This window comes from Mucilaginibacter sp. Bleaf8 (assembly GCF_018390515.1).
In the GTDB taxonomy this organism is placed as follows: domain Bacteria; phylum Bacteroidota; class Bacteroidia; order Sphingobacteriales; family Sphingobacteriaceae; genus Mucilaginibacter.
In genome coordinates this window covers 1-57,671 of record NZ_JAHBBK010000009.1, presented here as the reverse complement: position 1 = coordinate 57,671, position 57,671 = coordinate 1, and the positions used below count along the sequence as shown (strand labels likewise).

At 44.1% G+C, this 57,671-nt stretch carries 37 protein-coding genes (1 of these 37 running past the window's edge); 24 read left to right on the top strand and 13 right to left on the bottom strand.

Annotation, left to right across the window (positions count from 1 at the left end; all coding sequences use genetic code 11):
• A protein-coding gene (locus tag KHS38_RS21670) for a glycosyltransferase family 4 protein (protein ID WP_213490927.1) crosses the window boundary here: on the bottom strand, positions 1-519 show its 5' end (the start). Its footprint begins 609 nt before the window's first position; 519 of the gene's 1,128 nt are visible here — the first part of the coding sequence; the start codon lies at positions 517-519; the stop codon falls past the left edge of the window.
• A 120-nt stretch (positions 520-639) separates the two neighbouring features.
• A complete protein-coding gene (locus KHS38_RS21665) occupies positions 640-1,458 on the bottom strand; it encodes a 2,3,4,5-tetrahydropyridine-2,6-dicarboxylate N-succinyltransferase (protein WP_213490926.1) in 819 nt (272 codons plus the stop codon).
• Positions 1,459-1,582: 124 nt separating this feature from the next.
• Between KHS38_RS21665 and KHS38_RS21660 the strand changes: the two genes are divergently transcribed.
• From KHS38_RS21660 to KHS38_RS21650, 3 genes are all read left to right on the top strand, one after another.
• A complete protein-coding gene (locus tag KHS38_RS21660; RefSeq protein WP_213490924.1) occupies positions 1,583-1,996 on the top strand; it encodes an RNA-binding S4 domain-containing protein in 414 nt (137 codons plus the stop codon).
• Positions 1,996-2,271: an Rdx family protein gene (locus tag KHS38_RS21655; protein WP_213490922.1), complete on the top strand. Its 276-nt coding sequence runs from the start codon at positions 1,996-1,998 to the stop codon at positions 2,269-2,271. Before KHS38_RS21660 ends, KHS38_RS21655 begins: the two co-directional genes overlap by 1 nt.
• Positions 2,272-2,532: 261 nt before the next feature.
• Positions 2,533-2,925, top strand: a complete 393-nt coding sequence (locus KHS38_RS21650) for a hypothetical protein (RefSeq protein WP_213490920.1) — start codon at positions 2,533-2,535, stop codon at positions 2,923-2,925.
• Positions 2,926-2,989: 64 nt separating this feature from the next.
• Here KHS38_RS21650 and KHS38_RS21645 read toward each other — a convergent pair whose 3' ends face one another.
• Both KHS38_RS21645 and KHS38_RS21640 read right to left on the bottom strand, forming a co-directional pair.
• On the bottom strand, positions 2,990-3,469 hold the full coding sequence (locus KHS38_RS21645) for a nucleoside deaminase (protein ID WP_213490919.1): 480 nt from the start codon (positions 3,467-3,469) through the stop codon (positions 2,990-2,992).
• Between the two features lie 67 nt (positions 3,470-3,536).
• Positions 3,537-4,157 carry an OmpH/Skp family outer membrane protein gene (locus tag KHS38_RS21640; RefSeq protein WP_249665521.1) on the bottom strand — a complete coding sequence of 207 codons (621 nt, stop codon included), beginning with the start codon at positions 4,155-4,157 and terminating at the stop codon, positions 3,537-3,539.
• Positions 4,158-4,305: 148 nt separating this feature from the next.
• Between KHS38_RS21640 and gyrB the strand changes: the two genes are divergently transcribed.
• From gyrB to KHS38_RS21600, 8 genes are all read left to right on the top strand, one after another.
• Complete coding sequence (gyrB, locus tag KHS38_RS21635; RefSeq protein WP_213490917.1) at positions 4,306-6,264, top strand: DNA topoisomerase (ATP-hydrolyzing) subunit B; 1,959 nt, start codon at positions 4,306-4,308, stop codon at positions 6,262-6,264.
• A gap of 224 nt (positions 6,265-6,488) precedes the next feature.
• A complete protein-coding gene (locus KHS38_RS21630) occupies positions 6,489-7,193 on the top strand; it encodes a 3'-5' exonuclease (protein ID WP_213490915.1) in 705 nt (234 codons plus the stop codon).
• Positions 7,190-9,097, top strand: coding sequence for a DUF294 nucleotidyltransferase-like domain-containing protein (locus tag KHS38_RS21625; RefSeq protein WP_213490913.1), 1,908 nt, complete (start codon positions 7,190-7,192; stop codon positions 9,095-9,097). Before KHS38_RS21630 ends, KHS38_RS21625 begins: the two co-directional genes overlap by 4 nt.
• Positions 9,098-9,349: 252 nt before the next feature.
• Positions 9,350-10,159, top strand: a complete 810-nt coding sequence (locus KHS38_RS21620) for a hypothetical protein (protein WP_213490911.1) — start codon at positions 9,350-9,352, stop codon at positions 10,157-10,159.
• Positions 10,160-10,231: 72 nt separating this feature from the next.
• A complete protein-coding gene (locus KHS38_RS21615) occupies positions 10,232-12,547 on the top strand; it encodes an Rv1355c family protein (protein WP_213490909.1) in 2,316 nt (771 codons plus the stop codon).
• A gap of 65 nt (positions 12,548-12,612) precedes the next feature.
• Complete coding sequence (locus KHS38_RS21610) at positions 12,613-14,778, top strand: sensor histidine kinase (protein ID WP_249665520.1); 2,166 nt, start codon at positions 12,613-12,615, stop codon at positions 14,776-14,778.
• An 83-nt stretch (positions 14,779-14,861) separates the two neighbouring features.
• On the top strand, positions 14,862-15,956 hold the full coding sequence (locus KHS38_RS21605) for a hybrid sensor histidine kinase/response regulator (RefSeq protein ID WP_213490908.1): 1,095 nt from the start codon (positions 14,862-14,864) through the stop codon (positions 15,954-15,956).
• Positions 15,957-15,964: 8 nt separating this feature from the next.
• The gene (locus KHS38_RS21600) at positions 15,965-16,369 is read left to right on the top strand and encodes a response regulator (RefSeq protein ID WP_213490906.1); all 405 of its coding nucleotides are present in this window, start codon (positions 15,965-15,967) and stop codon (positions 16,367-16,369) included.
• 12 nt (positions 16,370-16,381) lie between these two features.
• Here the strand turns inward: KHS38_RS21600 and KHS38_RS21595 are convergent, their stop codons facing one another.
• The 5 genes from KHS38_RS21595 to KHS38_RS21575 all read right to left on the bottom strand — a co-directional run bounded on the left by KHS38_RS21595 (position 16,382) and on the right by KHS38_RS21575 (position 23,793).
• A complete protein-coding gene (locus tag KHS38_RS21595; RefSeq protein ID WP_213490905.1) occupies positions 16,382-16,846 on the bottom strand; it encodes a response regulator in 465 nt (154 codons plus the stop codon).
• A gap of 253 nt (positions 16,847-17,099) precedes the next feature.
• Positions 17,100-18,701 (bottom strand): SusD/RagB family nutrient-binding outer membrane lipoprotein, encoded by a 1,602-nt coding sequence (locus KHS38_RS21590; RefSeq protein ID WP_213490903.1) that lies wholly within the window; start codon positions 18,699-18,701, stop codon positions 17,100-17,102.
• Between the two features lie 9 nt (positions 18,702-18,710).
• Positions 18,711-22,022, bottom strand: coding sequence for a SusC/RagA family TonB-linked outer membrane protein (locus tag KHS38_RS21585; protein ID WP_213490901.1), 3,312 nt, complete (start codon positions 22,020-22,022; stop codon positions 18,711-18,713).
• Positions 22,023-22,097: 75 nt separating this feature from the next.
• On the bottom strand, positions 22,098-23,114 hold the full coding sequence (locus KHS38_RS21580) for a FecR family protein (RefSeq protein WP_213490900.1): 1,017 nt from the start codon (positions 23,112-23,114) through the stop codon (positions 22,098-22,100).
• Positions 23,115-23,148: 34 nt separating this feature from the next.
• Positions 23,149-23,793 (bottom strand): RNA polymerase sigma factor, encoded by a 645-nt coding sequence (locus KHS38_RS21575; protein WP_213490899.1) that lies wholly within the window; start codon positions 23,791-23,793, stop codon positions 23,149-23,151.
• A gap of 272 nt (positions 23,794-24,065) precedes the next feature.
• On the opposite strand from KHS38_RS21575, the gene KHS38_RS21570 reads away from it, so the two are divergent.
• Entirely contained in the window at positions 24,066-27,179 is a 3,114-nt protein-coding gene (locus KHS38_RS21570) for a SusC/RagA family TonB-linked outer membrane protein (protein WP_213490897.1), read from the top strand.
• Between the two features lie 20 nt (positions 27,180-27,199).
• On the top strand, positions 27,200-28,801 hold the full coding sequence (locus KHS38_RS21565; protein ID WP_213490895.1) for a SusD/RagB family nutrient-binding outer membrane lipoprotein: 1,602 nt from the start codon (positions 27,200-27,202) through the stop codon (positions 28,799-28,801).
• 158 nt (positions 28,802-28,959) lie between these two features.
• Here KHS38_RS21565 and KHS38_RS21560 read toward each other — a convergent pair whose 3' ends face one another.
• Positions 28,960-30,600 (bottom strand): RagB/SusD family nutrient uptake outer membrane protein, encoded by a 1,641-nt coding sequence (locus KHS38_RS21560; protein ID WP_213490893.1) that lies wholly within the window; start codon positions 30,598-30,600, stop codon positions 28,960-28,962.
• A gap of 13 nt (positions 30,601-30,613) precedes the next feature.
• Positions 30,614-33,682, bottom strand: coding sequence for a SusC/RagA family TonB-linked outer membrane protein (locus tag KHS38_RS21555; RefSeq protein ID WP_213490891.1), 3,069 nt, complete (start codon positions 33,680-33,682; stop codon positions 30,614-30,616).
• Positions 33,683-34,221: 539 nt separating this feature from the next.
• Here KHS38_RS21555 and KHS38_RS21550 point away from each other — a divergent pair.
• On the top strand, positions 34,222-36,321 hold the full coding sequence (locus tag KHS38_RS21550) for an LruC domain-containing protein (protein WP_213490890.1): 2,100 nt from the start codon (positions 34,222-34,224) through the stop codon (positions 36,319-36,321).
• Between the two features lie 143 nt (positions 36,322-36,464).
• Here KHS38_RS21550 and KHS38_RS21545 read toward each other — a convergent pair whose 3' ends face one another.
• Positions 36,465-36,830, bottom strand: coding sequence for an RNA recognition motif domain-containing protein (locus KHS38_RS21545; RefSeq protein WP_213490888.1), 366 nt, complete (start codon positions 36,828-36,830; stop codon positions 36,465-36,467).
• Between the two features lie 393 nt (positions 36,831-37,223).
• Here KHS38_RS21545 and KHS38_RS21540 point away from each other — a divergent pair, with 393 nt between their 5' ends.
• Positions 37,224-40,250: a serine hydrolase domain-containing protein gene (locus tag KHS38_RS21540; protein WP_213490886.1), complete on the top strand. Its 3,027-nt coding sequence runs from the start codon at positions 37,224-37,226 to the stop codon at positions 40,248-40,250.
• 20 nt (positions 40,251-40,270) lie between these two features.
• On the opposite strand, the gene KHS38_RS21535 is transcribed toward KHS38_RS21540, so the two are convergent.
• Positions 40,271-41,014, bottom strand: a complete 744-nt coding sequence (locus KHS38_RS21535) for a DeoR/GlpR family DNA-binding transcription regulator (RefSeq protein WP_213490885.1) — start codon at positions 41,012-41,014, stop codon at positions 40,271-40,273.
• Between the two features lie 187 nt (positions 41,015-41,201).
• Between KHS38_RS21535 and murQ the strand changes: the two genes are divergently transcribed.
• From murQ to KHS38_RS21490, 9 genes are all read left to right on the top strand, one after another.
• Positions 41,202-42,029 (top strand): N-acetylmuramic acid 6-phosphate etherase, encoded by an 828-nt coding sequence (murQ, locus tag KHS38_RS21530; RefSeq protein WP_213490883.1) that lies wholly within the window; start codon positions 41,202-41,204, stop codon positions 42,027-42,029.
• An 80-nt stretch (positions 42,030-42,109) separates the two neighbouring features.
• The gene (locus KHS38_RS21525; protein ID WP_213490881.1) at positions 42,110-43,372 is read left to right on the top strand and encodes a C40 family peptidase; all 1,263 of its coding nucleotides are present in this window, start codon (positions 42,110-42,112) and stop codon (positions 43,370-43,372) included.
• Between the two features lie 22 nt (positions 43,373-43,394).
• Positions 43,395-44,501 carry a dipeptide epimerase gene (locus KHS38_RS21520; protein WP_249665519.1) on the top strand — a complete coding sequence of 369 codons (1,107 nt, stop codon included), beginning with the start codon at positions 43,395-43,397 and terminating at the stop codon, positions 44,499-44,501.
• Between the two features lie 34 nt (positions 44,502-44,535).
• Positions 44,536-47,484 carry an FAD-binding and (Fe-S)-binding domain-containing protein gene (locus tag KHS38_RS21515; RefSeq protein WP_213490877.1) on the top strand — a complete coding sequence of 983 codons (2,949 nt, stop codon included), beginning with the start codon at positions 44,536-44,538 and terminating at the stop codon, positions 47,482-47,484.
• Between the two features lie 364 nt (positions 47,485-47,848).
• Complete coding sequence (locus KHS38_RS21510; RefSeq protein ID WP_213490876.1) at positions 47,849-48,697, top strand: phosphodiester glycosidase family protein; 849 nt, start codon at positions 47,849-47,851, stop codon at positions 48,695-48,697.
• A 2-nt stretch (positions 48,698-48,699) separates the two neighbouring features.
• Entirely contained in the window at positions 48,700-49,923 is a 1,224-nt protein-coding gene (locus KHS38_RS21505) for an exo-beta-N-acetylmuramidase NamZ family protein (RefSeq protein WP_213490874.1), read from the top strand.
• Between the two features lie 58 nt (positions 49,924-49,981).
• Positions 49,982-53,263 carry a SusC/RagA family TonB-linked outer membrane protein gene (locus KHS38_RS21500; RefSeq protein WP_213490872.1) on the top strand — a complete coding sequence of 1,094 codons (3,282 nt, stop codon included), beginning with the start codon at positions 49,982-49,984 and terminating at the stop codon, positions 53,261-53,263.
• A 12-nt stretch (positions 53,264-53,275) separates the two neighbouring features.
• Positions 53,276-55,009, top strand: coding sequence for a RagB/SusD family nutrient uptake outer membrane protein (locus KHS38_RS21495; RefSeq protein WP_213490870.1), 1,734 nt, complete (start codon positions 53,276-53,278; stop codon positions 55,007-55,009).
• Positions 55,010-55,100: 91 nt separating this feature from the next.
• A complete protein-coding gene (locus KHS38_RS21490; RefSeq protein ID WP_213490868.1) occupies positions 55,101-56,951 on the top strand; it encodes an outer membrane protein assembly factor BamB family protein in 1,851 nt (616 codons plus the stop codon).
• The last annotated feature ends 720 nt before the right edge of the window (positions 56,952-57,671 follow it).

Below are 57,671 nucleotides of genomic sequence, written 5' to 3'. Positions count from 1 at the left end.
CTGATAAATCACCTCTATTTTGGTTGGGCTTACGTGCAATAGTTCCACCAGGTCATCTTTAGTGCGCTGGCTGATAGCGATTATACTGTTGGCCGCCTTGCAGGCATACCGCAGTTTCGCAGTGTATATCTTTCGGTTGAACCAGCTATAATATTGCGGGAAGCGGAGGAAGATCAAATCATGTACGGTAAGCACAGCTTTACTGCCACTTTTACGTATGCCGAAAGGGAGTTCATGACTGAGACCATGATATAGCTCTATCTCATCCCGCTTCAAGTCCTTGACTATCCCGCTGCTTCGCCACCAGGAGCTGAGCAGTTTAGAGGAAGGTACAATACTTTGTAGGTTCTTGAACCGTGCCAAAAAATCGAGGCGGCTATTTGGTTTAATTTGAGGTGTATAAAGGTAATAGCGATGTTCAGGATAGTATGTTGCCATCACTTTGATGAGCCACCGGCTGTAATTACCCAGCCCGGTATTGTTCAGGAAAGCACGTTTGGCATCGTATCCTATTTTCATTTTATCCAGTCTTACTCCAAAACGTCATTGCGAGGTACGAAGCAATCTCCGAGCTGAAGTTTTAACAACTACCCAGGGTGCTTTGTACCTCGCAATCACGAAGTATAATATCGCATTAAATTACACCGCTACGTTATGATCGCGCAGTGCACTATTTAATGATGTTTTTTTATCGGTTGATTCTTTACGTTTACCAATAATCAGCGCGCAAGGTACCTGGTACTCGCCGGCAGCAAATTTTTTGGTGTAAGAACCAGGAATTACTACTGAACGGGCAGGTACGCGGCCTTTATATTCAACCGGGGTTTCGCCGGTTACATCAATAATTTTGGTTGAAGCAGTTAATACCACGTTGGCACCCAATACCGCTTCGGCTTCTACGTGCACGCCTTCTACGACTATAGCGCGCGAACCCAGGAAACAGTTATCTTCGATGATAACAGGAGCGGCTTGTACAGGCTCTAATACACCACCAATACCAACACCGCCACTCAAGTGGCAGTTTTTACCTACCTGCGCACATGAACCTACCGTAGCCCAGGTATCCACCATAGTACCTTCGTCTACATAAGCACCAATGTTTACGTAAGATGGCATCATGATTACACCTTTAGCCAGGAAAGCACCATAGCGGGCAATACCGTGAGGTACTACGCGTACACCAGCTTTGCGGTAATCGGTTTTAAGTTTCATTTTATCATGAAATACAAACGGACCAACTTTGATCTCTTCCATTTGCATGATAGGGAAGTACAGTATAACGGCTTTCTTAATCCAGTCGTTTACGTGCCAGCGGCCGGCAATTACTTCGGCAACACGCATTTCACCTTTGTCCAGGCGGTCAATTACAGTTTCTATAGCAGTAACGTACTCATTACTGTTTAATAAGTCCCGGTCGTCCCAGGCATCTTCGATCAGCTTTTTTAAAGTAGCGGGCATTAGTTTAAATTTTTCGCAAATTAAGGGATTTTTAGGGAAATTTGCAGCTTTAGCTTACCAGGGTCACACAACCTGCTGTAAACAGGTGTTGTGAAGTAAGCCAATTATAAATATTGTTAAGTACATGCCAGAAAAAGAAAAACTAAGAATAGATAAATATTTGTGGGCCATCCGCATTTTCAAAACCCGTACTATGGCGGCCGATGCCTGTAAGGCGGGGCGTGTTAAAGTGAATGGGCAAAACATAAAGGCATCCCATGAAGTGAAGATTGGGGAGGTATACCATGTATCTAAAGGATTGGAACGCAAGGTGGTAAAAGTAACCGGTTTGCTGGAAAACCGGGTAGATGCCAAAACCGCCGTGAACTTCTACGAAGATCAGACACCGGTTGAACAAACCACCTCATTTAAATCGATGTTTCATTCGCCGGTACTACGTCGCGACCGGGGCACCGGGCGCCCCACTAAGCGCGACCGGCGGGAGATTGACGACCTGCAGGGTGGCTTTTTTACCGCACCTAATCCTGAAGAGGAATAATGAAGGCGACTATCAGCATTGAGTATTGCCCTAAATGCGGCTGGATGCTGCGTGCCGCTTACATGGCGCAAGAACTGCTCACTACCTTTACCGAAGATTTACATGGCGTACTGCTGCAGCCCAGTGAAGTAAGCGGTAGTTACATTGTCCGGGTAAACGGGCAGGAGATATTCAACCGCAAGCAAGCCGGCCGGTTTCCCGAAGTCAAAGAACTAAAACAGTTGGTTCGCGATGTAGTGAACCCTGACAAAAGTTTGGGCCATTCAGACAGATAAGCGTTTTTGGAATATTGTAAATAGGATTAAGGTAGTGAGCCTGACTAATTCTAACTGAGATTTATGTACATCAAAAATAGGTTTTACTACTCTTTCAAGGGGATAATGCTATTAGCAATATGGATAACAAGTATTGCAGCACAAGCGAATGATGCCCTTTATAAGGAACACACATTGGCGAATAGAAGCACGTCTTTTTTAACGCCATGCAGAGAAGCCTTGATACCTATACACGAATTGGTAATTCAGGCTGAACAAACAATGCCTGAAATAGCCGGTACCTACAAAGCAGCTCCAGCCGATGGTGAAACAAAAGCCTGTGATTTGAGCGTGCAGATCAGGAAGCTGAATGGGGCATACGCTTATACTTTTCATATGAACAGTAAAGTTTACAAAGGCAAGGTTAAGCTGGAGAAAGGCGATAATAAAGGCGAGGTGTACGTGACCTTTATGGGGATAGAGTTGGCGGAATATGAAGGGGATGAGGATGAAGAGAAGCGCCCGGTAAAAAAGCCGGTTGGCATAAGCGGATTATGGTCTGATAATCAAATTACCATTCAAAACACGGGCAATTCCATGAACTACTACGTTCAGATTGCCGGATGTGATCAGAAATACATCAGCCTGGTAAAAACAGAAGTAAACAAACGGTGAGTAAAAAAGAAAAGACCAGCCAACGGGCTGGTCTTTTCTTTTAAGTATGCTACTATTAGCTCAATCAATAATGCGTTTTAGATGTTGAATCAGCCCAGGTTTTAAACGCACCCAGGGCCTCGTCTCTTAATAACTGCACTACTGGTAGTTTTCGCTCGGTCATCGGGCGGTCCAATTCTTCGTAAATAAACTGGTCGTCAAAGCCAATCTCTGCTGCATCGCTTTTGGTATTTGCATAATAAATTTTATCCAGGCGTGCCCAGTAAATAGCGCCCAGGCACATAGGGCAAGGCTCACAACTGGTGTAAATTACACATCCTTCCAAACTAAAGGTGCCCAGTTTCTGGCACGCCAGCCGGATGGTTGATACCTCGGCATGGGCCGTAGGGTCGTTGCTGGGCACAACCTTGTTGCCGCTGGCTGCAATCACTTCGCCGTCTTTAACAATTACGGCACCAAACGGACCGCCTAAGCCTTGTGCTACGTTCTGCTCAGATAGCGCAATGGCCATCCGCATAAATTTATCGTGGTGCTCTGTATTCATAAATTATATTCCATAAAAAAACCTCAACTGTAGGGTTGAGGTTTTGATTTATCTATTTAAACAGTTTTTATTTTTTGTTTTTGCTATACTCGTCGTTCAGGCGTTTCACTACCTCGGCAGTTACATCCAGTGACGGATCGCCATACAACATGGTTGCGTTGCCCTTTTGGTAGGTTAAAATCATTTTGTAACCTTTTTCTTTGGCATAGGCTTTCATAAAGTCGGAAATCTTCTCATACAGTTTTACCTGTTCGTTAGCCTGATCGTTTTGTACCTGTGCGCCCGCATTCTGGCTGTATTGCTGAAACTCCTGACCTTTACGCTGCAGGCGCTGCTCGGTAGCGGCACGCTGATCGGCGCTCATGGTATTAGCGTTTTTCTGGTACTCGGCAATTTCGCGTTGTATAGCCTGCTGGCGTGCACCAACATCGTTTTGTGCTGAGCGGCCTTTGCTTTCCAGGCGGCTGGTCATGTCTTTAACGTACTGATATTTTGATAACAGGGAATCCTGATTAACGAAAACAATTTGTTCTTTGCTCTCCGTACCGGTTGTGCTGGTTGCAGCAGGGGCTGAAGCAGTTGAAGCCGATTTATCCTCGGTTTTGTTGTTGTTGCAAGCGGCCAGGGTGCCTGCTACCAATAGGCTTAAAGTAATTTTAGTGAAAATCGAAACAGGGGTTTTCATCATGCTAACTTAAAAAAATTTCACAAATATAAAACTTAACCTCAAGTATCCTAATGTTTTTAATTGCTGGATAATGACCGGTCTAATTCTCCACAATAGCGTAAAACTGCTGTAAATTCCGTATATTTGTTAGTTATTTATTCAAATAAATATGAGCGAAGAAAATCAGAATAAATCGAATTATTCGGCCGACAACATTCAGGTTTTAGAAGGCCTGGAGGCTGTTCGTAAACGGCCATCCATGTACATTGGCGATACCGGTGTTAAAGGTTTGCACCACCTGGTATATGAGGTTGTGGATAACTCGATTGACGAGGCCCTTGCCGGTTATTGTACCGATATCAAAGTTATTATTCACGAAGGCAACTCCATTACTGTTGAAGATAATGGCCGCGGTATCCCAACGGGTATCAATACCAAAGAAAATAAATCGGCACTGGAAATTGTAATGACCGTATTACACGCCGGTGGTAAATTCGATAAAGACACTTATAAAGTATCAGGTGGTTTGCACGGTGTGGGTATTTCCTGCGTTAACGCCCTGTCAACCCATGTAAAAACTGTAGTACACCGCGAAGGTAAAATCTTTACCCAGGAGTATGAGCGTGGTAAGCCGATGTTTGATGTTAAAGCAATCGGCGAGTCAGACCGTACCGGTACCATCCAGTGGTTTCAACCGGATCCGGAGATTTTTACTACTACTTTAGAGTATAAATATGAAACCTTAGCCGCCCGTTTACGCGAGCTGGCTTTCCTGAACAAAGGTATCCGCCTGGTATTAACTGACGAGCGTGATGTTGATGAACAAGGCAACTTCCGTATCGAAGAATTTTATTCAGAAGGCGGTTTAAAGGAGTTTGTTAAATTCCTGGACGGTACCCGTGTTCCTATTATTCCTGAACCTATTTATGTAGAAGGTACTAAGCAGGGCGTGCCTATTGAGCTGGCGTTGCAGTACAACGATACTTATTCGGAGAACGTACACTCTTACGTAAATAATATCAATACCATTGAAGGTGGTACGCACGTAACGGGTTTCCGTATGGGCTTAACCCGTACGCTGAAAACGTATGCAGAAAAAGAAGGCTTACTGAAAAATGTTAAAATAGATATTTCAGGTGACGACTTCCGCGAGGGCTTAACCGCTATTGTGTCTGTGAAAGTAGCTGAACCGCAGTTTGAGGGCCAAACCAAAACTAAATTGGGTAACAATGAGGTGAGCGGTGCGGTAAACGTTGCTGTAGGCGAAATCCTGAGCATGTATCTGGAAGAAAATCCGAAAGAGGCGCGTATGATTATCGACAAGGTAATACTGGCAGCTACTGCACGTGCTGCTGCCCGTAAGGCACGTGAGATGGTGCAGCGCAAAAGCGTCATGACCGGTTCTGGCTTGCCTGGTAAACTGGCCGATTGTGCTAACAGTGATCCCGAAAAATGCGAGATTTACCTTGTGGAAGGTGACTCTGCAGGTGGTACAGCCAAACAAGGCCGTGCACGTGAGTTTCAGGCAATCCTGCCCTTAAGGGGTAAAATCCTTAACGTGGAGAAAGCCATGGAGCATAAGATTTACGAGAACGAAGAGATCAAGAACATGTTTACCGCCCTGGGTGTAAGCATTGGTACACCGGAAGATAATAAGGCACTGAACCTAACCAAGCTGCGTTACCATAAAATCATCATCATGACGGATGCTGACGTGGACGGTTCACACATTACCACATTGATTTTAACCTTCTTTTACCGTTATATGAAAGAGCTGGTTGAGAATGGCTACGTTTACATTGCCACGCCGCCGCTTTACCTGGTAAAAAAAGGCAGGGAGTTTGAATATTGCTGGAATGATGAGCAGCGTAACGCCGCTATACAGCGCCTTAAAGGTGCCGGAAAAGAAGATAGCGTGCACGTACAGCGCTATAAAGGTTTAGGTGAGATGAACGCCGAGCAGTTGTGGGAAACTACTATGAACCCGGATACCCGTACCTTACGTCAGGCCAGCATTGAAAATGCTGCCGAGTGCGACCATACCTTCTCTATGCTAATGGGTGATGAAGTTGCACCGCGCCGTGAGTTTATTGAGAAGAATGCTAAGTATGCACGTATTGATGCATAATATTATCAATCAAATACAAACAGAAATGCCTTGCTGTAATAGCAGGGCATTTCTGTTTAAAATGCAATCTGTATTTAAGTAATAAAGGGGCGAACCAAAACATTTCATATTTGTATATAATTAGTATTTTGCAAAGCTGAATTGCGCTTAACTAACCCATTATAACTTCCTTACCTGATTATAATAGTTCGGGCTGATTTGGCGGCACACTAATTAGTAAAGCCGTGAACGATTATTTACTGTTTATTGATACCGAGGCATCGGGGCTGCCGGTGAATTGGAAACTGCCGTACTCGGCTGAAGGCAACTGGCCTTCTGCCGTGCAGGTGAGCTGGATTGTTTACACTAAAGACGGGCAGGAGGTTAAGCGCGAAAATCATTACATCCGGAATGATGATTTCTTTATTACGCCTAAGGCGATGGAGATACATGGTATCAATCCTGGCTTTCTGGCTGTAAAAGGAGAGGTAAGAAAGGATGTTATTGCTATGCTCGCAGCTGATCTGAATCAATATCAGCCTTTAGTGATCGGCCATTTCATCCAGTTGGATTATCATATCCTGGGGGCCGACTTTTACCGGGCCGGAATTGATAACCCACTGGTTAACCTGCCGATGTTTTGTACCATGACAGCCACTACCCAGCTCGCCTGGACGCCTATGCAACGAAGCTTGCGATTAGGTGACTTGTATGCTTACTTATTTTATAAGCCACAGGAAAAGCAACATGATGCAGCTGCTGATGCGCAGGCTACTGCCGACTGCTTTTTTGAGCTGTTGAACCGACGGGAAATAACCGAAAGAAGTATACATCAACAGCAGCAAACTACAGTGAAAAGTATCAAGACCGCTATTGGTACAATGCTGAGTTTGGCTGTTTCATTTATTGTTCTGGTACTTATTATTTTGATAGCCAATCGTCATTTATGAATGAACGCGTAAAGCACCTGCAACAGGTTGCACCTTTCAACTTATTGCCGCTTGATGTTTTGGAAGGCGTGGCTGAACAGTTGCAGGAAATAAGATACAATAAAGATAAGATCATCTACGAACAGGAAGTATCCAGGCTTAAAGGCGTGGATATTATTGTAAAAGGCGAATACGAGTCGTTTTTTTATGATAGCATGCAAAACAAGCGCCTGTTGGAGCATCATAGTCCGGGGTTTTGTTATGGTGGCGTATCGGTATTGCTCAACCGCAGGCAATCGCTACGTACAGTAATCGCCAAAAAAGGAACGGTTGTGTATTTTCTGCATCGCAAAGACTTCAGGTTGCTTTGCAAAGCCTATGAGGATTTCTTCCTGTATTTTACTGCTGAGTTTGGCAAAAGGATGCAGAACGAGGAGTTTGTGCATTTTTTTAAGCAGCCTGCTGCTTTTGAAGAAAGCTACCTGGCGGCCGATCAATTATACTCACGCAAAATAGAAAGCATCGAGTATCGCCCTATTGTACAATGCAGCGGTGATACGCCCACATTTGAAGCGGCCCGCCTAATGGCGGCCAACAAAGTAAGCTGCCTGTTTATAACCGATCAAAACAGGCAGATAGTAGGTTATGCCACTGATATTACCCTGCGCGATCATGTAATTGCCCAATGCCGCGATGCGCGCGATCCGGTAAGTACTGTTATGGCAAATCCAATTGTGGCAATTGACGTAGATGCCTACGTATATGAGGCGGTGCTGATGATGTTTAGTACCAAAACGCGCTACCTGCTTGTACGAAAAGATAATGAGTACATCGGCTTTTTGAGCCGTAATAAATTGTTGAGCGAGCAGGCACAGTCCCCCTTGGTTTTCATCCAGTCGGTAAAGTCGGCTGTTTCGGATGATGAGTTGAAACGCAAATGGGAATCGGTACCGCAGTTTGTAAATCAATTGTTGGAGCGGGGCGTTAATGCCGAAATTGCCAATCAGGTAATTACAACCATAGCAGATACAATTGCGCAAAAGGTGATAGAGAATGTGATCGCAAGCGTAGGTAAACCACCTGCAAAATTTGTGTTCATTGTTTTGGGTAGTGAAGGGCGTAAAGAGCAAACTTTCAAGACCGATCAAGATAACGCGATTATTTACGAAGATAAAGCCAACGAGCACCGGGAAGAGGTGCGGGCTTATTTTCTGGAATTTGCCCAGCAGGTATCCGACCGCCTTAATGAAATTGGATTTGTGTATTGCACCGGTGGTTTTATGGCGCAAAACCCTAAGTGGACCCATTCCCTTTCGCACTGGAAACGTAATTATACGGCCTGGATGGCTGATGCTCTTCCTGAAACAGCCATTAAGTTTTCCACCTTCTTTGATTGCAGGCTGGTGTACGGCGAAGCCGCTATATTCGATGAGCTGAAGGTTTTCCTGAACGATGAACTGCAAAAACCTATGGGAAAGCTGTTTTTCAGTATGGCCAAAAACGCCCTGCAGTACGAGCCGCCTCTTACTTTCTTCAATAACATCCGCACCTTTACCAAAGGCAGCAGGGAGGTATTCGACATTAAAAAAGCCATGACACCCATTGTCGACCTCACCCGCGTTTACGCTCTTAAGTACCGAATATTTGAGGTAAATACCGGAGAGCGTTTAAAGGCCTTGCGCAAGCAGGAGGTGTTTTCAGAAACTGAGTATCACGAGCTTTCCCAATCTTATTATTTCCTGATGAATATGCGATTGAAAAAACAGGCCGTGCAGATTATACGCGATAAAATTAATCCGGACAATTACATTGATATCAGCGGGCTGACGAAAATAGAGCGGGTGGCATTAAAGGAAATTTTTAAAATTATCGGCAACTTCCAGGCGCGTATACGAATAGAATTTACCAACAATGTGTTAGGGTAAATTCGTGCTGGCTTGGTTCGTTTCTGTGCTTTCGAGATTTTGAAATCTTGTTTACTTTATCGATCTGATTGTAATTAAGAAGTTAACAGAAACTAATTAGGCTTACTAAATGTGGCTTTAGCTTCATAAGAATTTAATTTATTCCATTACAACATACATCAGGATAAGCTTTAAATTTGGGCGCGCTATAGAGTGAACCACCGGATATAGTACGGTGGCCTTATAGTTCATCTTCTATTTTATGATTTTTCGATGAATGACAACCTTAACCCTGAGAAGCCACATCTTCGGCTGAGGGCATTTAGAGCAATAGACGAACCTCGTACCTGTGAGTTGTTTATTGAAGGGCATACCAACGTTTTGACCAGTATCGGGGTCACTAAAGTTACATCTTCCAGGCACGAGTGGCAGTACAACCCGGCTGCATTTGTAATCGTTGTAGAGTCGCTTGATGGGGAGCAAGTGTATGGAGGCGCCCGGGTGCATGTTGCCGGCGGTACGCAACCACTGCCCATTGAAGAGGCCACTGGCGCTATGGATAACAAGATATTTGAAATAGTATGGAAATATGCCCAGCAAGGTACCGGCGAGATTTGCGGTTTATGGAATTCGCCCGAGCTGGCTGGTTTCGGTATCGGCAGCCCACTACTTATCCGTACCGGCATTGCCCTTTGTACCCAAATCGGACTGCATTCACTCTTTGCACTATGTGCACCTTACACGGTTAAACCGGTGGTCAACTCCGGGATGGAGCTCATTCATGAGGTTGGAAATGAAGGTACATTCTATTACCCCAAACTGGATTTGGTTGCAACTGCCATGATGCTAAAGAATGTAACGGATATGCCGCTGGCTAAAGAGGAAGACCGCGCAGCTATATGGGAAATGAGGCAGTATCCTAATAATTTAAAGATAGACAAGTTAAAGGATAAAGATATCGTCATTGATCTTCAGCTGGAGATCCCTAATTTGTATAAATGGGATTTAGCGCAAACCATTGCCTCTGCCAATAAAAAGTTTCTCGAAAAGGCCGTTGACCTTAAAGACCTCAGCTTTTTTTAAAAGCAGATCGTCCATTCAACAAACCTTTCTAAAATAACGTACAAAGCACTAATTACTAATCGAATTTTTTTCATGAGTAATATCAATAATTATCTGACCCGTTCTCAATACATCATTGCTTCGGGCGATTATCAGCCGGTAATTTACCGTTTATCAGATACCGCAAGTAAAGCAGCACTTGAAGAGTTGTTTGAAAAAGGCAACGTTTTGTTTGTGCACGATGAGATTTATGGGCAGCTGCAGGAGCTTATTAAAAGTAAGAACCCGTCAGTGAAAATCAAACCGCAGGAGTATCCTGAGCTTATCAACGCCTACTTAGCGGGGCGTAATATCCAGGAATACGGCGTTTGGGTGTATTACCCCTGGAGTAAACGATTAGTGCATTTGCTTGATGAGGAAGAATTTATAGAAGTGCGTACCAACCGTAACCAATATAAAATAACGAAGGAAGAGCAGCAGGCGCTCAGGCAAAAAAAGGTAGGGGTAATCGGCTTGTCGGTCGGGCAATCTATTGCGCTTACTATGGCTATGGAGCGTATGTTTGGCGAATTGCGTATAGCTGATTTTGATACGGCCGAATTAAGCAATTTAAATCGTATCCGTACAGGTACACAAAACTTGGGTTTAAATAAAACAGTTATTGCTGCGCGTGAGATAGCCGAGATAGACCCTTTTCTGCAAGTAAAGATCTACTCGGATGGATTGACCACCGATAATATTGACGCGTTTTTTCTGAAAGATGGCAAACTTGACTTGTTGGTTGAGGTTTGCGACGGCTTGGACATCAAAATACAAAGCCGCTATAAAGCGCGCGAACTGCAGGTACCTGTCATTATGGATACCAACGATCGCGGAATGCTCGATGTAGAACGCTTTGATCTGGAACCAAGCCGGCCCGTGTTACACGGACTTGCTGATGGTCTGAATCCCGAAAGTATTAAAGGCTTATCTAACGAAGATAAGATTCCTTACATCCTGAAAATGATTGGCGCTGATACCATTTCTACCCGCTTAAAAGCATCCATGCTTGAAGTAGAACAATCCATTAATACCTGGCCGCAACTGGCATCATCCGTAACGCTGGGCGGCGCGCTTACCACAGATGTAAGTCGCCGGATACTCCTGGATCAGTTTCATGAATCGGGCAGGTACTATGTGGATATGGAAGAATTGGTAAAAGACGAGCAAACAAAAAAGCAAGGCGATACTGCAATTGCTATCAATCCACACCAACCGCTCCAAGCTGCTCAGGTTAAACAAACTGCCGAAGCGTATCTGGAAACTATAGAAGTCCCTGCTTATATTCCTTCGGCGCAGGAGATTGACCAGATAATGGATGCTGCCCTGGCTGCACCATCAGCCGGTAATAACCAGCCCTGGAAATGGTTTTACCAGAATGGTACCTTGCTTTTATTTCATGATAAGTACAGGTCATGGTCCTGGGGCGATTATCACGAAATGGGATCGCACATGTCGTTAGGTACTGCTATCGAGAATGTGCATCTGCAGGCAGCAGTAGCAGGCTTGCAGGATAAGGTCATCTTATTCCCAGTGCAGGATAATGCTAAACTCATTGCAGCCATAAATTTTCAACAAGTGGCTACGGCAGGTGCTGATGAGCTGGCTTTGGCCAAAGGTATTTTCACCAGACTTACCAACCGTAAGGTAGGGGAGCGTAAGCTGCTGGACCCTTCGTTTTACGAGGATTTAAAACACGTAAGCCAAATAGATGGTGTTGAGATGTTTTACGTTGATGATGATCAGAATTTAGCCGAGTTGGCTGATATAATTGCCGAATGTGACAAGGTGCGCCTTCTGAACAAACTTGGACACGAAGAATTTTATCACGAAATAAGGTGGAACCGTGATGAAGCATTGCAAACTAAAGACGGCGTAGAATTAGCATCGGTTGATATTAGCCAGGGTGAGATAGCCGGCTTTAAAGTGGCGGGCGACTGGAATGCCGTTGAGCTGCTTACCGAATGGAATAAAGGTAATGCTTTTAAAAAAATGTCGGTTAAGTCGGTTATAAATGCGTCGGGCATGGTTTTATTTACCATTCCGGAGTTTAGTAACACGCAACTGCTACTGGCTGGTCGGGCTGTGCAAAAGGCTTGGATTCGGGCCAACCAGCAAGGTTTAGCCGTTCATCCCATGCTTTCACCTGCATTCTTTTTCAGCAGGCTGATACATGGGAAAGGGGTTGACCTTACAGCCAAAGAAAGTCAAAATTTACTGAAGCTTAGGGAACGGTTCTTAAAGATATTCCCAATAGCAAACGGGCCACAACGTTATGAGGTGTTTTTGATGAAAGTAGCCGTTGCAGATGCACAGACAGGGCCACGATCATTAAGAAAAGATAAAAACGAGCTGTTTATTTCAGCGTAAACTTGCTAAGGCTTATACACCTTACGTATAAATAATGAGAAAAATAAGGCAGCGATAAGCCTTACATGCAAATCAGATACATGTATAAACAACTGTGTTATATTGTATGCTTCCTTTTGGTATTGTTTTGCCGGCAGGCATTCAGCCAACAGGAAGTAAAGCTTAACGGAAATTTAAGTTCGATAGGCGATAAGCTGGAACTGTTGGTAGATACTAACTCGAATATCAGCTTACAGCAAGCCCTTCGCTCCAAGGACTTCAAAAGGTCTGAAAGCCAGTTTCCTAATTTAGGCATTACACCTTATTCCTATTGGATCAGGTTTACTATAAGTAATCAGCTGCAAACGGCAAGGTTGGGTATTCAAATAGCTGAGCCTTTGATTGACAAGATTGAATTCTTTCAGTTGAAAGGTGAAAGGGTTATCAGTTCTAACCTAAGCGGGCAGAGTATGGTTTTTAATTCCAGATTTATCCGCCATCAGAATTATATCTATCCAGTTGATATTGACCCGGGCCAATCTGGCACTTTTTATTTTCACATTAAGTGTGATAAACAGCTGGTGCTGCCCGTTTATGCAGGTACGTTTGAAGAAACCGTGGTCAGTTCGATGCTGACCGATATCCTGTTCGGTATATATGCAGGTATTATTCTGGTTATGTTATTGTATAACCTGTTTATCTATGTTACGGTAAAAGATATCAACTACCTGTATTACGTATCCTACTTGCTGATTGTGATCTTAACCCAGGCATGTTTGGAAGGTTATTTATTCCGGTTCGTGATACCAACTCATCCTACGGCTGCCAACTTAAGCATCTATATCGCCTCTGCTGCTATAGGTTTGGCTGCAATTGAGTTTGCTAAGAACTTTCTTGCAGCTAAACAATATACGCCGGTTCTGTATAAGGTATCTTACGTGTTTTGGGCCGTTTATCTTGTTCAGATTGGTTTTGCGTTAGGCGGATATTTTAATACCAGTTATACGCTTATACTGGCAGCAGCCATGTTGAGTGCCATATATGTGATGATTATGGCGATAACAATAGCATTCCGGGGTTTCCGGGCGGCCAAGTACTTTCTGATAGCATGGTCGGTGTTTATTGTTTGTGTGGTTATTTATGTATTGAAAGATTTCAATATTGTTATTCCTTATAACAAGTTCACTGCCTCATCGCTTTTGATAGGATCCGCGTTCGAAGCCGTAATGCTATCTTTTGCGCTGGCCGATAAGATTAATGTTTTTAAGGCCGAAAAGGAGAAGTCGCAAGAAGAAGCCTTGCACGCTTTACAAGAAAATGAGCGCATTATACGTGAACAGAACGTGATACTCGAAGCTAAAGTAAATGAACGTACTTTTGAACTTAGCGAGGCTAACGAGGAATTGAACCAAACCCTTGAGGAGCTGAAAGAGGCGCAGGCACAGTTGGTGGAGTCTGAAAAGATGGCATCGCTGGGTCAGCTTACAGCCGGTATAGCCCACGAGATCAATAACCCTATCAACTTCGTTACATCTAACATCAAGCCATTGAGTCGCGATATTGACATGATTTTCGAGGCCATAGAAACCATCGAAAAAGTCGGTTTCTCGGACGCGCCATTGGGCGAGAAGCAGAAGCAGATAGCCAGCTACAAGGAAGAACTTGATTTTGAATACCTGACCATGGAAGTTAAGCATCTGATGAAAGGCATTCGTGAGGGCGCAAACCGCACAGCCGAGATTGTTAAAGGATTACGGGTATTCTCCCGGCTGGATCAGGATGATCTTACGCTGGCTGACCTTAATGAGGGGCTGGAATCCACATTGGTTATTGCCAATAATATGCTTAATAAAGTAAAGGTGATTAAGGAGTACGGAGATTTACCTAAGGTGGAATGTTATGCTGGTAAATTAAATCAGGTGTTTCTGAACCTGATCTCGAATGCTGCTCACGCTATTCATCGGCAATTTGGTGAAAATACAGGCGGTGAACTGTTTATCAAGACAACTTGCGATGAGGAAAATGCGTATATTGTGATGAAAGACAATGGGATAGGGATGGATGAGTTGGTGCAGAAAAAAATATTTGAGCCATTCTTTACCACCAAAGATGTTGGTGAAGGCACAGGATTGGGTATGTCTATCTCCTACAACACGATTAAAAAGCACAGTGGTACAATTGATATTATCAGTTCTCCGAGTAAGGGCGCTGAGTTTCGGATAACTTTACCAATTATTTTTAAAGTATTATAACAAATAGCAGCAACAGGTTAAAGCAATATTACTCCTGATTGGTTTAATAGATATAGCGGTAACATATATTAAACATTTAGATCTTGACAACTGCAACAGAAAAAATTAAAATATTGTATGTGGATGATGAGCAGGAAAACCTGGTTGGTTTCAAAGCGTCTCTGCGGTTTCAATATCAGGTCTTTACGGCGGTAAACGTACTGCAAGCGATTGACCATCTCAACAATCACCCCGATATACGGATCGTGTTTTGCGATCAGCGTATGCCCGGGCAAACAGGGGTCGAGTTTTTTGAGCAGATACGTATCAGTCATCCGTCGCCAATCCGTATTCTGATTACCGCATATACCGATGTGGAATCGGTAATTGATGCTATTAACCGTGGCAACATCTTCAGGTACATCAAAAAGCCTTGGGAGGAAGCCGATGTGATTTCTGCTATTGAGGAAGCGAATAAATTTTATCTGGCCAATACTTTGCTGGCTGTTAAACATACCGAGCTGCAAAAGGCTTATGATGAGTTAAACAGGTTCGCCTATAGTGTAAGTCATGATATCAGGGGGCCCATTGCCGGCATATTAGGGGCTATTAATATAGCGCGGGATATTTCAGATTTGAACGAGATGAAAGAGATGCTGTATCTCATGGAAAAATCCCTGCAAAAGCTGGATACGTATGTGCTGAATATGAACGATTATTATTCGTTGCAACGCGGCGAGCTGCATTTACAGGAAATAGATTTCACGGAGTTTTTTGAGGAGCTGGAATCGATATTCGGCGTTGTTGCGAATGTCAGCAAGATATCGTTCCGTATTAACGTCAATCAGCAGGAGGTGTTCCGTAGCGATAAAGCATTATTAAAACTTATTTTCACAAATTTGTTATCCAACGCTTTCAAGTACCAGGATGATAGCAAAGTAGAAAAAAGCGTAGTGGTAAACGCGGAGATAAGCAGAGGCTCAGCCACAGTTTCAGTTGGTGATTCGGGTATTGGAATTTTGGGTAGCCACATTGGTGAGATATTTAACTTGTTTTACCGTGCAACTTCCCAGAGTGTTGGCTCGGGTTTCGGCTTGTACAATGTAAAAACGGCATTGTTGAAGTTGAATGGGCACATCGAAGTAAATTCGGTGATGAATCAAGGTACCACATTTAAAGTAATTCTTCCGTCTATCTAACCGGTAACATGAATTTAGCTTTTATTGTAATAGACGATAGCGAACTGGATTGCTTTATTGCCAAAAAGGTTATTGAGCATAACGATGAAAGCACGAAAGTAACTATCTATAAAGAAGCAACGCTGGCCTTGCAGGCAATTCGCAGTACGTTAGCTACTGCCAATTTGTTTACAATAATTTTGCTGGATTTAAGAATGCCGGTAATGAACGGCTTTCAATTTATAGAAGAATTTGAAAAACTACCTCCTTATGTGCAGCAGCAGTATGCCATTTATATTCTTTCCTCTACTAAAAACGAAATTGATATAAACCGGGCGTTAGGTTACCAAACAGTAGTAAGTGCGCTTGAAAAACCGCTGACGAAGATAAGCTTGGGAGCGTTGCTTTATGATGTAAGGCACCGGCACTTTTAATGATAAGCCTTATTACGAAAGCAACTTTTGCCTGAGCAGAAATTCTAACTGGTCATTTGAAGTGACAAGTTTTTCGTTGGTTTCTTTCAGCTCGATGTTCTCGTGATACTTTTCGTAAGCACGGTTTATGGTCATATCCAGCTCTTCTTCATTCCAGGGCTTGGTCAGGTAATGGAAAATTTTGCCTTTATTCACCGCGTCGATCACCGCATTCATGTCTGCATAGCCGGTTAAAAGGATCCGCATAGGCTCCGGATAGCGTTCAATTACTTTTTCCAGAAACTCTACACCCGTCATCTCGGGCATACGTTGGTCTGTAATGATGATATGAATTTGCTTGTTTGAGAGAATACGTAGTGCCTCATCTCCGCTGATAGCGGTTGATACGTCGTACTTCAGGCGGAAAGTGGCCCTGAAAGAGAATAAGTTGTTCTCCTCATCATCGACATACAAAACTTTTATTTTAGTGTCAGCCATATCACTTTCCTTTGTGCTTTCTGCTCATCTTAATATTGACCTCATGCAGATGCAGAGGTTTAATGTTAATTCGTATTAAAGGCACAAAGATACGATAATTCGTGCATGCATATTTAGCGCTAACGTCAGGCGAACATCAAAATGCATGAGCATCTTAAACTTCACAGTCATTAGCAGAAGTGCTAAATGCGATGTGTCGGATATAGCTTACAGAGCAAGGAGAGTTAGCTGTTACGTTACGGAGAAAAGCATTTTACTTATCCCACCAAACTCTTGCCGTCAATACATCGCCGCCTTGCAGGCGGTCAACAGCAGCCTTATACTGTTCCGAGTTATTGAGTATTTCAGTTGATAAGTAGATCATCCTTCTCGGGATGCTCCCTCCGGTTACATTGCCCGGATATTGAACGGGTTTCAAATCTGGGTAGCCAGATCTTTTCCAGTTGAACCAGTTTTCCATAAAGTTGAAGGCGGTACCTGTTGCAACCCAATATTGCGTATTAATAGTTTCTAATGCGTTATTCAAATCCGATACATTCAGCGGATGTGTATTGGCATATTGGTTGATCGCTGTCGGTGATATGGCTGCCTGTTTGTCTATCTGGGACATTGCCTGCAATGCGCCTTTAAGGCCATTGGCATAATGTTGCGTTGCCGAGCCTGGGATGTTCCAGCCACGTACAGCAGCCTCGGTCAATAAAAGTTCAGACTCAGCATAGGTCATGATGAAAATAGGCCCGCCAAGCTTGAGGTATACCGCAGTACGCGGGCGAGAATACTTTCCCAGCGCAGCAAAATCGTTACCTGTACCAGTGCCGCCGGGGTAACCGGGTGCATGGGTTATATCGGTAGTGCCGCCCAGCAGGTCATAACCGTTAGGCATACCTATTTGCACGGCCTCGTCGGTGTTCCCTGGTAATGAAGCATCCGAGTTTTTAGCCAGCCCATCCTGCGGTACCTCGGCAATTACACCCAAACGCGGGTCGGCATTATTGCGCAAATAATCAATCAGCGTTTTGCTCCAGCGTACTTCCCGGTAGTCTGACAGGGTGCGCAGGGCTACCGAAGTGCCGTTTTGGCTGGTGTAAACGGAGGCATCGGTCTGTAAAACGGCATTATCGTCCGGGGCAGAGAATGTGCCGCCTGCGGCCGCCTTTTCGGCCCAAATGCGGGCTGTTTCAACATCGGCTTTAGTAAGGCGCATAGCCAAACGTAGCATCAGCGAATAACCAAACTTTTTCCATTTAGCTATATCGCCATTATAAAATAAGTCGGCAGTAGGTTTGGGCTTTGTAGCATCCAGTTTTTTCAAGGCCTTATCCAGATCATTCAGCATGGTATTGTATATATCCTGTTGCCGGTCGTAAACCGGATACTTGATGCCTTGTTGAGCCTTATTAGCTTCTGAGTAAGGCAAGTCGCCATAGGTGTCCGTAGCTCTTTGCATAATCAGCACATTCATAATATCACCTATGGATATCAGGTTATTGTAAGTTGTGCTGTCTTTTTGCCTGGCTAATTGCTGCATTTGCCTTATGGTCGACGATTCTGTATAGCTGATGGTAAAAATGCGGCCCTGGTAATCGGTATAGTTTGCTGAATTTATATACTTATCGCCATTGTTGTAATAATTAAAAGTTGAGGCCAGTACCTGCATCATAGTACTTTGATAAACCAACTGATAATACCCGATGTTGGCATAGTTGAACTGTGCCGTAGAAAGCAGGCTGTTGGGGTCATACCGATCGCCGGTTTCTTTAGTGGGATCCGTATTGGTTTCATCCAGCTGCTGTTTGCTACAGGCTGTCAGGGTTAATAATGCAACAATGAAAAATATTTGAAGCGCTTTGAGCATAGCTTATTGTCAAAATCTGAAATTAAGGTTTAGGCCTAAGCTTCGGGTAGCCGGGAGTGAGGCCCCTTCAATACCCGCATAATTCAAGTTAGGCGAAAATTGGGACTCGGGGTCGATGTTTTTAGTGTATTTGAGTATAGTAAACAGATTGCGCCCTACCAAATCAATGCTCACAGACCGGAAAAAATGGTTGAAAATACGCGGTTTACATTCGTACCCCAGTATTAATTGTCTGAATTTTATAAAGCCTCCGTTAAGTACTGATAAAGCAGAAATGTTGCTTGCCAGCTGCGGATAATAATTGTAGGCAGCTACGTTAATCATGTTAGGCGAGCCATCCGGTAATACGCCATTAGCTACTACGCCGCCTTCGCGCCCGGCAAGGGTTGCCTTATTCAGGCCATATACGTAGGAATAGTTCTCGGTTGCCGACAGCACCTTGTTGCCAAACCGGAAATCAATCAGGAACGATAAACTGAAACTTTTGTACCGGAAGGTATTGCTTATACCACCATAATCAGAAGGCAGCGTACTTCCCATTGCTTTGAGTCCGCCCCGTAATGGAATGCCATCATTGCCAATTATTATATTACCCTGTTGATCGTAGCGGTAATCGTAAGCCATAATTTGGGTGATGGATTTGCCAACCACCATAGCTGTATTGGCATTTAACGGGCGATAGGTACCCGTTAATACATATTGGCTGGTACCATCAATTGACAATAGTATGTTGTGGACATGGCTAAAGTTCAGATTGGCATGCCAGCCAAAATTCTTTTTCTCAAGCAGTGCAGCATTTAGTGATACTTCTATACCCGAGTTTTGGGTTTTACCCAGGTTTACGTATGCTGATGTAAAGCCGGTTGTAACCGATTGTTGCGCTTTGGTAATTTCATTATGCGTAATGCGGTGAAAGTAAGTAAAATCAAGATTGAGCCGATTATTCAGAAATACCAGATTAAAACCACTTTCAAATTCATTTAACGTAAATGGTTTTAGGTTTTGGTTAGGCAGTTCCCGGCCAAAATTCCCCAAAGGGATGCCATTGATGGATGAGTTTGTGGCATAGTATAGTTGTGTGGTATAAGGTTGCACCGGCTCGCCGCTGGTTTTAGCCAAGCTCATTCTTAACTTTCCATAGTTTAATAGCGGGATATGCAAAAGCTCGGTAAATACAAAGCTGCCTGATATTGCGGGTACAAAAATACCGCGGTTGCCCGATGGTAGCGTCGAGTAAATATCATACCGGCCGGTTGTTGAAATGCTTAAGTACTTTTTGTAATCCAAATCAGCCGTGTAGTAAGCCGATTCGGTAATTAACTTTTGCAAATTCCGGGTAAAGCTGGTGCTCGCCAAATTGGCTATCGTATACACATAAGGAATAATAAACTGACCGCCGGTGTAACCCTCATTACTGTAATTCCTTCGCCGGAAGTTGCCTCCCGCTGATAAGTCGAGATGTACATCAGGCGAAACAGTGCGCTTGGTAGCGATCAACAAATCTGTATTTAATTCGGTAATCTGCGTATCATATTGGCCGTTTAACACGCCCTTTTGGTTAACGGTAAAGGCGGTTCCGGTTGGTACCACATTCAAAATGTGATCTTTACTGATATCGTATCCAAGCCGCCCTTGCAGATACGTATCCGGACTGATATCGTATTTGACAACCGTAGCCGATATAAAGCGGTTGCGGCTGGCATCATCCACCTGTTTGGCTATTACAAAATAGGGATTGGTTTTGTAAACATCGTCGTTCCAGGGCGTTTCTATACCGGTTGTTGGGTCATAGCCGGGTGCAAGGCTTTGCTGGCGGGCACTGGTAGCTAAAAAGTTAATGCCGTAATTTGCATTGAGCGGGGCATCACTCAGATAGGCGCGGTTTTTATTGAGTTCGTGAATGTAATTTCCGTAAAAGTTGATAGCCAGCTTTTGGGTAACATCATATCCTATATTCAGATTAATTGTCTTTCTGTTTAAGTCGCTGTTTTTTAAAATAGAGGCATGTTGCAGGTTAGAAGCCGATAAGCGATAGGTAAGATCACCGGTACCCCCGTTTATCGCTATCGTATTGGTGAGCGCCGGTGCCAGACGGTAAAAGCTGCTGGCATTGTTTTTTACTGCACTGTAGGGATAGTAGTTGCCATCAAACTGAATGGTTGGCTGCCCATCCAATCGCTCGCCCCAGCTATAAATTCCCGAGTTGATGGCGTTGGCAACAGATGACGGGCGTTTGTTTTGCTGCCCCTGCCCATACACATACTGATAATCGGTATTGTTGACGGCCTGGTCGTACGAGAGGTTGAAATTGTAGTCGATCGCTGGCCGGCTGTTTTTAGCCCCCGTTTTAGTATTGATAATTAATATACCATTAGCAGCCCTTGCACCATATAGTGCAGAGCCGGCCGAACCCTTTAGTACGGTTATGGTTTCAATATCATCAGGGTTAATGTTGCTGATGCCATCGCCATAATCGGCCCCACCATACTCATTGGCACTGCCGCGCTGTGTGTTATCGATAGGAATACCATTCAGGATAAGGAGCGGCGGCCCGGCATTCATGCTGGTAGCCCCGCGTAACAGTAAACGGGATGATGACGCTGGCCCACCATTAACACCGCTTATATTCAACCCGGCAATCCTGCCTTCCAAAGCCAGTGCTACGTTAGCTTCGCGCGCTCTGGTTAGCTCACTGCCTTTAACAGTGGCAGTCGCATAGCCAATTGCTCGTTCTTGTTTGGGGATGTTCAGTGCTGTTACAATAATATCGCTTAGCCGACCGGTATCTGGTAATAATATAACATTGAGTTGTCTGCTGTCTGGAGCCGGCCGTAACTGGCGAGTTGTAAAGCCTACGTGTGTGAACAGTAAGGTTTGGCTGGGTGATATATTGATACTGTACTTTCCGGCACTATCAGAAGCGGTAGTAAAGGTTTTACCTTTAACATGCACAGATACGTTTTCAAGTGCCCTGCCCAATTGGTCTGTTATGGTGCCGGTTATTAATGTACGGCCAACTTTCTCATTACGCATGCTAATAACAATCAGGTGGTTGGCCAGCAGGGTATAAGTGAATTCGGTTCCTGATAAAAGCTGATCAAGTAGGCTTGTGGCCTCCTGGTTCCTTGCCTGGATATTTATCTGATTTTTAGGCAGGTGCTCAGGATCGTAAACAAATCGATATATGGTTTGCTTTTTTATAGCCTCAATCAGGGGTTCAAAGCTGGTGGTTTGTTGATTTAGGGTAACTGTGGTTTGGGAACAGGCTTTATGAGCAATCTGAAATAGCAAAAAGAATAACAGTATGCGGATCAGCCTCATGTAATTACTTCAATACCAAATGCGTCGCCATTGCTCAGGATTGTATTAGTTGAGCAATGGTGTGTAGATTTATAATTAGTAAATATACACGTTGCTATCCTGAATTTTATATTGAAAATGTGTAATTATTTGCAGCGACTGCAAGGCTTGCTTGAGGTCTTCCTGGTTAAACTCACCGGTAAATTTATGGGCTCTTAAATCTTCGTTTTTAAAGATGATTTTCACCCCATATTTTCTGGACAGGCTGTTTGCCAGGTCTTCAAAACTCTGCTTATTAAAAATCAGCTTATGATTCATCCAGGCAGTTTCTGCAACGGTAGTATTAGCTGTGCTGGTATAAGTTTGCGAGGCCAGATAATAATCAGATGCGCTGGTGAGTACCAGTTTATCCTTGGGTTTCAGCATTACCTTAGCAGCCGGCTTTTGTTGAAAAGTTACCTGTATGCTGCCTCTCAGCAAGGTGGTTTCATATACCTTGTCTTCGGCATAGGCTTTTACATTAAATGCGGTGCCTAATACCTGAATATCGCTTCGGGAGGTGTGAACGATAAAGGGGTGATTGTGGTCTTTCGCTACATCAAAAAATGCTTCGCCTGTTAGGTATACTTCCCGTGTCGGGCCGTCAAATATAGCAGGATATTTTAAGGTTGACTGGGCATTAAGTGTTACTTGCGTGCCATCCTTAAGCCTGATTTTTGAAATAGAACTGCCGGGTGTTTGCAGCTTCAGTAAACTGGTAGTAGTTGTCTTATCACTACTGGCTTGGATATGTAACTGATACAGGCCTGCAAGAATGGCTACACCTGCTACAACAGCAGCAGCCTTTTGCCACAAAGAATAGCTTCGCCGGATAGGTATTACCGGCTGGCTTTCACGCTCGTGAATATCAGTGCGGCGTTTAATGTTTTCGAAAATAGCCACCATATTACCCGAATGCAGCTCATCCTGCTGCCAGTACGATTTAAGAGATTCGTATTCTGACCGGAAAAGTTCATCGGCTGCAACCAACGCATTAAACTCCTGCAGTTCGGCAGGGGTTAATTCATTGGCCAGCTTTTTGGCTAATAGTTCCGTGAATCTTTCTTCGGTCATGTAGTGCGCCTATTTCAAATAGTAAAGCCTGCTTCTAACAAAAATGCCTACAAGTTACGAAAAAATAATGTAGCACATTAATTAGCATAAAGCCTGCAGTAACACACTGCTGCGCATTTGATCGCGATGCACTTTGATGATAACCCTTTAGTAAAACTCTCAGTTTGGCAATAGCTCTGAAAAGCTGGGTTTGCACGGTGCGGGGAGAAATCTCCAGAATTTCTGCTACTTCTTTGTATTTCAGGCCGTTTTCTTTAATAAGCCTGAAAACCATGCGGGCCTGTAAGGGCAGCGTTTCAATAGCTTGATCGAGACGGTGATGTAATTCCTTGCGTTCCAGTTTTTGGCTGGGGTCGGCTATATCAATTAGCTGGTGCTGATCTGGCTCAATTTCTACCAGGTGTATGGTGGAATACTTTTTACGATATTTTAATGCCTGATTCTTGGTAGCGATGAACAGATAGGTTTCCGGATAGGTAATATGCGCCAGGCTTTTCCGGTTATTCCAGCACGTTACAAACAGCTCCGAAACGATGTCTTCAGCCGGTTCCTGCTGGTGGGTATAATACATGCAAAACTTCAAAAGCTTGCTGAATAGGGTGTAATACAGGCGTTCAAAAGCCTTTGTGTCATCATCCTGGCAAATCTTTTTCCAAAGTTCGCTAATATCGGTTTTCAAATCAGTTAACGTTAGTAAGGGTAGATAATTCTTATTAACGGCAAAGCTGTTAATTAACTATGCAAGTTAATAAATAAAAATTATTTATCCTGTACGTCATGTAGTTAACCTTAATGTTAAAAAAAGTTGAATTACTTGTAAGCAATTTTTCGGGCTATGGGCTCTATACTCCAAAACCAATTAGCATGTGAACTGATTCGAAGGCGATAATGCCTTTATCAGTAGCATTTTTTAACCATTAGTAACCAATTAATATCTATTTAATTAAGCGCATGAAAAAACCATTACAGTTCACATGTTTGCTCCTTTATGCTTCTTCGGGCGTGTTTGCCGCTTCGGCAAGCGCTGCGTCGACAAGCTTAAATCATTATGTACACCGCGCTGTATCTCATGTACTGGTACCGCAGGTTAACCAGGAAGGTGTAACCGGTACCGTACGCGACAACACCGGTACCACCTTAATTGGCGTGAGTGTTAAAATTAAAGGCACTACCACAGGTACGCAAACCAATGCCAGCGGCCAGTTTTCTATCCCAGCTAAACCCGGCGATGTACTTGTTTTCTCGTACGTAGGTTTTGACGCGAAAGAAGTAACGGTAGGTACAGAGAAAGTACTAAACGTTGTTTTGGCTGATAACAACAAACAGCTAACCGAGGTAGTAGTAACAGCTTTCGGTATCAAGCGGTCGGAGCGGTCAATTACCTATGCTACACAGCAGGTATCTGGCGACGAACTGACTAAGGTGCGTACCGATAACTTAATGAACTCTCTGAATGGTAAAATTGCAGGTGTGGCTATTAGTCCAAGTGCCTCAGGTGTTGGCGGATCAACAAAAGTGATTTTACGTGGTAACAGGTCTTTTACCGGCAATAATCAGCCGTTATATGTTGTTGATGGCATACCCGTTTCAAATGTCGGTAATAGCAGCGGACAGCCTAACAACCCGTTTGGTGGATCTACGAACGTGGATGCCGGCGATGGTATATCTAACCTGAACCCAGATGATATTGAGAGTATGAGCGTACTCAAAGGTTCGGCAGCTACTGCGTTATATGGTAGTGAAGGAGCTAACGGTGTAATTCTGATTACAACCAAGTCAGGAAAAGCCGGAAAAATGCAGATTGGTTTCAATTCGTCTTTTACAACCAATCATATTGCAACCCAACCCGAGTTTCAAAACAGCTATGGCCGCACCACAAGTACGGCTAAGGATAGCTGGGGAAGCAAAATATCAGGAGGTAACCAAAATAATCTGGATCAATTCTATCAAAACGGATACAACCTTGCAAACTCTCTGAATTTATCAGGCGGAACTGAAAATACGCAAACTTACTTCTCTTATTCCAATACCCATGCCCGTGGCGTTGAACCTGGCAATAAATTAGATCGGAATAATTTTAATCTGCGTGAAACGGCTAAGTTTTTAGACAAGAAACTGACCGTTGACGGTAGTATTAATTACGTTGATCAAAGGATATATAATACGCCAGGCATCGGTTTGTATTTTAATCCGCTAACGGGTTTATATCTTTTTCCACGTGGTGTGGATATAACGCCATATAAAAATCAGTATGAGTTTGCTGATAGGGGTGGTTATGACAGGCAGAACTGGGTTACCAGCGAAGATATACAACAGAACCCCTGGTGGATAGTAAACCGTAACCCTAACTATTTAAGACGTCACAGAATACTGGTTAACGGTAGTGTGAAATACGACTTTAACAAGTGGTTGAATTTGCAGGTTAGAGGTAGTGTTGACCGCAATACCGACTCTTATGAGCAAGACCTTTATTCTGGTACCCAGGCCTCATTGTCTAAAATGAATGGTCAGTACATTATAAATAACAGCACACTGGAACAAAAGTATGGTGATGTGTTGTTGACGTTTAATTTACCTGAGATGTCAGGTTTCAAAATTGACGGTTTAGCTGGAGCAAGTATTAAAGATTGGGTTACCGACGGAACAAATGTTGGTCCGGGTTTAGGCCTTTCGGTTCCAAACCTGTTTGTAGCACAAAACACGATTGTAAACGGGCTGCAGTTAAGCAATGTGAGTACGCTTGCTGCGCGACATAATCAGTACCAGTCTGTTTATGGTAACTTGAATTTTAGTTATAAAGATTGGGCATTTTTGAACTTAACTGCACGGCAGGATTGGTCATCAACGTTGGCTTACACTGATGACTATAGCTTCTTTTATCCATCAGTTGGCTTATCTGTGTTACTAACCAAGGCATTGCAGTTGCCTAAAGTTATCAGTTACGCCAAAGTGCGGGCTAATTATGCACAGGTAGGTAACTATCCGCTTCCTTATTATACTTATCCGGTTGGTTACAACGATCCTGCTTCAGGCGGATTTAATTTAAGCAGCGTAGCTCCTTATCCAACCCTAAAGCCTGAAAGAACTAAAAGTTGGGAGTTTGGTGCTGATTTGCGTTTATTTAATGATGATCTGACATTGAATTTCTCGTATTACAAAACCAATACGTATAACCAAACAGTAGCGATAACGCCATCAGCTTCTACTACATATAGTTTAGGTTATGTAAATGCAGGTAATGTTGAAAATAAAGGTTTTGAGCTTTTAATCGGTTATAACGTGTTTAAATCTAAAAACTTCACTTGGAACTCTTCTATCAACGGTGCCCGTAATATTAACAAGGTAATTGATGTAGCCAGCTCATACGGTATTGATCAGTTTATTTTAACGGGTAATGCCAATACCAACTATCAGTCTGTAATAACCAAAGGTGGGCGATATGGCGATATATATGGCTATACAGTTAAGCGTGATGCGCAGAACCGCATTATTGTTAATGCTGATGGAACGCCACAAACCAATAGCGGTTTTAATTACATTGGCAACCCTAATCCTAAATTTACATTGGGTTGGAACAATAACTTTACTTACAAAAGCATTAATCTGAGTTTCCTGGTTGATGGCAAATTCGGTGGCCAGGTGCTGTCCATGACCCAAGCTTTGATGGATCAGTACGGTGTATCTAAAGCGAGTGGTGATGCCCGTGACGCAGGTGGTGTAGCAATTAACGGTGTTACAGCTGATGGTACGCCGGTTAGCAGCGTTGATGCTAAAACCTGGTATGGCGCCATAGGTGGCCGGACCGGGGTTTCTGAAATGTATATATACAGTGCTACTAACGTCAGGTTACGCGAGGCTACTTTAGGTTATACTTTCCCGCTTAAAAGCAAGGTTGTTAAAAGTTTGAGGTTAGCTGTAACCGGCCGGAACCTACTGTACTTTTATAAAAAAGCGCCATATGATCCAGAAGTTACCTTATCAACAGGTAATGGCTTGTCGGGTGTAGATATATTCAGCTTACCTGCAACCCGCAACATTGGCTTTAATCTTAATGTAACGTTATAAACGTTTATATGAAAAATAAAATGAAAACGAATTCACTATATAAGCTTCCTAAAAGAAACAGCAAAGGTGTATTGCTGCTGTTAGGTATATTAACGGTTTTAGGTATCAGCTGTACCAAACACTTTGAAGATTATAATACCGACCCAACAGGTATACCTACAGACAGACTGGATACGGCTACTTTGAAAACCGTATTCAGGCCTATTCAGGCAAACATATTTCATAACTATCAAACCGCTCAAAACTTAAGCTCCGATGCCTATAGCGGTTATATGATGTCGCCTACGCCTTTCCGGGCCGATTACAATCTGAATTATGCGTTCGTGGATAGTTGGAATCAGAATGCTTTCAATGATATGTATACGTATGTTTTAGGACCGCTTAATCGTATTGCTGCATCTAAATTAAAAGCTGCTGCGCCCGAAATATGGGGTGTAGGCTTAATTATTAAAGTTGAAGCCATGCATCGTGTAACTGACCGATTCGGGCCTATTCCATACTCAAAAGCCGGTACTTCATTAACAAGTACACCTTACGACAGCCAACAGGATGTATACAATCAGTTTTTCTTGCAATTGGATACTGCTGTTAGTAATCTGCAAACTTATGTGGCAGCACATTCCGGGCAAAGGCCTTTCCAAAATCAAGATTTGATTTTTAATGGCGATTACACTAAGTGGATCAAGTTTGCCAACTCATTGCGCTTACGGTTAGCTATGCATATCGTTAAGGCCGATCCATCTACTGCTAAATTACAAGCCGAGAAAGCGATGAGTAACAGCGGAGGTTTGATGACCGATCCGTCTGATAATGCAGCTGTAACGATAACCAATGGCACCAGTGACTTATACCAAATCACGCATGACTGGAACGATAACCGCTTGAATGCTTCTATAGCTACTTATCTAACCGGCTACAAAGATCCTCGCTTACCTGTTTATGCAGCACCAGCTACGGATCCGGCATTTAATGGGCAGTATGTGGGTATACGCATAGGTATCAATATCCCTTCAAAGGATGAGTATCAAACCTATGCCAGTTTAAATACAGGTAATACGTTTACCGCAAGCAGAGCACAATTATTGATGAGTGCTGCTGAAGTATGGTTCTTAAAGGCCGAAGCTGCGTTGCGCGGCTGGTCAGGTGCCGGTTCTGCACAGCAGAATTACGAAAAAGGTATTCAGGTGTCCATGCAGCACTGGGGAGTAAATATTGGTAATTATCTCAATGATGCTACCAGTACACAATCTGCTTATGTAGATCCCAAAAATGCAGCTAATAATTCGCCTGCACTATCAAATATTACGATCAAATGGGATGATGCGGCTTCGAACGAGCAAAAGTTAGAGCGGATCATGACCCAAAAATGGCTTGCTATGTTCCCGGAAGGTCAGGAAGCGTGGACCGAGTTCCGTCGTACCGGCTACCCGAAACTATTCCCGGTAGTGGTAAACAAAAGTGGCGGTACCATCAGCACCCAGGTGCAGGTTCGCCGTTTGGCATATCCTCAAATTGAGTATTCATCAAATGCTGCCGGTGTTCAAAGCGGCCTGCAAAGCTTAGGTGGGCCAGATAATGGTGGTACCCGCTTATGGTGGGATGTAAATAAAGGAAACTTCTAAGCCAGTACCCGAGCTTAATACTAACTAAAAGGCCGCCCTGCATTTAAATACAGGGCGGCCTTTTGTAATTATACTATTTGATGCCAGTAGTAGCAACAAGTATGATTCGCTGTGGTTTTAAATAAAAAAAGCTGCCCTTTTGAGGCAGCTCTTGTTGTTTAATAACCTGGGTTTTGTTTCAGGTTAACGTTCAAATCGCGTTGACGTTGAGGTATCGGATACAAGCTTTTAACGGCAGATGTAGGGTTATGATCCCACCATATACCTGTTGTAAACTTACCAAATCGGATCAGGTCATCTCTGCGGAATCCCTCGAAAATGAACTCCCGGCCACGTTCAGCCAACAGCTCATCCATAGTAAGCGTTGAGGTAGTGTAAGCCCGGGTTGCCCAATCAGCATCCGAGAATGCACGCTTTTTACAATCATTAATTAACTGTACAGCAGTAGCGTTGGCCACGCCGCCATTTTTGCGCATCAGGGCTTCAGCTTTGGCAAAATAAACCCAGGTAAGGCGGTAGATGTTCCAGTCGCCGTTACGGTAGTTGGCATCAGGTTGCGGGGTGTTGTTTGGGCCGGCAATCAAGTTACCTAATTTATATTTGTTGAAACGCACACCACTGTTTTCCTCACCCTCGCTCATGTTAGATACGGTGGAGCCTGTTTTGTTTCTGCGAATGTTATCTACAAAAACAAGGGGTTGTAAATTGTATTCTTCAGAACCTAACACAGCAACATCCGGTTTTTCAAAACGGTATTGCGGGCCAATAAGTAACCAGTTAGATCGGCGTTGGTCAGCCGCATCGTAAGTGGTATAAACACCTGGAACCACTACAATACCATCATTGCCATTTACTGCACCGCCGTAAATGCTGGATTGGTTAAAGTGATAAAATTCACTTGCCCAATTTGAAGAAAAATTAGCGACTTTATAATCATAAGCGATGGAGAAGATCACTTCTTTCGACAAGTCATTAGTGGTTTTGAACTGATCTGTGATGTTCGGGTCCAGAGCCATTGTACCATTTTGTGCGCCACCAGCGTTGTTAATTAATTGGTCGGCAGCGGCAATACAATCATCCCAGCGAGGGGTTCCTGTCCAAACTTCGGCATTCAGGTAAAGTTCAACCAACATGGCATAGGCACCGGCCTGAGACATACGGCCCATCATCTGGCGCGAAAGCTTTGGCGCTTTATTAATATTGTCTTTAATTTCTTTTTCAATGAAATTAAAGACCTCTGTTCTTGATAGAGTTTCGGGTTTGGCCGGCGTGCCTACCTTAGTCACGACAGGCACGTTGCCCCACAAATCCATGATTTTTAAATAATGGAAAGCCCTTAACAGTTTCAGTTCTGCAATATAGGCGTCTTTTTCTGCCTGGGTAATGCCCATAGCCGCTGCATCTTTTGCTTCTATGTTTTCAATAGGACTATTGCACAAACCCATACCCCAATACATCAAAACCCAAGCTTGGTTTAAGCCGCCTTCGTCAGTTGTCCAGGTGTGATAGTGCAGGCGTTTCCACTTGCTGCCATCTTCGCCGTGGCGCCCTTTGGTAGGCCAGGCCAACTGGTCGCCCGATAGTTCAGCAGCACGCCACCAACCATCTTGACCAGAAGGGCTAACCCAAGCATTCGCGTGAGTGTACGGCCTCAAAACGGCTGATAAGACTTCGTTTTTGTTATTATAAAAATTATCAGCTAATAATACACTGTAGGCATTCTCATCTAATCCTTTTTTACATGATGTTACGCTAACTGTACCGGCTAACGCTATCATCATCAGTAATTTGTTTTTCATTTTCTATTTCTACTTAAAATCCAACGTTAAAACCTAATAAAATAGACCGTGTGTTCGGATAACGGCTCCTGTTATCAACACCTACAGATAAACCTACATCCTGAATCAGATCTGGGTCGTTACCCTTGTAGCCGGTAAACAAAGCCAAGTTTTGGCCGGTTACATAGGCGCGCAGGTTGCGAATGCCGTTACCTTTAAATTTGAAGTTGTATCCTAAGGTTACTTCGTCCAATTTAACAAAAGATGCATTTTCGATGTAGTAGTCCGAGTACTGGTAGGTATCGTTCAACTGGCTGTATTTGGTGAAAGTGCTTTCGAGCAGGTTGCCGCTCCAGGTTCTGTTTCCATAGGTCAACGCAGAAGTATTCAGAGCATCGAACCCGAATTTACCTCTGAAGAACAAACGCAGGTCCCAGTTTTTGTAGGCGAAATTGTTGGTCCATGAAGCATAAAGCTTAGGAATAGCATTGCCTATTGGTGCTAAGTCGGTTACGTTTTTATCTTTAGAGTTGTTGATTTGCGTATTCGGTACGGCTTCTCCTTTTCGGTTATAAAATAACCATTTACCGTCGGCTGTAAAGCCGGCAAAACGCTTACCCCAAAACTGTCCCAGTGGGCCGCCTTCATAAATAGTAACAGCATCTCCCAATGCACCAGCGCCGCCTATTCCTGCATAAGTTGCATAAGCTACCTTGTATTCATCATTGGAGAAAGATTTTAGCGTGTTTTTATAGCTCCAAACGTTTCCGTCCATATTCCAGCTAAAGTTCTTAGTTTTCACAGCTGTATAACTTAAGGCCACTTCTATACCTTTGGCAGATAAGCTGGCTACATTGGTGAAAATGTTGTCTAATACAAATGGAGGTTGTGGTGAGGTATAAGTACCCAGCAGGTCGCTTGTTCTCCGGTTGAACACATCAATTGATCCGGATAGGCGGTTGTTCAGTACCGTAAAATCAATACCAACATTTATCTCCTTTTTTGTTTCCCATTTCAAATTAGGGTTTGGGTTTCTGCGCGGACCGTAAGTCTCGAAGTAGCTGCCATCAGGGTAAATATACCTGCCACCACCACCTAAAGTTACGCGAGATACGTTATCCTGAATAGGGCTATTACCTGTAACGCCGTAGCCTACCCGCAATTTCAGGAAGTTTACTGCTGTTACATTCTTCATGAAATCCTCCTGGGTAATAGTCCAGCCAGCTGATACGGCCGGGAAGTAACCCCATTTGTTGTTGGAACCAAAACGTGCCGAGCCATCACGCCTTAAACTGGCCTGGAACAGGTATTTACTATCATAAGAATAGATTAACCTACCGAATACACCAATCAAGGAGTTGTCAACTTTGAAACTTTGCATACCGGCTTTCCCAAGCGCCAAGGCACCACCCTCACCTAACCGGTCTTCATGTAGTAAGTCATTCAGGAAATTTCTATTATTAGCATTGAACTCCTCGCGTACGTTATAACGGTAGCTATAGCCGGCCAGCGCCGTTAAATTATGTTTGTTTAAAAAGCTACGATTGTATTCAAGCGTAGGCTCAACGGCAAAGCTTTGATCGAGTGCTGTTCCTCGATAAGCGTAACCGCCGCCTGGATAATCGCCGTCCTCTAACGAAGATTCGCTATTTTTGAAGCGATAAGCACCATCTATATAACTATTTCTAATTACCGAACCGAATACAGAAGCTTTCAATCCTTCAACGATTTTTAAATCAGCCTTTACACTGGCAGAGGTGGTTTGCTGTTTCCGTCGGTTAGTTTCTTGCTGAATACGGGCAAATTCATTGGTGCTGGTCCGGTCAAACCTAAAAGATCCATCAGGATTAAAATTAGAAAGTGTGGGGTTTTTTGTCAATTCACTTTCCACCCAGCCATCGCCACCAAGTAAATTAGCGTTGTTAAAGTTAGTAGCCACATCCATTGCCACCTTTAAACGGTCATTTAAGCCGGTTTGAATAACATTAAGGCGCAAAGTATACTCTTTTCTGCCGTTTTCTTTAGCAATGCCCTGCAGGTCTCGGTAGTTGATGCTTGCTCGGTAAGTAGTATATTTACTACCACCCGACATGGAGAAGTTATGATTCATGGACAGATTATCATGGTTGATCATCTGGTCAAAGAAATCAGTAGAATTGCCAAAATCCTGTTGTCTGATATCGCCCGAAGCTATACGCTGACGGTATTGATCTGGTGAGAGAAATTTTAGCCTTTGATTAACATACTCTTTACGGAAGTAGCTCGAGTAATCAAATTGGGCTTTACCTTCTTTACCCTTTTTAGTAGTGATGATAATTACACCGTTATTTGCTGTAGTACCATAAATAGCCGCAGCAGATCCATCTTTTAAGACGTCGACAGAAGCAATGTCGTCTTGTTGTAAGAGGTCTAACACATTGGTAGTAACTTGATTCCCATCACCATTTACAAAAGGGGTGCCTTGAATCGGGATACCGTCAACCACATATAAAGGGCTTGCTGTACCTGAAAGTGTAGTGGCTCCCCGTAATTGAACACTCGGTACGCCGCTATTAGGATTGGAGCCGCCGGTACGGGTTATGCTAAGGCCGGGTACCTTGCCTTGCACTAAGTCAAGCGCATTACGCGAACCGCTTTGCCTGAATTCATCGGCCTTTACGGTTGATACGGCGGTGGTTACCTGGTCGCGGTTCTGTGTACCGTAACCAATTACAACAACTTCGCCTAAGTTACGGTTTGATGGTTTTAACTGGAGGCTCAAGGTGCTCTGGCTGCCTATAGTAATGGTTTGGGTATCGTACCCTATGTACGATATAGTGATCACGTCACCTTCCGTGGCTTGCACAATAAACTTTCCGTTTACGTCAGTTTGGGCGGATACACCAGTTTTGGTGTTTTTCACGACTGCACCGGGTAGGGGCTGGCTCTTTTCATCGGTTACCGTTCCGGTAACTGCTTTCTGTTGTACGTATGCTTTAAAGGTTTGCATACTTCCTTTTGGCAATTCTTTCGTCACCGCTTCCTTGTAAAACGCTGCAAATGCAGGGCTTTCTATCAGAATAAGTGCAGAGATCGCCGAAATCTTTAGTAAATTAATTTTCATCAGCAATTTGTTTTGGTTCTAGAAAAATGATTACATATAGGAGTGCCTTAATCATAATGTGATATTATGAGGCTACACTGCTTAAAGCTTCCAAAAGCAGGTGATCTTGATTGATTGGATATCTTGTAATAAACTTAGGACTATTGGTTATTTGATAAAATGTATAGGTTGATAAAACGATTTACTAAAGAGGTCAAATGTTTGACTTTTGAATCGTTGCAATTAAAAGAACAAGCTTGTGTGGGTTTGAAGCACCAATATTATTGTTTTTTGTGGTAGGTTCAAAGAGGAATTTTTTAATTTAACATCATGCTATCCTTTAATTTTAACAGGATTAGCTAATTAACTATCGCCGCCATTATAATCTATACTCTAATCAAATACTCCTTAAGTACTATTGTTGTGTGGATACTATTCCCCAGTTTTGGGGAAGTATGTAGGCAATCGAGATTTTAAAAAACCATTTACACGCTGTTTTACGTACAAAGAGCTATTGGACCGTATTTTGTCTTACGGTTACAGCAACATAGCCAACACTCATGAAACAAATTTTTACATTAGCCCTGCTTGCAGGCGTCGTTTCTTTTTCAGCTTGTAAAAAAGATGCCGCACAGCAGGAAGTAGGTACAACAACGCCTACAACTAAAATTGCTCCCGACGGATTTAACTTTAGTACTTCTAAAAATATTAATCTGAACCTGACGCTGAAAGCAAATAACAATGGTGCTTTGTCTGGCGTAATCGTAAGCGTTTATTTACCTACCAATACCAGCGAGCCTATTTACAAAGGTGTAACCAACAAAAGCGGCCAGTTACAAGGTATTGTGACCGTTCCAACTTCTGTTAGTAAACTGATTATTGATCCTGCGTATGTTGGTTTGATGCGTAATGCCGAGGCCGCTATCAGCTCCTCTAATAGCGTTACGGCTACCATCGGTGGTAAAGAAGGGTTCTCTGGCGACATTGTAGCGCAGGAGATAACTAATACCGCTACCAGCACTACATTAAGCACCAACAGAACCACATTGGCTATTAACCCTCCACTGGCCTACCCAAGTCCTTATACTTCATCATCACAAGCCATTGTTAATACTAGCACTTATCCATTTAAACTGGGCAGACCTGTTTACCTGGAAAGTACTCAGGATGTGATTGATCCTTCTTTGCTTTCTTACATCAACGCGTCATTACCAGAAGGTAGCGCATTAACTAAAACCCACCCGGAGTACTTGAGCAATACTGCAATGCCTGACTTGAATGTTACTGCAACCTCTGACGTTTGGATTACTTTCGTATCTGAGGGTGCCGGATTGTTAAACAGCTTGGGTTACTACACTTACCCAACAAACAATCCCCCAGCCAGCGCAGCTGATATAAGCAAAATTACCCTGATTTTCCCTAACTCATCAGCTGTAGGTTCGGCCGGTGGTTTAAATTCTGGTGATAAAGTTAAATTAGGTCGCTTTAGTGCCGGTACATCTATAGGTTTTGTATTATTACAAAATGCCTGGAGCACTACCAGCGGTGTTATAACTACTACAGTTAAATTTTACTCAAACCCTAAATTCAATCCGGAAACAACTGCAGCAACGCAAAAACATACGGTTACCCTGTATGATGATGTGCACAAGTTGTTCCTGATGGGCTTTGAAGACTTAAACCGTCAAACTGAGTCAGATAATGACTTCAATGACCTGGTAGTTTATGCAAGCTCTAACCCGGTTACTGCTATATCAACCGACAATGTACCTTCGATTGATAAAGGCGGCGATAGCGATGGCGACGGCGTGCAGGATGCGCAAGATGCGTTCCCGAACGATCCAACCCGTGCCTATGTAAGCTACTACCCATCAAAAACCGGTTATGCAAGCATCGCTTTTGAAGATAACTGGCCTAAAAAGGGTGACTTTGACTTGAATGACTTAGTGGTAAATTACCGTTATACCTTTACCAGCAACGCCAGCAACCAGGTAGTGGACATGAAAGGTGAGTTTACTCCTGTTGCATCAGGTGCTTCATTCCATAATGGTTTTGCAGTTCAATTACCGGTAGCTGCATCAGCAGTTAGCTCAGTAACCGGTCAGCAAACTATCAGTAATTATATCAGCTTTGCCGGTAACGGTGTAGAAGCCGGTCAAACCAAAGCGGTAATCGTTCCATTCGATAACCACGAGGCTTTATTGAAAAATCCTGACGGTGCATTCTTTATCAACGTATATGCTGATAAGAACAAAGTAACTGGTAGCACTGCAACTGTAAACGTAACTTTTGCATCACCTATAGCAGCGTCTAATCTGCAAGTGTCTGCATTCAACCCATTCCTGATCAGTGATATGCGTCGCGGTTACGAAATTCACTTGCCAGGTTTCGCACCAACTGATAAGGCAGACAGCAAGCTGTTTGGTACTGATGACGATGCTTCAAACGCTGCAAGCGGTAAGCTATATGTATCTAAAGAAAACTGGCCTTGGGCTATCAACTTCACCTCAGAGTATAAATACCCTGTAGAGTTGCAACCAGTATACCAGGCTTACCCTCGCTTCTCAGAGTGGGCGCTGTCTGGCGGCACTTCATATGCTGACTGGTACAGCAACACAGGTGCAGGATACCGTGATTTATCAAAAATTTATACCAAGTAATTAAACTGGTATATCTATAATAAGAAAGGCAGTCTTTGTAAAAAGACTGCCTTTCTTATTTAGAATAAAGTTTTGAAATATTTAAGATGAAAGGGGTGCTGCTGCTTATGGTATACTCGTACCAGATAGCAACGGGCTACAAGTTAAAACTGCTTTCTTGGCCGTTTAGGACGATCGGAAGTATTGCTTGGGGCAGATGATGGCCTGCTGCTGAATGTTCTTGGCTGCCAGGTTTTGTTGGCTCTTGGCGGTGCCGGTTTGACCGGCTTGTCTTCCGAAATTTTTACGTTCAGGTTTCGGTCGCCCATGGGGTAGTCGTTTAGTGCGTCTACTGCAGTTTGGGCACCTTCTTCAGTAAGCATTTCAATAAATGCGTAGCCTTTGCACTGTTTGGTTTTACGGTCACGTACAATTTTGATCGTATGTATGTCGCCATGGGGTGCAAAAAGCTTGGCTAAGTCCATTTCAGATATATCGAGCGGAAAGCCGCCTACAAAGAGTTTGATCATGAGTAACAAGGTTTCTGGTAAATAATAAACCTTCAATTCTATTTAACGGTAAATGCAATGTAAGCGTATCGGTCGTAAAATATTTACCTAATCACCTACATTTTTCAAATGTAACAAACGATTAAGAGCTTTAAAACATTTATGCACATGTTTTAGCCGAATGTGATATAAGTTGATGACACAGAATTTGAAACGACAATAAATATCATCGTCCTTGTAATGCGTTTTTGTGCGCTTTTGTATAATTATCTTGCATAGTTGCGACGTTGATAAAGTATTTATTATCTTAATCGCGTCATATTAAGCAATAAAGAATTTATTGGGTTGCGTTTTTGTGCATAACTTGAGATTTTATTCTAATGTTTGCTATGATCAACCTTTAAAATTTTACCTATGTCTTTACGCATTAATTCTGCATGGTTGTTTGGGATGCTGCTTTTATCGTTGCATACGTTGGGGCAATCTGTTCAGCGTGATTCGGTACAAGCAAATAAGTGGGTTAAACAACACTTTCGTAAGCTTAATAAAAAACAGAAAATAGCACAACTTATGGTGCTTCGCCTGTCCGAAAAGCGAGGCAATGGGGCGGTTTTCTTTGATGAAGAGGTTAAGCAGTACATCAAAAAGTATAAAGTAGGTTCGGTTTGCTTATTCCAGGGCAATTCTGCACAGCAGGCCAGGGTATTGAATGCATTACAGGCCAAATCAAAAGTGCCCCTATTGGTTTGCATTGATGGCGAAACCGGTGTAGGGATGCGCTTTGGTGATGTAAAACCTTTTCCGGACCAACTGACTATTGGCGCTACAGGCGATGCGCAAATTGCTTACCAGATAGGCCAGGCCATTGCCGAACAGTGTAAGAGGATTGGCATTCAGGTTGATTATGCACCTGTTGTTGATATTAATAATAACCCCAATAATCCGGTTATTAATTTCCGTTCGTTTGGTGAGGATAAGTACAAGGTTGCGTTATATGGCACGCGCATTATGCAGGGTATGCAGGATGGTGGTATTATGACTTGCGCCAAGCATTTTCCCGGCCACGGCGATGTTGCGGTTGATTCACACCTGGATCTGCCCGTTATCAACAAGAGTCTTGATCAGTTAGATTCGCTCGAATTATATCCATTTAAGTCCATGATTAAGGGCGGAGTAAGGAGTATGATGGTAGCACATTTGTTTATTCCTTCTATTGATACCACCCGCAACCGTGCAACCTCCCTGTCACCGAATAACGTTACCGGATTACTGCGCAAGCAATTGCATTTTAACGGTATATCTTTTACCGATGCACTTGAAATGAAAGGGGTGGCTAAGTTTTATCCTCAGGGCGAGGCTGCTGTACAATCGCTCATTGCCGGCAATGATATGCTTTGCCTGCCCGGTGATGTGAAAGGGAGTATTAAAAAAATTCGCAAGGCAATTAAGGACGATAAGCTATCCTGGAAAGATATTGATGCGCGGGTAAAAAAAGTGCTATATGCCAAATACCAACTCGGGTTGGATACAATTAAGCTTATTGATACCTTAAATCTGCAACAGGATTTAAACAAAGATGTAAATACGCTAAAGCAGGCAACGTACGAAAAGGCCATTACCCTCATAGCGCAGCAGGATAAAAATATGCTGCCGTTGAACCGGACAGGTAAGGTTGCCTTTGTGGGTTTGGGGTTGGACAAAGAAAACCATTTTGCTGCTAAACTGCATGAATTATATAATGCCGACTGCTACTACCTATCTTATAAAGATGATAGCGTTAAAGCAAACAGCTTGCTGCAACAGGTGCAAACCGGGTACGATGCGGTAATCATTGGTTTGCATAAATATGCTAAATATCCGGCTCGTAACTTTGGTATCAGCAGTGCCGCGGTAGAGTTGATGCAGCAGTTGCAGCAAAATAGTAATACAATCAGTTTTGTTTTTGGTAATCCTTACGCTATTAAAAATACGGCAAATGCACGCAACCTGGTTGTGTGCTATGAAGATGATAGTTTGATGCACAACGTTGCAGCTGATTTGCTGACGGGTAAAATCACCCCTAAGGGTACCCTGCCGGTAACGGTAGCTCAATTTAAATATGGAACAGGTGTCACTACCAATTACTATTTTCCGGTAGTACAGGCCGCCGAAGCGGGTTTGGATAGTACTGTGCTAACAAAGATTGATACTGTCGCCGCAGAGGCAATTGCCAAAGGCGCAACACCAGGCTGCGTAGTGCTGGCGGCTAAGGATGGTAAAGTAGGTTTCTTTAAGGCTTACGGCCATTTATCTTATGATGGTAAAGAGAAGGTAAGCCTGCAAACGGTATACGATATGGCGTCGGTAACTAAAATAAGTGCCACCAATGTTTCAGTAATGAAACTGTACGAGGAAGATAGGCTGGGCCTTGATAAAACGCTTGGCGATTACCTGCCCTGGTTACGCGGCTCGGATAAGGCCGGACTGAAACTGGCTGATGTGCTATTGCACCAGGCCGGTTTGGTTTCATTCATTCCATTCTACCGCGAAACTATCGATATGAAAACAGGAAAACCTAAGCCGGGCTTTTACCGCACAGCACCAGACGGGGAATATAGCGTACGTGTTGCTGAAGATATGTATATGCGGGCCAGCTGGCTGGATACCCTAAAAGTAAGGATCCGAAACAGTAAGCTGGGGGCGCCTAATAAATATGTGTATAGCGATAACGATTTTATATTACTGGGCATGATTGTGGAACAAATTACCGGACAGCCATTGGATCAGTATGTGCGCAATACATTCTACTTGCCGCTCCATATGGTGAGCACTACCTTTAAGCCACGTGAGCATGAGCCGTTGGACATGATTGCGCCTACCGAGAAAGAAAAGTTGTTTCGCTTGCAACAGCTTCACGGCGATGTGCATGATCCGGGTGCTGCAATGTTTGGCGGTGTGGCTGGCCATGCCGGTTTGTTTAGTAATGCATATGATCTGGCGCAGCTTTATCAAATGCTTCTTAATGGCGGAGAGTTGCATGGGGTACGCTTGCTTAAAAAGGAAACGATAGATTGTTTTACGGCTTACCATAGTAATATTAGTAGAAGAGGATTAGGGTTTGATAAACCTGAAAAAGATAATGCTACCAGCAAAGTACCTTATCCTGCACTAAGTGTATCACCGCTTGCCTTTGGGCATACCGGCTTTACGGGCATAGGCGTATGGGCCGATCCAAAATATAACCTGTTATATATATTCTGCTCAAACCGGGTAAACCCAGATGGTGGCGATAACGGGAAGCTGCTTTCCATGAATGTGCGCGGTAACATTCAGGAGGTTATTTACCAGGCTATGCGCGCCGGGCAGGCAGCAACAAAACAGCAGGTTGCAGATAAGGCTAAGCCTAAAGCAAAAGCGAACAAGCCTGTGAAGAGCGGCGTTAAAAGAAAGCCAAGAAGATAAAGTATAAAAAGGTAGCGGTACTATAGTATCGCTACCTTTTTTGCATAGCGTTTCAGGCTTTCGTCATCGGCCTCGGTGTCGGTAATCAGGTAGTCGATGGCGTTTAGATTGCATATTTGCATTTTTTGGACAGAGTCCAGCTTTTCAGCAATGCTCAGGATGGCAGTTTTGCCGGCCGATTTAATCATTGCCTTTTTTACCTGTACTACTTCCCAGTCCGAGTCGGTAATGCCATCGTTGAGCGAAAGCCCGTTGGTGCCTAAAAAACACAGATCAGCTTTAATTTCGGATAGCTGGCTGATTACCTGCGATCCTGTTACAATGTGGGAGTTGCCACCTAGCTGCCCGGCTAAAAGGTTAACACTCATGTTCGGGTGCTCAACCAGTTCCAGCGCTACCAGCGGACTAATGGTGAAAATAGTGCAGTGTAAATTATCCGGAAAAATACGCGCCAGCTCAATCATGGTGGTGCCGCCGCCAATAAGCAGTACCATGCCGTCTTCAATCAGGGTTACTGCTTTGCGGGCTATCTCTTTTTTACCGTCTTTTTTATAAACATCCTTTCCCGAAAAAGGGTAGTGAAAAGATTTAGATAGTGCGCCGCCATATACTTTCACAATCTTACCCAATTCGGCCAGTTCATTCAAGTCTCGTCTTACGGTATCTTCCGATACGTTTAGCTGGGCGCTTAAATCGGTAGATAAAACCTTATTGTGAATATTGATTTGGTTTATGATGTATTGCTGTCTTTCTTCCTTAAGCATATAGGTAAAAGTATAAATTATATTGTTTTCTAAACGTTGATGCTTGTAGAGATTTTGTATGCGCGTTTGTGCAAGTTTAATACAGGATTTTAATCTGCTTCAGAAAATTTAGTGTTTTATTATGCGTGTTTTTGCATTGTGTTTATTTATATTCGCATAAATACGCTTTTGACCTACTGATATTGAAATGGAAACAACTACCGAAAAGGATTCCCCTTACCTGAATCTTGATGAAATGTCTATAACCGATATTTTAACTAATATTAATAACGAAGACAAAACTGTGCCGCTGGCTGTTGAAAAATGTATACCACAAATCAGTGCATTGGCAACCGCTGTGGCCGGAAAAATGCGTACTGGCGGTCGGTTGTTTTATATAGGTGCAGGTACCAGTGGCCGTTTGGGCGTTGTTGACGCATCAGAATGTCCGCCCACTTTCGGCGTGCCGTTTGATTGGGTGGTAGGCATAATTGCCGGTGGCGATGGTGCCATACGCAAAGCCGTAGAAAATGCTGAGGATGACGACCAGCAGGCCTGGCTCGATTTGCGGGCTTACAATATTACAGCTAAAGATGTGGTGGTAGGTTTGGCTGCCTCTGGCCGTACGCCATACGTGATAGGAGGTTTGCAGCAAGCCAATGCACATGGCCTGGTTACCGGCTGCATTGTTTGTAATGCAGGCAGCCCGGTTGCTGCCGAGGCCCAGTTCCCGGTTGAAGTAGTTACCGGACCGGAGTTTTTAACCGGATCTACCCGTATGAAAGCCGGTACCGGCCAAAAGCTGGCGCTTAATATGCTGACCACATCGGTGATGATAACCTTAGGCCGGGTAAAGGGTAATAAAATGGTGGATATGCAGTTAACTAATCATAAATTATATAACCGGGGCGTGAATATGATTATGCAGGAGTCGGGTTGTGATGAAGCTACCGCTACCAGGCTGCTCGATCAGTATGGCAGTGTGCGGCTTGCACTAAAGGCCTTATCCGAAAAAGAAAAGGAGACGGATAAATAGTATTACGGCGTTGATACACAAAAATTAATTGCAATTTATACGTAGCTTAAACCATAGCTCATTAATATAGTTGCTTTAACATGACGGCATATTCAAAATTGGCATATCGTTTTTTAATCAGCATTATTGGGGGACTGGGTTTGCTGTTTGCACTATCGGCAAAGGCGGCATTACCTGTGGCTGATAGTGCTGCCGCAAAGAAGGCTCTGCAAATCATCAATGATATTAAGCGCCAATATGCACCTGATAAAAGAACGGATATTGTAAATACAGATCTTACAGGTCTGAATCCGTTATCTTTTCACATTGAAACAACTACGCCACGGGTAATTATCGCTATCAGAAATGCCTTAGCTGGTGCGTCTGTGCAAGCAGTTATCAATGCAGATACCTTGCCTGCAAAAGCTTTAGGTAGTAAAATCTACGGTGTTGTTACCTTGTCCGTAGCCAATAACCGTATTACACCCGGCAACGCCGCCGAAATGGTTACCCAGATGATTTTGGGTACGCCGGTAACAATACTACAGCAGCAAAAAGGCTATTACCTGGTGCGCACGCCGGACAGGTACCTTTCCTGGGTTGACGAAAGTTCTGTCTCAGCGATGGATAAAGCCGAATTCGCATCCTGGCAAAAGGCTGATAAGGTTATCTATACTAAACAGTATGGTCATGCTTTTACGGAGCCATCTGATAAATCCTTGCCTGTTTCTGACCTGATAGCCGGCAACTTGCTGCAGGTAACAGGCAAGAAAAAAGGATACTTCCAAGTTGTATTTCCTGATAAGCGTGTAGCCTTCGTGCAAAAAAAAGACGTACAGGATTTTGCTAAGTGGCGTAAATCAATCAACCCAAAGGCTGATCCTATACTGGCAACTGCGCAAACCTTGATAGGCGTTCCTTACTTATGGGGCGGTACTTCAATTAAAGGAGTGGATTGCAGTGGCTTTACCAAAACAGCTTATTTTTTGAACGGTGTAATTCTGCCCCGTGATGCTTCGCAACAAGCATTGGTAGGTGATGAAGTGGATATTTATGAAGCCGATTCGGTAAGCAATGCCAAGTGTATGCAAAATCTGCAAGCTGGCGATTTGCTGTTCTTTTCGCCTGGTGCAGGGCAGGGTAAGCAGGCTAAAATTACGCATACGGCTATTTATATGGGTCACGGGCAATTTATCCAGGCAGCGGGGTTAGTAAAGGTGAGCAGCCTTGATCCAAAGGCGGCGAATTATGATGACTACCGTTGGCGCAGATTGGTAAAGGCCCGCCGGATGTTAACTGCCATAGGCCAACCCGGCGTAACAAAAGTAAGCGATCATCCATCCTATATATTGACAGCTCAATAAAATGAACAACAGAAGAAAATTTATGAAAACTTCGGCCCTGGCGGCAGGCTCTTTAGTGTTGCCCTGGGAGTCGGCGCTTTCTGCAATACAATCGCAAATGGCAGGTAAGGGCAGGCTGCAGTTGCGGTACCGGGCGTACACCTTGCAGCTTAAACATGCATTTACGCTGTCAACCAGCTCGCGCACCACAACACCTGTCGTGCTTACGGAGCTGGAATATAACGGGGTGATTGGTTATGGCGAAGCATCCATGCCGCCGTACCTGGGCGAGTCGCACGAGAGTGTGCTGAAGTTTTTAAGCAAGGTTGATCTGTCGCGTTTTGATGATCCGTTTCAGATGGAAAATATTCTGGCTTATGTTGACGGGATCGAGGAGGCTAATAAAGCGGCAAAGGCATCGGTAGATATAGCCCTGCACGATTTGGTGGGTAAGCTAATTAAGCAACCCTGGTACAAGATATGGGGCTTTGATCCGGCAAAAACGCCTAACACATCGTTCACCATCGGTATTGACACGCCCGAAGTTATCCGGCAAAAAGTACGCGAAGCTGACCCTTACCGCATGCTTAAGGTAAAGCTGGGACGAGATACGGATAAGCTGCTGATTAATAATATTCGCGAAATAACCGATAAGCCGATTTGTGTAGATGTAAACCAGGGATGGACCGATAAGCAAATGGCGCTGGATATGGCGCACTGGCTAAAAGAAAAAGGTATTGTGTTTATTGAGCAACCGATGCCCAAAGAAAAGCTGGATGATAATGCCTGGCTTACCCAGCACAGCCCGTTGCCTACTATGGGCGATGAGGCGGTGCAACGTTTGGATGATGTGTTGAAGGCTTATCAGGTATATAGCGGCATTAATATTAAGCTCATGAAATCAACCGGTATGCGTGAGGCGCACAAAATGCTTGTGCTGGCTCGATCCTTAAAAATGAAAGTGATGATAGGTTGCATGACCGAAACATCCTGCGCCGTTACGGCAGCGGCACACCTTGCGCCCATGGCCGATTGGGCCGATCTGGACGGCGCTTTGCTGATCAGTAATGATGTATACAAGGGCATGCAGGTTGTTAACGGTAAAGTTACTTTGACTGATCGTCCGGGTATCGGCATCCAAAAAATATAATCCTAATTTTGCGGGATTGGTGAACGTATAAGCGATGAAACTAAACGAAACAGATTTTCAGCAGTTATTAAAATATTTTTCGGGTGATCTCTATTATAACAACTCCATAGCGCATCAGGCCGTACTTAAAGTATATGCTACGGATGCTTCAGTGTATCAGGAACAACCCTTGGCGGTAGCTATGCCCCGCAATACAGAAGATATTAAACAACTGATTCTGTTTGCCAACACGCATCACTTAACGCTTATACCACGTGCTGCCGGTACATCGCTGGCCGGGCAGGTAGTGGGTAATGGATTGGTGGTGGATATATCCCGCCACATGACCGCTATACTTGAAGTGAACGAAAAAGAGAAGTGGGTGCGTGTACAACCCGGTGTAATTCGCGATGATCTGAATGCGTTTTTGAAATCCTACGGCCTGATGTTTGGTCCCGAAACGTCTACTTCCAGCCGGGCTATGATTGGGGGGATGATCGGCAACAACTCCTGCGGGTTGCACTCTATGATATGGGGAGCTACCCGCGATAATATTAGTGAGGTAACCGCACTCCTGTCTGACGCTAGTGAAGTGTTATTTGGTGAGATGGATATGAAAACTGTGCAAAACAAGTGCAGTAGTAATGGTTTTGAAGGTAAAATATACAAGCAGCTGCTTGATGTAGTGCAGCAGCAGGATAACCAACAGGCTATAGCCGAAAACTTTCCTAAAAAAGAAGTAGCCCGCCGTAATAGCGGTTATGCGCTTGATAGGATGATACGTATGCTTGAGGCTGAACGACTCAACTTAAGTGAATTTATAGCCGGTTCGGAAGGTACGCTGTGTTTTGTAACGGAGGCCAAACTGAAGCTGATTGACTTGCCGCCAAAGGAGGTGGGTATGGTTGCCATACACTGCAGTAGTTTGCAGGAGTCTTTACGTGCCAACCTGATCGCTGTAAGATCGGGCTGTGCAGCTTCCGAATTGGTAGATCATGTTATACTGGAACAGGCCATCAATAATCCCGGCCAAACCGTGAACCGCTTCTTTTTAGTGGGTAAGCCTGAGGCTATCTTAATGGTTGAATTTTTTGATGCCACTCCGGAGGGGCTGATGGAAAAGTGCAACGCGCTGATAGGGGCCTTGCAGGCAGCTGGATTAGGATATGCTTACCCGATACTTACCGGCGATGAAACCAAGAAAGCCTGGGATATACGTAAGGCAGGTTTGGGCTTGCTTCGGAATTTAAAAGGAGATACGCAGCCCGTTAATCTGATTGAGGATTGCGCTGTTGCGGTTGACGACTTGCCGGCCTACATCAGCGATTTGGAGCATCTGCTTAAAAGTATGGATATACCATATTCGGTGTATGCGCATGCGGGTGATGGTGAGCTGCATGTTGAGCCCATGGTTAATTTAAAAGACCCGGCCGGGCGGCAACTGTTCAAAAAGGTGCTGGAGGAAACTGCCGGGCTGGTAAAAAAATATAAAGGTTCGCTCTCGGGCGAGCACGGGGATGGTCGGCTGCGTGGCGAATATATCAGTTACGTAATGGGCGATAAGGTGTACGAGTTATTCAAGCAGGTAAAAAATATATTTGATCCTGCCGGAATATTCAATCAGGGTAAAATTACCAATACGCCATCCATGCTGGCCAATTTGCGATACGAAGGGGAGGCTGTAAAGCAACGGCCCGATACGCTTTTCGATTTTACCGATGATGAAGGCATGTTACGGCTTACCGAGAAATGCAGCGGATCGGGTGATTGTCGCAAAACACAGGTAACCGGCGGTACTATGTGCCCGAGCTATATGGCTACGCGCAACGAAAAGGACACCACCCGTGCACGGGCCAATATACTCAGGCAGTACCTTAATCAGGCGCCTGCAAAGCTGGGCCGTGGTAAGGAAGCGGAAGAAGTAAAAGAAGTGCTCGATCTGTGCATTTCCTGCAAGGGGTGTAAAATTGAGTGTCCGTCGTCGGTTGATATGACCAAGCTGAAGGCGGAATTTATGTATCATTACCAGAAAGAGCATGGCGTATCTGCCCGCTCCAAATTGATCGGCCATTTCAGCAAAAACATGAAACTGGCCTCCTTAGCACCGTTTGCCTACAATCTGGCTGTTAAAACGCCATTGATTCGTAAAGCAATTAATGGCTTCTCTGGCTTCCATCCGCAAAGAAGCTTGCCGACGCTGGCTAAGCAAACCCTCAAAAGCTGGTATAAATCCAGAAAAAGAAGTGGAACACAAGCATCGCAAAAACTGGTTTACCTTTTCTGTGATGAGTTTACTAATTATAACGATGCCGAGATTGGAAAAAAGGTAATCCTGCTGCTGGAGCATCTCGGTTATCAGGTAGTAATACCCGATCATACAGACAGTGGCCGGTCTTTCCTTTCCAAAGGTATGCTCGACGAGGCAAAGCAATGTGCAGAGCAGAATATTAATGCCCTTCATGACAAGATCAATCAAAATGTACCGCTTATTGGTATCGAGCCTTCCGCTATCCTCTCTTTCCGCGATGAGTATATCAGTTTAGTTAGTCCGGCGCTGCAAAGCGAAGCTAAAGAGCTGAGTAAACATGTCTATCTTTTTGAAGAATGGCTGTACCGTGAAATGCAGAGTGGCCATATATCGCCCGATAGTTTTACAGGTGATACCAAGCGCATTATACTGCATGGGCATTGCCATCAAAAGGCGCTCTCTTCCATGATGGCTGCACAGGCAATTCTGGCCCTGCCGCAGCATTATCAGGTAGAGGTAATTCCATCCGGTTGTTGCGGTATGGCAGGCTCCTTTGGTTATGAAAAGGAACATTATGATGTTTCTATGCAGATAGGTAACCTGGTGTTGTTCCCGGCCGTTAACAAAGAACCGGAATCAACCATCGTAGCCGCCGCAGGCACAAGTTGCCGGCACCAGATCAAAGACGGCACAAACAGGATAGCGCAACATCCTGCAGAAATCTTATATGCTGCGCTAAAAAGGAACGATAAATAATAGTCTGCTCGGATGATTAATGCCGGGCCGTTCGCGCTTGCGCTACAAATTGAATTGCTTAATAATCAAAAGTCGTCAGTATATTAACCTGGCGGCTTTTTTTATTCGTTTTGTTTAAGTCTGAATTTTGTGGCAGGTAATATGGTGTAGTTAAGCTCAAGCGGAATTTCCTTTCATTGATTATGTAACATTTGCGTGTTTTTGCAAAAATGTGTTTAAAAAGAGCAAAAATCTATTGCTTTTTAACTTGCGGTTTATATATATTTGGGAAGTAAGGTATTCTTGTTTGCGTTTTTGTGCGTTTCTAAACTTACATAACCTTTAGCCCGGAATTTATTAACAGCAATTAAAACAGTAGTCGGATATGCGTTTTCAGGCCCTATGGTTGCTTTTGTCGCTATGTGCAAGTACGTCGTTTGCGCAAACTGATTCACTCAGCTTTGAAAAAGTAGAGTGGGAAAGTAAACGGCTGGCTTCCGGTATGCATCTTAGGCAAGCATGGTTCCGTCACAAATCGCTTTTCGGGGCAAACCAATTTATTGCTGTTATTGATATTAAACCCCGTTCAAAAAACCATTTCACCATCGCGTATGAGCCAAAAGTAAAGCGGCGTACCAGCGAATTTGGGCAACAAGCTAAAGCGGTTGCAGCTATCAACGGAACCTTTTTCGATGTTAAAAACGGAGGATCGGTTGATTATCTGCGGGCAAATGGCCAGGTTATCAACCTAAACCGTCCTGAAAAAGGTGGCACCCGGGCAAGGCATCAGCAAGCCGCTGTTGTAATGAAGGGCAACCAACTAAGCATTGCCAAATGGGACGGCACAGCCGATTGGGAAACACGGCTTGATGGCCAGGATGTGATGTTGACCGGCCCGCTGCTGCTTGATCAGCATCATGTAGCGGCACTTGATTCCGGCGTTTTCAACACCGCCCGGCACCCTCGTTCGGTGATTGGCATTACCAATAAGCACCATGTGCTGTTTATCACCGTAGACGGCCGGGATGCAAACGCCGCCGGCATGAGCCTGTTTGAGCTGCGCAAAGTAATGCAATGGCTGCATTGTACAGATGCCATCAATCTGGATGGTGGGGGATCAACCACCTTATGGGATAAAAAGCATGGTGTAGTAAACTACCCGTCAGATAATAAAAAGTGGGATCACGAAGGTCAGCGTAAAGTGGCCAATGTAATATTGATAAAACGGAACTGACTATGAGAAAAGTCTACCTGAAACCCTCACGCTTTATAGGAACACTCCTCGTTATTGGATTGGTAATACATTTTACGGTATCCGTTGCCGCAAAAAAGCCAATTATTCCCGGTGCCGATCAAACAGAAAAGTATCTGCCTTATTTGCAGGGTAAGCGCATTGGTATGGTGGTAAATCCATCCTCGCGAATTGGTAGCAAGGCCAGTGTGGATAGCTTAGTTGCTTTAGGCATTCATATCGTTAAGGTGTTCGGCCCTGAGCATGGTTTTCGCGGTGATGCCAGTAACGGCGCACATGTGGATGATAGTGTAGATCCCAAAACCGGCATTTCTGTTATTTCCCTATATGGCAAAACGGCTAAACCCAGTGCCGAAAGCCTAGCAGATGTAGACCTGATGGTGTATGATCTGCAGGATGTAGGCGCACGCTATTATACCTACCTGGCCACCCTGCACCGCGTTATGGAGGCTTGCGCCGAATATAACAAAGAACTGCTGATACTGGACAGGCCCAACCCCAACGGCTATATGGTTGATGGCCCAGTGCTGGATATGAAACTGAAATCGGGCATTGGCTTTCACCCGGTTCCTATAGCACATGGCATGACGGTAGGTGAGTACGCACAGATGATCAACGGGCAAAAATGGATGGCCAACGGCGTGCAATGTCGCATCAAAATTATACCAGTGGGTAATTATAAACATAGCATGGCTTATACACTTCCGGTGCACCCATCGCCAAACCTGAATACGCAGCAATCTATTCTGTTGTACCCGTCTTTGTGCTTGTTTGAGGGAACCATCATTAGTCAGGGTAGGGGAACATACTATCCATTTTGTGTACTGGGTAATCCCGATTTGAAAGGCCGGTATGCATTCTCTTTTACACCAGTGAGTATTCCGGGCATGAGCGAAACGCCGCTGTTCCAGAACCAGGCCTGCTATGGGCTTGATCTGAGAAATTATAACCTGCGAAAGCTCATTAAGCAAAAGCGGATTAACCTGAGCTGGCTTATTGAAATGTATAAAGCTTATCCATATAAAGATCGCTTTTTTGATTACAAGCAAAGTAAACAGATGGGCAACTTCGATAAGCTGGCCGGTACTACAGCATTAAAGGAACAGATAATAGCCGGCAAAACAGAAAAAGAAATTCGCGAAAGCTGGGAGCCCGCACTTTCAGAATTTAAAAGAATGAGGCAGCAATACCTGATTTACCCCGACTAATAAACACTAAACGCAATAAACCAACCATGTTCACTAAACAAGCTATTAACGTTAACTTATGAAGAAAAAATTACTTAACCTCTTTCTGGTACTGTTCTTTTTGTCTGTGCAGGCTATGGCACAGCATAAAACAATTACCGGAAAAGTCATCTCTTCTGATGACGGCAATCCGCTACCGGGTGTTTCGGTAAGGCTTAAGGGTACACCCCAGGGTACCGCTACTGATATTAACGGTAAGTACAGCATCAGGGCCAACGCCGGGCAGGTGCTGGTATTCAGTTTTACCGGTTCCGCTACGCAGGAAATTACTGTAGGCACATCAGATGTGATAGATGTAAAGCTGGGTGCCGATGCCAAATCATTGAACGAGGTGGTTGTGGTAGGTTATGGTACGCAAAAGCGGGCCAACCTAACCGGATCTGTTTCTACAGTTGATACCAAGCTGTTAGAAGCAAGGCCAATTACCGATGTAGCCCGGGGCCTACAAGGTGCAGTACCTGGTTTAACCATTACCACTTCAACCGGCGATATTGGTACCAACCCTAAAATCAGGCTGCGCGGTTTGCAAGGCTCTATTAATACCGGGGCGGGCGGCGCTTCGCCGCTTATTTTGGTAGATAACGTGGAAATACCAAGCTTGCAGATGATCAATCCAGAGGATATTGAATCCATCTCGGTATTAAAGGATGCGGCCTCAACGTCTATTTACGGTACACGGGCAGCATTCGGTGTGGTGCTGATTACTACTAAAACAGGTAAGCGCAACTCGCCAACTAAAGTTACTTACTCCAATAACTTTGCTTGGTCAAGTCCAATCAACAATCCCAAATTAGCATCAGGGGCTGATAATGCACAGGCATCTTTACTGGCCTTGCAGCGTTTTAGTCCCAATACCACCAGTTACAATGTAATTGGTTATTCTATCGATCAGGCTTCTATTGATAAGATGCGCCAGTGGGATGCACAATATGGCGGCCAGGATTTGGGCCAGGACATGGTTGAGGGTCGCGATTTTGAATTTGTTGGCGGTAAATTATATTTCTACCGCTCATGGGATCCGGCCAAGCTGTACCTGCGCGACTGGACACCGCAGCAAACCCACAACATCAGCGTAAGCGGTGGCAGCGAAAAAACGAATTATAACCTGGGCTTAGGCTACCTGAACCAAATGGGTGTGCTAAAAGTAAACCCCGACGAGTTTGACCGTTACAGTTTAAATCTGGGTATCAATACAGCGGCTACCAGTTGGCTGGATGTAAGGGGCAAGGTGTTGTTTTCTAACACCAAAAGTAAAAGTCCGTTCACGTTTTCGGGCAGCCAGTACGGGCCCTACTATTACCTGTACCGCTGGCCGTCCAATTATCCTTATGGAACCTATTTGGGTAAGCCTTTCCGCGGCGCGGTAACCGAGGTGCAGCAGGCTAAAATGGATGATGACAAAAACCAGTTGGCGCGTATATCGGTAGGCGGAACCCTGAAATTAGCTAAAGGCCTTACCTTCGATGCCGATTACACTTATACCTCAACCAATGAGCACTTGCACCAAACTGGTGGGAACACCCTGGCTTACGATTTCTGGTCGTTAGGTACTTCGGCGTCAACCGCCGATAAACTGAACTACCGCCCGTACCAAAGTGCCAGTTACGATAAAGTAAGATATTACTCTTACTGGAACGAGATCAACACCGGCAAGGCATTCTTTACCTATAATAAAAGCATTGGCGACCACGCCCTGAAATTTATTTTGGGTGGTGATATTGAACTGAACCGGGCCAACAGCCAGTCGTCTGAACGCCGCGGATTGCTTGACCCGAATTATGGCGAAATACCCTTGGCAACCGGCGACCAGTTTGTAACCGGTAGTGCAACGCAGTTTTCTACATTAGGTTACTTTGGCCGTATCAACTATGCTTACCAGGATAAATACCTGTTGGAGCTTAACGGTCGCCGTGATGGTTCATCGCGGTTCCCGGTTAGGCAGCTTTATGGCTTTTTTCCTTCTGGTTCGGCCGGTTACGTGATCAGTCGTGAAAAGTTTATGGACTGGAGCAAAAACTGGTTATCGTTCCTGAAAATCAGAGCATCTTATGGTTCTGTTGGTAACCAGGCTGTTGGCAATGGGCGTTTTCTGCCTCTAATGTCCTCTTACAGTACGGGCTGGATATTACCTACTGGCAATGCGGTATCGCTTACTGCGCCACTGCCATTATCGCCCATCCTGACCTGGGAAACGGTTAAGACTGCCGACCTGGGTTTGGATGTAAGGGTATTGCATGATGAACTGGGCTTCACGTTTGTTTTTTTTAACCGGGTAACCAGTAACATGATTACCAGTGGGGTTACATTGCCGTCAACGTTTGGCGCTTCTTCTCCGGTTCGGAATTATGGAGAGCTAACCGGCAAAGGCTGGGAATTGGCTGTAGATTATAACCATACTTTCGCGAATAAATTACATATCAATATTACCGGTACTTTGTCTGATGCAATAGAGCGTATTTCAAAATATCAAAATGTAAATCGTCAGCTTCCGGCTACAATTTCAGGGCTTAACAGTAACTACTATGAAGGTATGCGCCTTGGAGAAATTTGGGGTTTTGAAACCGACCGGTTATTTACTGAAAGTGATTTTACAGGCAGGGATGCGGCCGGGCACTACGTGTATGCACCAGGCGTAGCCTCTCAAACCAGATTAGAAAGCGGGTCGTTTTATTATGGCCCCGGCGATGTTAAATACAAAGACCTGAACGGCGATGGTACCATCTACTTTGGCTCAAATACAGTTGATGATCCGGGAGATAAAAAAATCATAGGTAATTCAACACCGCGCTACCAGTATGGCTTACGCTTAGGTGCCGATTGGAAAGGCGTAGATTTTAATGTGTACTTTCAAGGAGTAGGTAGCCGGCAATTGTGGGCAAATGGTTCCGTAGTGTTTCCTGGCTTCCGTGCGGCAGAAGGTTGGTTTGATAATCAGATGGACTACTGGACACCGCAAAACCCGAACGCCTTTTATCCAAGGCCTACCGATTACGGCGCTGCAATTGATAAATGGGACTATCAGCCGCAAACCCGCTATCTGCTCAATATGGCTTACCTGCGTTTAAAAAACCTGAGTGTGGGTTATACCTTGCCAAAACGCTGGTTGCAGCGTGTGAAAATCCAAAACACCCGTATATTTTTCAGTGGCGAAAATCTCCTGACGTTTGATCATTTGGGTAACATTCCGATCGACCCGGAAATTGATTTTTCACAAACGCAGATTGATAATGACCGGGCTGGCTTTGGCCGGGTATATCCATACCGAAAAACGTATTCTTTCGGATTACAAGTAACATTTTAACCATTTACAGAAATGAAGACCTTTAAATATATCGTATTAGGATTGGTTCTGTTGGGCTTTGGCTGTAAAAAACAGGATGAGTTTTTAACCAAATACCCGCTCGATCAACTCACGGACGATACCTACTGGACCAGCGAAAACAACGTACGCACTTTTGCCTATGGGTTTTACCCCAACTATTTTCCGGGTTATGCATCGGGCTTTGATTTAACTTGGGGCGGCTATTTTTCGGGCGAAAGCTTGAATGATGATTTTGCGCCTACAACGCCAACTACATTTGTCAGAAACGTTCCGGCAAGTGCAAGCGGTACGTCGCCTTCCAGCTGGTATTTTAATAATGTGCGCCGGGCTAACTTATTTATTAACCGTATTCAAAGAGTACCGATGTCGGCTGAGGCAATCAGCCATTGGACAGGCATTGCCCGTTTCTTCAGGGGGATGGAATATGCTGCTAAAGTAAAGAGCTATGGTGATTTGCCCTGGTATGGTCGTGTACTCAATGAAACCGACGAGGCGGAACTGTATCAGACACGCCAGCCACGTACTGCCGTAATGGACAGTGTACTGGCTGATTTTAAATATGCGGCTGCCAACGTGCGGGCTGTGGATGCCGGCGTTTCAAACGCTAATAAATTAACCGTCACTAAAATGGTGGTGCTGGCGTTCATGTCGCGCGTGTTTTTGTATGAAGGTACATGGCAAAAATATCAGGCTAATAATACGGCTAAAGCAACGGAATATCTTGAAGCAGCCAAATGGGCGGCCAACGAGGTAATGACCAATGGTGGTTACCAGGTTACTGCGAACTACCGGCAACTGTTCAATTCACTTGATCTGGGTACTAACCCGGAAATTATTATGTACCGCAAGTATCAGCAAGGCTTACTTACGCACAGCTTGCATAACTATGTAAATAAAGAGCCGCAAACCGGCGCTTCAAAAAATGCAGTTGAATCTTACCTGTGCAGCGATGGTTTGCCTATAAGTGTTTCGCCTCTTTACCAGGGCGATAAAGGTATCAATAACGTGATGGCCAACCGCGATCCGCGCATCAGCGAAACCTTTGCCAAAGAATTAAGGTTAAATGGTGTAGTATCTAATTTTTCGACTTCCGGCTATGCCTGTATCAAGTTTTTCAACGATGCATTAAAAGATCAAACTAACGGAAACAGCAACCTGAACGATACCCAGGCACCTGTAATACGTTATGGCGAGGTATTGATGAACTATGTGGAAGCTGTGGCCGAACTGGGTACACTTACGCAGGCTGATCTGGACTTGACTATAAACAAACTTCGCCAGCGTGGTGGTTATACCGTTAAGTTACCAGCATTGCAGGTGATGGGCAACCAGCCGGCCGTTAACGGCGTTGCTTATGATGATCCGAAAAGAGATCCAAGTGTGTCGCCTATTCTATGGGAAATTCGCCGCGAGCGCCGGGTGGAACTGATGATGGAAGGTTTCAGGAATGATGACCTGAAACGCTGGAAAAAATACCCTTACCTGGACACCCGCGCCAACCCGGACATTAACCTGGGCGCGTGGATCAACAAGGCCGATTATGCGAAAACCCTTTCGGTAACTATCCAAAACAATACAACTGAAGGGTATATTGTGCCTGCTCCTAAAGCCGAGACACAGCGCATTTTTGATAACCCTAAGGTATACCTCAACCCCATACCGCTGGATCAGATCAAGCTTTATCAGGATCATGGTGTAACGCTCACGCAAAACCCAGGCTGGTAAAATTTATATCCCGGTGAAATCCCCTTCTTTGCTCAGGCAGGAAGGGGTTTCTTTTGATAGGAACTCAAAGCATATATCATTAATCTATAATATGTATAAAAGATACCTTCTGTTTTTGCTGGCCATGCTGGTGAATATAAGGCTTGTTAATGCACAGTCGTTTAAATTTGCTTTCGTTTCCGATACCCATATTGGCAACCCAACTGCTGCTGATGATCTGCGCAGAACGGTAAAAGATATTAATGGGAACGATGACATCAAGTTTGTTGTCATCACCGGTGATATTACTGAGTTTGGAGCTGATGAAGAGCTTAAGCTGGCTAAACAAATTCTCGACAGCCTGAACAAAAAGTGGTATATTATACCGGGAAATCACGATGCCAACTGGTCTGAAAGTGGCAGTAATACCTTTCGTAAAGTATTCGGTGCCGAAACTTTCGCTTTTAATCATGGGGGTTACCTGTTTGCAGGCGTAAGTTCGGGCCCTAACATGCGGATGGGGCCAGGTCAGGTGCCACGCGAGCATGTGGTTTGGCTCGATTCTGTATTGAAACGCACGCCGGCCAATACGCCCGTTGTTTATTTGAACCATTATCCGCAGGATTCTGCTCAAAACAACTGGTACAATATAATGGATGCTCTGAAAAAGAAAAACGTACAGTTGGTGTTATGCGGGCATGGGCATGCCAATCATCAATACAATTTTGAAGGGATACCTGGCGTTATGGGGCGCTCAAACCTGCGGGCTAAAGACAGCGTAGGTGGCTACAATATAGTGACCTTAGCCAACGGTAAAGCCTTTTTTGAGGAAAGAAACCCTGTGCTAGCAATAAACCATCAATGGACCGGTGTTAATCTTTACAACCACCATTTTGATAAAGATACTGTTCATTATCTACGACCATCTTACGCGCTCAACGAAAAGCTTACCGGCGCTAAGGTAATGTGGACCTATCAGGATCAAAGCGATATCGGGTCGGGTATGGCCGTCGCTGGCGATAAGCTCATTTTGACGGATACCAAAGGATACATCTACGCTTTAAGTAAGCAGACAGGTAAGCGGGTATGGGCATATGCTACCGGCGGAAAGATCTATTCAACTCCAGCAGTAAGCGGCAACTATGTGGTCGCCGGCTCATCTGATAATTACATTTATTGCTTATTAGCCAGCAGTGGTAAGCTGGTGTGGAGGCATGCGGCTGCAAAAGCGGTAGTCGCCTCCCCGGTAATTAAGGATAATGCAGTTTATATAGGTGCGTCCGATGGGCATTTTCGTGCCATCAATTTAGTAAGCGGCCGTTTACTATGGGATTTTAACCAAGTAAGCGGCTTTGTAGTAACCAAGCCTTTAATTTATAACGGACTAATATATTTCGGTTGCTGGAAAAACGACTTCTATGCCCTGGACATTAAAACCGGAAAGTTGGTTTGGAAATGGAATAATGGATCAAGTAATCGCATGTTCTCACCTGCTGCCTGTTATCCTGTAGCTGCTTACGGCCGGGTATTCATCGTGGCACCCGACAGATACATGACTGCTTTCGAAGCATCTACCGGTAAAGTGTTATGGCGACAGCAAGTGCCCAAAATCAGAGTGCGCGAATCAATGGGAATTTCAGCGGACAGTGCTATTGTGTATGTGAAGACAATGGATGGGCAGGTGCTTGGCGTAGACACTCGAGCCGATAGCATGCAAATAAGCTGGAAATCAACATTACAGTTGCCTTATGAAATCTGTCCTTCTGCAATTGTTGAAAATGCCGGCATGATATACATCCCAACCAATTCAGGAATTATTTATGCGGTTCATCGAAACACCGGAGCGTGCAGATGGAAGTATAAACAATCAAATTGCCTGGTAAATCCGGTTACGGCAACGGGAAAGGATGTTTTTGTAAGCACAATGAATGGCAAAGTGGCATACATAAAGGAAGGAAAGTAGCAGGTACAATCAGTCTTTAACCTGCCCATATTAAAATAGTTTTAAAAAGGTATAAATAAATTTGGCAGAGTGGTGGAAGATGTGCTATCTTTGTTGCCCTGCAAACGAGCAGGGAATGTTATTTGAACAGTCAGCAAAGTGTAGCAAAGTCTTGAAAAAGGTGGGTGAGAAAGAAGTTAAAGATCGCTGTTTTTTATTTGAAAAAAGGTCTTGACATGAGTTCTAAAAAGTGTTACCTTTGCAGTCGCAAATCGAAAGAGTAGCGAAGTTCATTGAAAGATAGGTAAAGGATGGGTGAGAGGAAGAGCGGAGCGCGGTGAAAGCTGTAGTGAAGTTCAGAAACAAACCGGGAAGCTGAAAAAAAACTTGAAAATAGTTTTTGGAAATGTAAAAAAGCTTCTTACCTTTGCACTCCCAACCGAAAGGAAGGGCGCTGAAGACGAAAGTTTGAGGCGAAGATAACAAGAAAAGTCATTCACTGCAATAGTGAACGGATATAAAAAGCGGAACCGTGAGGGGAAGCGAAAAAGTTCTTTTAAGAAATAATCATGTAGCGTAGCGGGAGACAACCGATCTTGGTTGTTCTCAGTCAAAAAAAAACCACAATAAGTTACGGAATACTGTATAAAGATATATTAATACAGATTTCTATTTTGAGTAATAGGGTCTGGATACAAACAAAACATTTTACAATGGAGAGTTTGATCCTGGCTCAGGATG

Coding starts and splice junctions, on each gene's coding strand:
- KHS38_RS21665 (WP_213490926.1), bottom strand. CDS start 1,458: ATGCCCGCTACTTTAAAAAAGCTGATCGAAGATGCCTGGGACGACCGG.
- KHS38_RS21660 (WP_213490924.1), top strand. CDS start 1,583: ATGCCAGAAAAAGAAAAACTAAGAATAGATAAATATTTGTGGGCCATC.
- KHS38_RS21655 (WP_213490922.1), top strand. CDS start 1,996: ATGAAGGCGACTATCAGCATTGAGTATTGCCCTAAATGCGGCTGGATG.
- KHS38_RS21650 (WP_213490920.1), top strand. CDS start 2,533: ATGCCTGAAATAGCCGGTACCTACAAAGCAGCTCCAGCCGATGGTGAA.
- KHS38_RS21645 (WP_213490919.1), bottom strand. CDS start 3,469: ATGAATACAGAGCACCACGATAAATTTATGCGGATGGCCATTGCGCTA.
- KHS38_RS21640 (WP_249665521.1), bottom strand. CDS start 4,157: ATGATGAAAACCCCTGTTTCGATTTTCACTAAAATTACTTTAAGCCTA.
- gyrB (WP_213490917.1), top strand. CDS start 4,306: ATGAGCGAAGAAAATCAGAATAAATCGAATTATTCGGCCGACAACATT.
- KHS38_RS21625 (WP_213490913.1), top strand. CDS start 7,190: ATGAATGAACGCGTAAAGCACCTGCAACAGGTTGCACCTTTCAACTTA.
- KHS38_RS21620 (WP_213490911.1), top strand. CDS start 9,350: ATGAATGACAACCTTAACCCTGAGAAGCCACATCTTCGGCTGAGGGCA.
- KHS38_RS21615 (WP_213490909.1), top strand. CDS start 10,232: ATGAGTAATATCAATAATTATCTGACCCGTTCTCAATACATCATTGCT.
- KHS38_RS21610 (WP_249665520.1), top strand. CDS start 12,613: ATGCAAATCAGATACATGTATAAACAACTGTGTTATATTGTATGCTTC.
- KHS38_RS21600 (WP_213490906.1), top strand. CDS start 15,965: ATGAATTTAGCTTTTATTGTAATAGACGATAGCGAACTGGATTGCTTT.
- KHS38_RS21595 (WP_213490905.1), bottom strand. CDS start 16,846: ATGGCTGACACTAAAATAAAAGTTTTGTATGTCGATGATGAGGAGAAC.
- KHS38_RS21590 (WP_213490903.1), bottom strand. CDS start 18,701: ATGCTCAAAGCGCTTCAAATATTTTTCATTGTTGCATTATTAACCCTG.
- KHS38_RS21585 (WP_213490901.1), bottom strand. CDS start 22,022: ATGAGGCTGATCCGCATACTGTTATTCTTTTTGCTATTTCAGATTGCT.
- KHS38_RS21580 (WP_213490900.1), bottom strand. CDS start 23,114: ATGACCGAAGAAAGATTCACGGAACTATTAGCCAAAAAGCTGGCCAAT.
- KHS38_RS21570 (WP_213490897.1), top strand. CDS start 24,066: ATGAAAAAACCATTACAGTTCACATGTTTGCTCCTTTATGCTTCTTCG.
- KHS38_RS21565 (WP_213490895.1), top strand. CDS start 27,200: ATGAAAACGAATTCACTATATAAGCTTCCTAAAAGAAACAGCAAAGGT.
- KHS38_RS21560 (WP_213490893.1), bottom strand. CDS start 30,600: ATGAAAAACAAATTACTGATGATGATAGCGTTAGCCGGTACAGTTAGC.
- KHS38_RS21555 (WP_213490891.1), bottom strand. CDS start 33,682: ATGAAAATTAATTTACTAAAGATTTCGGCGATCTCTGCACTTATTCTG.
- KHS38_RS21550 (WP_213490890.1), top strand. CDS start 34,222: ATGAAACAAATTTTTACATTAGCCCTGCTTGCAGGCGTCGTTTCTTTT.
- KHS38_RS21545 (WP_213490888.1), bottom strand. CDS start 36,830: ATGATCAAACTCTTTGTAGGCGGCTTTCCGCTCGATATATCTGAAATG.
- KHS38_RS21540 (WP_213490886.1), top strand. CDS start 37,224: ATGTCTTTACGCATTAATTCTGCATGGTTGTTTGGGATGCTGCTTTTA.
- KHS38_RS21535 (WP_213490885.1), bottom strand. CDS start 41,014: ATGCTTAAGGAAGAAAGACAGCAATACATCATAAACCAAATCAATATT.
- murQ (WP_213490883.1), top strand. CDS start 41,202: ATGGAAACAACTACCGAAAAGGATTCCCCTTACCTGAATCTTGATGAA.
- KHS38_RS21525 (WP_213490881.1), top strand. CDS start 42,110: ATGACGGCATATTCAAAATTGGCATATCGTTTTTTAATCAGCATTATT.
- KHS38_RS21520 (WP_249665519.1), top strand. CDS start 43,395: ATGAAAACTTCGGCCCTGGCGGCAGGCTCTTTAGTGTTGCCCTGGGAG.
- KHS38_RS21515 (WP_213490877.1), top strand. CDS start 44,536: ATGAAACTAAACGAAACAGATTTTCAGCAGTTATTAAAATATTTTTCG.
- KHS38_RS21510 (WP_213490876.1), top strand. CDS start 47,849: ATGCGTTTTCAGGCCCTATGGTTGCTTTTGTCGCTATGTGCAAGTACG.
- KHS38_RS21505 (WP_213490874.1), top strand. CDS start 48,700: ATGAGAAAAGTCTACCTGAAACCCTCACGCTTTATAGGAACACTCCTC.
- KHS38_RS21500 (WP_213490872.1), top strand. CDS start 49,982: ATGAAGAAAAAATTACTTAACCTCTTTCTGGTACTGTTCTTTTTGTCT.
- KHS38_RS21495 (WP_213490870.1), top strand. CDS start 53,276: ATGAAGACCTTTAAATATATCGTATTAGGATTGGTTCTGTTGGGCTTT.
- KHS38_RS21490 (WP_213490868.1), top strand. CDS start 55,101: ATGTATAAAAGATACCTTCTGTTTTTGCTGGCCATGCTGGTGAATATA.